At 36.6% G+C, this 57,671-nt stretch carries 58 protein-coding genes (2 of these 58 running past the window's edge); 14 read left to right on the forward strand and 44 right to left on the reverse strand.

Features of this window, described 5'->3' with window-relative positions:
* The 15 genes from FS486_RS00855 to FS486_RS00925 form a co-directional block, all read right to left on the reverse strand.
* Positions 1-1,486, reverse strand: the 5' portion of a protein-coding gene (locus tag FS486_RS00855) for a penicillin-binding transpeptidase domain-containing protein (protein WP_260857985.1). It extends 380 nt beyond the left edge of the window; 1,486 of the gene's 1,866 nt are visible here — the first part of the coding sequence; its start codon is at positions 1,484-1,486; its stop codon lies beyond the left edge, outside the window.
* 158 nt (positions 1,487-1,644) lie between these two features.
* Positions 1,645-3,819: a penicillin-binding transpeptidase domain-containing protein gene (locus FS486_RS00860; RefSeq protein ID WP_144509364.1), complete on the reverse strand. Its 2,175-nt coding sequence runs from the start codon at positions 3,817-3,819 to the stop codon at positions 1,645-1,647.
* A 35-nt stretch (positions 3,820-3,854) separates the two neighbouring features.
* The gene (gene ftsL / locus FS486_RS00865) at positions 3,855-4,223 is read right to left on the reverse strand and encodes a cell division protein FtsL (RefSeq protein WP_144509365.1); all 369 of its coding nucleotides are present in this window, start codon (positions 4,221-4,223) and stop codon (positions 3,855-3,857) included.
* On the reverse strand, positions 4,224-5,174 hold the full coding sequence (gene rsmH / locus FS486_RS00870; RefSeq protein WP_144509366.1) for a 16S rRNA (cytosine(1402)-N(4))-methyltransferase RsmH: 951 nt from the start codon (positions 5,172-5,174) through the stop codon (positions 4,224-4,226). It lies immediately after the preceding gene.
* Between the two features lie 21 nt (positions 5,175-5,195).
* Positions 5,196-5,627, reverse strand: a complete 432-nt coding sequence (gene mraZ / locus FS486_RS00875; protein WP_144509367.1) for a division/cell wall cluster transcriptional repressor MraZ — start codon at positions 5,625-5,627, stop codon at positions 5,196-5,198.
* Positions 5,628-6,717: 1,090 nt separating this feature from the next.
* On the reverse strand, positions 6,718-8,334 hold the full coding sequence (gene bshC, locus FS486_RS00880; protein WP_186321280.1) for a bacillithiol biosynthesis cysteine-adding enzyme BshC: 1,617 nt from the start codon (positions 8,332-8,334) through the stop codon (positions 6,718-6,720).
* A gap of 67 nt (positions 8,335-8,401) precedes the next feature.
* Entirely contained in the window at positions 8,402-8,788 is a 387-nt protein-coding gene (locus tag FS486_RS00885; protein ID WP_144509369.1) for a DUF3397 family protein, read from the reverse strand.
* Positions 8,772-9,662, reverse strand: coding sequence for a 2-dehydropantoate 2-reductase (locus FS486_RS00890; RefSeq protein WP_144509370.1), 891 nt, complete (start codon positions 9,660-9,662; stop codon positions 8,772-8,774). The genes FS486_RS00885 and FS486_RS00890 overlap by 17 nt, the downstream gene beginning before the upstream one ends.
* Before the next feature lie 62 nt (positions 9,663-9,724).
* Positions 9,725-11,266: an acyl-CoA carboxylase subunit beta gene (locus FS486_RS00895; RefSeq protein WP_144509371.1), complete on the reverse strand. Its 1,542-nt coding sequence runs from the start codon at positions 11,264-11,266 to the stop codon at positions 9,725-9,727.
* Between the two features lie 199 nt (positions 11,267-11,465).
* Positions 11,466-11,678: an acyl-CoA carboxylase biotin carboxyl carrier protein subunit gene (locus FS486_RS00900; protein WP_144509372.1), complete on the reverse strand. Its 213-nt coding sequence runs from the start codon at positions 11,676-11,678 to the stop codon at positions 11,466-11,468.
* Positions 11,675-13,036, reverse strand: a complete 1,362-nt coding sequence (locus FS486_RS00905) for an acetyl-CoA carboxylase biotin carboxylase subunit (RefSeq protein ID WP_144509373.1) — start codon at positions 13,034-13,036, stop codon at positions 11,675-11,677. The genes FS486_RS00900 and FS486_RS00905 overlap by 4 nt, the downstream gene beginning before the upstream one ends.
* 129 nt (positions 13,037-13,165) lie before the next feature.
* The gene (locus FS486_RS00910) at positions 13,166-13,564 is read right to left on the reverse strand and encodes a transcriptional regulator (RefSeq protein WP_144509374.1); all 399 of its coding nucleotides are present in this window, start codon (positions 13,562-13,564) and stop codon (positions 13,166-13,168) included.
* 127 nt (positions 13,565-13,691) lie between these two features.
* Positions 13,692-14,450 carry an enoyl-CoA hydratase/isomerase family protein gene (locus FS486_RS00915; protein WP_144509375.1) on the reverse strand — a complete coding sequence of 253 codons (759 nt, stop codon included), beginning with the start codon at positions 14,448-14,450 and terminating at the stop codon, positions 13,692-13,694.
* Positions 14,451-15,502: 1,052 nt separating this feature from the next.
* A complete protein-coding gene (gene rpmF / locus FS486_RS00920) occupies positions 15,503-15,676 on the reverse strand; it encodes a 50S ribosomal protein L32 (RefSeq protein ID WP_093263953.1) in 174 nt (57 codons plus the stop codon).
* 24 nt (positions 15,677-15,700) lie between these two features.
* Positions 15,701-16,240: a YceD family protein gene (locus FS486_RS00925; RefSeq protein WP_144509376.1), complete on the reverse strand. Its 540-nt coding sequence runs from the start codon at positions 16,238-16,240 to the stop codon at positions 15,701-15,703.
* A 124-nt stretch (positions 16,241-16,364) separates the two neighbouring features.
* Here FS486_RS00925 and FS486_RS00930 point away from each other — a divergent pair, with 124 nt between their 5' ends.
* The gene (locus tag FS486_RS00930) at positions 16,365-17,579 is read left to right on the forward strand and encodes a nucleotidyltransferase (protein ID WP_144509683.1); all 1,215 of its coding nucleotides are present in this window, start codon (positions 16,365-16,367) and stop codon (positions 17,577-17,579) included.
* Positions 17,580-17,584: 5 nt separating this feature from the next.
* Here the strand turns inward: FS486_RS00930 and FS486_RS00935 are convergent, their stop codons facing one another.
* Complete coding sequence (locus FS486_RS00935) at positions 17,585-18,631, reverse strand: SepM family pheromone-processing serine protease (RefSeq protein ID WP_144509377.1); 1,047 nt, start codon at positions 18,629-18,631, stop codon at positions 17,585-17,587.
* Positions 18,632-18,764: 133 nt separating this feature from the next.
* Here FS486_RS00935 and FS486_RS00940 point away from each other — a divergent pair, with 133 nt between their 5' ends.
* The gene (locus FS486_RS00940) at positions 18,765-19,640 is read left to right on the forward strand and encodes a hypothetical protein (RefSeq protein WP_144509378.1); all 876 of its coding nucleotides are present in this window, start codon (positions 18,765-18,767) and stop codon (positions 19,638-19,640) included.
* A gap of 49 nt (positions 19,641-19,689) precedes the next feature.
* Here the strand turns inward: FS486_RS00940 and coaD are convergent, their stop codons facing one another.
* From coaD to FS486_RS00955, 3 genes are read right to left on the reverse strand one after another with little or no spacing between them, the layout of a single operon-like run.
* A complete protein-coding gene (gene coaD, locus FS486_RS00945; protein WP_144509379.1) occupies positions 19,690-20,175 on the reverse strand; it encodes a pantetheine-phosphate adenylyltransferase in 486 nt (161 codons plus the stop codon).
* A gap of 1 nt (position 20,176) precedes the next feature.
* On the reverse strand, positions 20,177-20,743 hold the full coding sequence (gene rsmD, locus FS486_RS00950) for a 16S rRNA (guanine(966)-N(2))-methyltransferase RsmD (RefSeq protein ID WP_144509380.1): 567 nt from the start codon (positions 20,741-20,743) through the stop codon (positions 20,177-20,179).
* A 55-nt stretch (positions 20,744-20,798) separates the two neighbouring features.
* Entirely contained in the window at positions 20,799-22,217 is a 1,419-nt protein-coding gene (locus tag FS486_RS00955; RefSeq protein ID WP_144509381.1) for a hypothetical protein, read from the reverse strand.
* Positions 22,218-22,270: 53 nt separating this feature from the next.
* Here FS486_RS00955 and FS486_RS00960 point away from each other — a divergent pair, with 53 nt between their 5' ends.
* Complete coding sequence (locus FS486_RS00960; RefSeq protein ID WP_144509382.1) at positions 22,271-22,657, forward strand: DUF7147 family protein; 387 nt, start codon at positions 22,271-22,273, stop codon at positions 22,655-22,657.
* 6 nt (positions 22,658-22,663) lie between these two features.
* Here the strand turns inward: FS486_RS00960 and FS486_RS00965 are convergent, their stop codons facing one another.
* Positions 22,664-22,936, reverse strand: a complete 273-nt coding sequence (locus FS486_RS00965; protein WP_144509383.1) for a YlbG family protein — start codon at positions 22,934-22,936, stop codon at positions 22,664-22,666.
* A 134-nt stretch (positions 22,937-23,070) separates the two neighbouring features.
* Between FS486_RS00965 and FS486_RS00970 the strand changes: the two genes are divergently transcribed.
* Positions 23,071-23,973 (forward strand): glycerophosphodiester phosphodiesterase family protein, encoded by a 903-nt coding sequence (locus tag FS486_RS00970; RefSeq protein ID WP_144509384.1) that lies wholly within the window; start codon positions 23,071-23,073, stop codon positions 23,971-23,973.
* Between the two features lie 292 nt (positions 23,974-24,265).
* On the opposite strand, the gene FS486_RS00975 is transcribed toward FS486_RS00970, so the two are convergent.
* The gene (locus tag FS486_RS00975) at positions 24,266-24,715 is read right to left on the reverse strand and encodes a YlbF/YmcA family competence regulator (RefSeq protein ID WP_144509385.1); all 450 of its coding nucleotides are present in this window, start codon (positions 24,713-24,715) and stop codon (positions 24,266-24,268) included.
* A gap of 82 nt (positions 24,716-24,797) precedes the next feature.
* Here FS486_RS00975 and FS486_RS00980 point away from each other — a divergent pair, with 82 nt between their 5' ends.
* Positions 24,798-25,295, forward strand: a complete 498-nt coding sequence (locus FS486_RS00980; RefSeq protein WP_186321281.1) for a PaaI family thioesterase — start codon at positions 24,798-24,800, stop codon at positions 25,293-25,295.
* On the opposite strand, the gene FS486_RS00985 is transcribed toward FS486_RS00980, so the two are convergent.
* Complete coding sequence (locus FS486_RS00985) at positions 25,244-26,710, reverse strand: UDP-N-acetylmuramoyl-L-alanyl-D-glutamate--2,6-diaminopimelate ligase (RefSeq protein WP_186321282.1); 1,467 nt, start codon at positions 26,708-26,710, stop codon at positions 25,244-25,246. The two genes, FS486_RS00980 and FS486_RS00985, sit on opposite strands and share 52 nt — an antisense overlap.
* A 102-nt stretch (positions 26,711-26,812) precedes the next feature.
* Here FS486_RS00985 and FS486_RS00990 point away from each other — a divergent pair, with 102 nt between their 5' ends.
* Positions 26,813-27,544 carry an amino acid kinase family protein gene (locus FS486_RS00990; protein WP_144509388.1) on the forward strand — a complete coding sequence of 244 codons (732 nt, stop codon included), beginning with the start codon at positions 26,813-26,815 and terminating at the stop codon, positions 27,542-27,544.
* Here FS486_RS00990 and FS486_RS00995 read toward each other — a convergent pair whose 3' ends face one another.
* On the reverse strand, positions 27,545-28,621 hold the full coding sequence (locus FS486_RS00995; RefSeq protein WP_186321283.1) for a CAP domain-containing protein: 1,077 nt from the start codon (positions 28,619-28,621) through the stop codon (positions 27,545-27,547).
* A gap of 152 nt (positions 28,622-28,773) precedes the next feature.
* Here FS486_RS00995 and FS486_RS01000 point away from each other — a divergent pair, with 152 nt between their 5' ends.
* Both FS486_RS01000 and ytvI read left to right on the forward strand, forming a co-directional pair.
* Positions 28,774-29,139, forward strand: coding sequence for a YugN family protein (locus FS486_RS01000; protein ID WP_144509390.1), 366 nt, complete (start codon positions 28,774-28,776; stop codon positions 29,137-29,139).
* A 112-nt stretch (positions 29,140-29,251) separates the two neighbouring features.
* Positions 29,252-30,313, forward strand: a complete 1,062-nt coding sequence (ytvI, locus tag FS486_RS01005) for a sporulation integral membrane protein YtvI (RefSeq protein ID WP_144509391.1) — start codon at positions 29,252-29,254, stop codon at positions 30,311-30,313.
* A 93-nt stretch (positions 30,314-30,406) separates the two neighbouring features.
* Here the strand turns inward: ytvI and FS486_RS01010 are convergent, their stop codons facing one another.
* The 7 genes from FS486_RS01010 to cyoE all read right to left on the reverse strand — a co-directional run bounded on the left by FS486_RS01010 (position 30,407) and on the right by cyoE (position 36,929).
* Entirely contained in the window at positions 30,407-30,868 is a 462-nt protein-coding gene (locus FS486_RS01010) for a DUF420 domain-containing protein (protein WP_186321284.1), read from the reverse strand.
* 20 nt (positions 30,869-30,888) lie between these two features.
* Entirely contained in the window at positions 30,889-31,812 is a 924-nt protein-coding gene (gene ctaG, locus FS486_RS01015; RefSeq protein ID WP_144509393.1) for a cytochrome c oxidase assembly factor CtaG, read from the reverse strand.
* 147 nt (positions 31,813-31,959) lie between these two features.
* On the reverse strand, positions 31,960-32,295 hold the full coding sequence (gene ctaF, locus FS486_RS01020) for a cytochrome c oxidase subunit IVB (RefSeq protein ID WP_144509394.1): 336 nt from the start codon (positions 32,293-32,295) through the stop codon (positions 31,960-31,962).
* Position 32,296: 1 nt separating this feature from the next.
* Entirely contained in the window at positions 32,297-32,923 is a 627-nt protein-coding gene (locus tag FS486_RS01025) for a cytochrome (ubi)quinol oxidase subunit III (protein ID WP_144509395.1), read from the reverse strand.
* Positions 32,924-32,925: 2 nt separating this feature from the next.
* Positions 32,926-34,788, reverse strand: a complete 1,863-nt coding sequence (locus tag FS486_RS01030) for a cytochrome c oxidase subunit I (RefSeq protein WP_144509396.1) — start codon at positions 34,786-34,788, stop codon at positions 32,926-32,928.
* A 33-nt stretch (positions 34,789-34,821) separates the two neighbouring features.
* Positions 34,822-35,904, reverse strand: a complete 1,083-nt coding sequence (coxB, locus tag FS486_RS01035) for a cytochrome c oxidase subunit II (RefSeq protein WP_144509397.1) — start codon at positions 35,902-35,904, stop codon at positions 34,822-34,824.
* A gap of 101 nt (positions 35,905-36,005) precedes the next feature.
* Positions 36,006-36,929: a heme o synthase gene (gene cyoE / locus FS486_RS01040; RefSeq protein WP_144509398.1), complete on the reverse strand. Its 924-nt coding sequence runs from the start codon at positions 36,927-36,929 to the stop codon at positions 36,006-36,008.
* Between the two features lie 323 nt (positions 36,930-37,252).
* On the opposite strand from cyoE, the gene FS486_RS01045 reads away from it, so the two are divergent.
* Complete coding sequence (locus tag FS486_RS01045) at positions 37,253-38,164, forward strand: COX15/CtaA family protein (protein ID WP_313956959.1); 912 nt, start codon at positions 37,253-37,255, stop codon at positions 38,162-38,164.
* A 1,045-nt stretch (positions 38,165-39,209) separates the two neighbouring features.
* On the opposite strand, the gene pyc is transcribed toward FS486_RS01045, so the two are convergent.
* The 3 genes from pyc to FS486_RS01060 all read right to left on the reverse strand — a co-directional run bounded on the left by pyc (position 39,210) and on the right by FS486_RS01060 (position 44,179).
* On the reverse strand, positions 39,210-42,650 hold the full coding sequence (pyc, locus tag FS486_RS01050) for a pyruvate carboxylase (protein WP_144509400.1): 3,441 nt from the start codon (positions 42,648-42,650) through the stop codon (positions 39,210-39,212).
* Positions 42,651-42,663: 13 nt separating this feature from the next.
* Positions 42,664-43,830, reverse strand: a complete 1,167-nt coding sequence (locus FS486_RS01055) for an FtsW/RodA/SpoVE family cell cycle protein (protein ID WP_144509401.1) — start codon at positions 43,828-43,830, stop codon at positions 42,664-42,666.
* Between the two features lie 67 nt (positions 43,831-43,897).
* Complete coding sequence (locus FS486_RS01060) at positions 43,898-44,179, reverse strand: Fpa/YlaN family protein (RefSeq protein ID WP_144509402.1); 282 nt, start codon at positions 44,177-44,179, stop codon at positions 43,898-43,900.
* A 178-nt stretch (positions 44,180-44,357) separates the two neighbouring features.
* Between FS486_RS01060 and FS486_RS01065 the strand changes: the two genes are divergently transcribed.
* Both FS486_RS01065 and FS486_RS01070 read left to right on the forward strand, forming a co-directional pair.
* Entirely contained in the window at positions 44,358-44,855 is a 498-nt protein-coding gene (locus FS486_RS01065; RefSeq protein ID WP_144509403.1) for a peptidyl-prolyl cis-trans isomerase, read from the forward strand.
* 11 nt (positions 44,856-44,866) lie between these two features.
* On the forward strand, positions 44,867-45,070 hold the full coding sequence (locus FS486_RS01070; protein WP_144509404.1) for a YlaI family protein: 204 nt from the start codon (positions 44,867-44,869) through the stop codon (positions 45,068-45,070).
* Positions 45,071-45,387: 317 nt separating this feature from the next.
* Here FS486_RS01070 and FS486_RS01075 read toward each other — a convergent pair whose 3' ends face one another.
* Together FS486_RS01075 and typA are read right to left on the reverse strand one after the other, a co-directional pair.
* Positions 45,388-45,714, reverse strand: a complete 327-nt coding sequence (locus FS486_RS01075) for a YlaH-like family protein (protein ID WP_260857986.1) — start codon at positions 45,712-45,714, stop codon at positions 45,388-45,390.
* Between the two features lie 21 nt (positions 45,715-45,735).
* Entirely contained in the window at positions 45,736-47,583 is a 1,848-nt protein-coding gene (gene typA, locus FS486_RS01080) for a translational GTPase TypA (protein ID WP_144509405.1), read from the reverse strand.
* A gap of 105 nt (positions 47,584-47,688) precedes the next feature.
* On the opposite strand from typA, the gene FS486_RS01085 reads away from it, so the two are divergent.
* The gene (locus FS486_RS01085; protein WP_144509406.1) at positions 47,689-47,874 is read left to right on the forward strand and encodes a YlaF family protein; all 186 of its coding nucleotides are present in this window, start codon (positions 47,689-47,691) and stop codon (positions 47,872-47,874) included.
* Between the two features lie 32 nt (positions 47,875-47,906).
* Here the strand turns inward: FS486_RS01085 and FS486_RS01090 are convergent, their stop codons facing one another.
* Together FS486_RS01090 and FS486_RS01095 are read right to left on the reverse strand one after the other, a co-directional pair.
* Positions 47,907-48,698, reverse strand: a complete 792-nt coding sequence (locus FS486_RS01090) for an inositol monophosphatase family protein (protein ID WP_144509407.1) — start codon at positions 48,696-48,698, stop codon at positions 47,907-47,909.
* Positions 48,699-48,804: 106 nt separating this feature from the next.
* Positions 48,805-48,999, reverse strand: coding sequence for a hypothetical protein (locus FS486_RS01095; protein ID WP_144509408.1), 195 nt, complete (start codon positions 48,997-48,999; stop codon positions 48,805-48,807).
* Between the two features lie 155 nt (positions 49,000-49,154).
* Between FS486_RS01095 and FS486_RS01100 the strand changes: the two genes are divergently transcribed.
* The gene (locus FS486_RS01100) at positions 49,155-49,784 is read left to right on the forward strand and encodes a YktB family protein (RefSeq protein ID WP_144509409.1); all 630 of its coding nucleotides are present in this window, start codon (positions 49,155-49,157) and stop codon (positions 49,782-49,784) included.
* Positions 49,785-49,824: 40 nt separating this feature from the next.
* On the opposite strand, the gene FS486_RS01105 is transcribed toward FS486_RS01100, so the two are convergent.
* Together FS486_RS01105 and FS486_RS01110 are read right to left on the reverse strand one after the other, a co-directional pair.
* Positions 49,825-50,094 (reverse strand): UPF0223 family protein, encoded by a 270-nt coding sequence (locus tag FS486_RS01105; RefSeq protein WP_144509410.1) that lies wholly within the window; start codon positions 50,092-50,094, stop codon positions 49,825-49,827.
* Positions 50,095-50,106: 12 nt separating this feature from the next.
* Positions 50,107-51,066 carry an NAD(P)H-dependent flavin oxidoreductase gene (locus FS486_RS01110; RefSeq protein WP_144509411.1) on the reverse strand — a complete coding sequence of 320 codons (960 nt, stop codon included), beginning with the start codon at positions 51,064-51,066 and terminating at the stop codon, positions 50,107-50,109.
* Between the two features lie 245 nt (positions 51,067-51,311).
* Here FS486_RS01110 and FS486_RS01115 point away from each other — a divergent pair, with 245 nt between their 5' ends.
* Positions 51,312-52,781, forward strand: coding sequence for an aminotransferase class I/II-fold pyridoxal phosphate-dependent enzyme (locus tag FS486_RS01115; RefSeq protein WP_144509412.1), 1,470 nt, complete (start codon positions 51,312-51,314; stop codon positions 52,779-52,781).
* A 41-nt stretch (positions 52,782-52,822) separates the two neighbouring features.
* Here the strand turns inward: FS486_RS01115 and FS486_RS01120 are convergent, their stop codons facing one another.
* From FS486_RS01120 to lpdA, 5 genes are all read right to left on the reverse strand, one after another.
* On the reverse strand, positions 52,823-53,518 hold the full coding sequence (locus FS486_RS01120; RefSeq protein WP_260857996.1) for an LrgB family protein: 696 nt from the start codon (positions 53,516-53,518) through the stop codon (positions 52,823-52,825).
* On the reverse strand, positions 53,497-53,871 hold the full coding sequence (locus tag FS486_RS01125) for a CidA/LrgA family protein (RefSeq protein ID WP_144509413.1): 375 nt from the start codon (positions 53,869-53,871) through the stop codon (positions 53,497-53,499). The genes FS486_RS01120 and FS486_RS01125 overlap by 22 nt, the downstream gene beginning before the upstream one ends.
* A 144-nt stretch (positions 53,872-54,015) precedes the next feature.
* Positions 54,016-54,831, reverse strand: coding sequence for a polysaccharide deacetylase family protein (locus tag FS486_RS01130; protein WP_260857987.1), 816 nt, complete (start codon positions 54,829-54,831; stop codon positions 54,016-54,018).
* Between the two features lie 88 nt (positions 54,832-54,919).
* Positions 54,920-55,705, reverse strand: coding sequence for an SDR family NAD(P)-dependent oxidoreductase (locus tag FS486_RS01135; protein WP_144509414.1), 786 nt, complete (start codon positions 55,703-55,705; stop codon positions 54,920-54,922).
* A 737-nt stretch (positions 55,706-56,442) separates the two neighbouring features.
* Positions 56,443-57,671 carry the 3' portion of a dihydrolipoyl dehydrogenase gene (lpdA, locus tag FS486_RS01140; RefSeq protein WP_144509415.1) on the reverse strand. The gene runs 184 nt beyond the window's last position, so 1,229 of the gene's 1,413 nt are visible here — the last part of the coding sequence; its start codon lies off the right edge, out of view; its stop codon occupies positions 56,443-56,445.

A 57,671-nucleotide genomic window follows, 5' to 3' on the forward strand; every position in this document is an offset into this window, starting at 1 on the left:
TATACCTACCGTCTTTTACCTTTTGTGCAGTTCCTGTTTTTCCACCAATTCGTAAACCATCTCTATATGCATTTCTTCCCGAGCCTATTGCGACAACATGCTCTAGTGCGTCTCGAACTTTTGCAGAAGTTTCTTCACTGATTACTTGGTTCTTCATCTCTGGTACAGTACTCGATAAAACATCATTTGTTTCCCCGTCTAAAACATTCTTCACAATATATGGTTTATATAAATAACCACCGTTTACTGCTGCTGCAACAGCCTGAACTTGTTGAATAGGTGTCACTGAAATGCCTTGACCAAATGAAGTAGTTGCATGTTCAACAGGACCATATCGATCTTTACTAAATAGGATGCCCGTTGATTCTCCAGCCATGCCCGAACCTGTTGATTGTCCAAAACCAAATTTCCGAATATACTCTTGAAGCTTATCTGGACCTACTCTTCTTCCTAGCTCGATAAAACCCGGGTTACATGAGTTTTGGACCACTTCCATGAAAGTTTCATCTCCATGTCCTTCTCTTTTCCAGCATCGTAGTTTGGAACCTTCTATCATCGTATATCCAATATCATGAAAATGATCATTTTCCAAATCCACAACATTCTCTTCCAATGCGGCGCTTAATGTAATTATTTTAAATGTAGAGCCGGGTTCAAATGTCATCCAAACTGGTAAATTACGATTGTAAATAGTAGAATCCACTTCTTGATAATTGGCAGGATCAAAATTTGGTGCAGATGCAAGTGCAAGTATTTCTCCCGTATTTGGATTCATCGCTATTCCAATAGCTTGTGTCGCATCGTACTGTTTCATAGCTTGAGAGAGTTCTCTTTCCACGACCTGTTGAATTTTCATATCTATCGTTAATTGAACATGATTCCCTTTTACACCACTTTTCCATCCGTCATCTACATGTGGTAAAGGTATTCCCTTAGCATCCGTGTACATTCGTATAGCAGACTGTTTTCCTTTTAATACAGAATCATATTGGTATTCAATTCCTGCAAGTCCTTTCGGATCATATCCAGTAAAGCCTAGCAATCTAGATAACATATCACCATAAGGATAATCTCGTATGTAATCAACGCCAGCATACAATCCTTTAATATTTTTATCCTGAATTTCCATTGCAAGTTCAGAAGAAATATTTTTTCCAGCAGGTGCAATCTTCACGATAGATTTTCTTTTATTGAGTTGTTCGTATAGTGCTTCTTTTTCCATATTGATAAGCGGCGCGATTTCTTCGGCCACTTGCTCTGGCTCATTATTTTGTGATGGCATGTAAAATAGTGTAGGGGAGAGCTTGTTTCCAACAATCACTTCCCCGTTTCTATCTAAAATATTTCCTCGAAGCGATGAGTAAGGAAGTTCTCGGTCCCAGCTCTCTTTTGCTTTCGTCGTCAATTCATCAAATTGGAAAAATTGTAGCTGTATTAACTTTCCACCAACTAATACAAATAAAATAATCGTCATAATCCAAATCATTCGAAGACGGATCATTTGTTTTATTTTAGTAATGCCCTTTTCCCCTTTTTATTCGTTTTAGATAACGTATGAGAAAACAACCATAACTATTCTCTACTTTACTTTTTCTCCAATTTCCTTTGGCTAATTTGTTTTAAGTTTGAGTTAGCTCCTAATGATTAATCTTGCGGAAGAACTTCTAAGTCTTCCGCTACCTCCTCATCAATAGGTTCAATATAGGTTGTTTCTTCAGGAGTAGATAAGCGGACTACTATAGGCGTTTCGCTCGATACAATAGAACCCGCTGTCAAACTTTGGTCTGTAACGAATCCTTCACCAATAATTTCAATTGGAAGATTGGCTAATGATTTATATATCATTAAATTCCTTTTTGACCAACCTGTAAAATTTGGTAACTGAATATCACCTTGTCCTTTTATAAATACAGTACCACTTGAAATAATAGAATTACCTTGAGCTGGATACTGCTCCGTTACATTTTCTGACTGCCCAATTATAACAGTTTTCAGTCCTTGTGACTCTAGCATACTCTGACTTTCCATAACATTTTTACCTACTACGTTTGGCATCTCGATGGAAGAAGCTAGCTCTAGATTTTCAGGCTGAACGTTCAAATATTTCAAGCTTTTTTCTGTTACAGAATTAAAGATCTCAGCCACTGGCTCCGAACCAGCTTCTGTTAGTTTTAACTTTGGTTTATGAACAGTGACATACACAATTAGTTGTGGATCTTCAACTGGGGCCATGCCTAAGAAAGAATATAAAAACACTTCCCTTCCCCAATAATATCCTCCACCAGGTTTTGCAATCTGTGCTGTTCCCGTCTTTCCTGCTGTGGTATATTCATCTAACTTAAATCGTTTCGCAGTACCATGTTCAGAAGTAACTGTACTAGCTAAAATTTCCTTTACTTGATCCGCTGTTTTTGCCGAAATCGGCGACTTTTTTTCAACTGGTTCATGATTGCTTAACACTTTACCAGTATTCGGATCAACAATTTTATCAATAACATACGGTTGCATCATCTTACCCTGATTAGCTATGGCGGTCATTCCTTGAACCATTTGAATAGGAGTTACAGTAGTACCTTGTCCATAGGTCGTTGTGACCCTATTAATAGGATATGTGTCAAGCACCGTCCCACTTGCCTCATGTGGTAAGTCGATACCTGTTTTTTCTCCAAAACCAAAACGATGAATATATTCGATAAAGGTTTCGTCACCAATTTTGTTCAATAAGTATGCCATCGAAACGTTAGAGGAACGTTGAAAACCTTCCAAGTATGTGATATAACCCCAACCGTAGACGTTATGGTCACTAATAGTTCTATCATAAACAGTATAAGAACCTGATTTGTATGTAGCATTCGGATCCCACACACCTTCTTCAATTGCTGATGCTAACGTAAAAATTTTCATCGTAGAACCTGGCTCAATCGTTTGTTCCGTTGCTTCGTTTAACCAATTGGTCGATAATCCATCACGAGTATTAGGTTCAAATGTCGGTCTTTGGGACATTGCCAAGATTTCTCCTGTTTTAGCATTCGCTACAATAGCGGTCATTTTTTCAGGATTATATTTTTCCTCCGCTCTGTTTAACGCATCCTCTAAAAAATTTTGAATCGTTTTATCAATAGTTAAATAGATATCTTGCCCGTCTTTCGGTTTTGTAATCATTTTTTCTGCATTTGGAAGTAAAAATCCTTTTGTATCACTTTTAAATTCTACTTTCCCAGGTGTACCTGTTAATTCTTTGTCATATATATACTCGAGACCCATTTTCCCAACGGTTACTGCTTTGCCATCCTCTTTTTCTTCCTTTAGTGCAAAACCGATTAAATGCGATGCAAATTGCCCGTTAGGATATAATCTTTTCAAATCTTGAGTAAATATAATACCAGGAAGATTATGTGCTTTTATTTCATTCATTTCTTTATGACTAATATCTCTTCCTGCTTTACCAAACTCTACTTGATACTTTTCGTTTTCTATATTTTTTTTCAATAAAGCCAGAATATCTTCTTCTGACATATCGATATACTCCGCTAATACCTGGGCCGTTTTCTCTGGGTCTATTACATGTCTAGGAGCTTTGCTGTTTTCAGTAGCTTTTGGGCTAAGAACAGCAATCATCTTATAACTTAGTGTGTCCTGGACAAGTACATCTCCATTTCTGTCGATAATTTTTCCTCTACTGGCTTGTAAAACTTGCTCTCTACTATACTTTGAATCTGCTTTTGCTGTTAACACTTGACCTTCTGCCATCCCAGTAACTTGAATAAAAACAAATCGGCTTAGCAATATAAAAAAGAGCCCTCCATATAGTAAAAACATTAGAAAGGCTCCCCATTGAAAACGAAATTTTTTATTCATTGTCCTGGTACTACCTTTACGTTTTGCTCATTCAGTTTCAAACCGAGCTCTTCCGCCTTTTTCCAAATACGCTCATAGGTAGATAATTCGCTTACTTGTATGGACAAGTCTGTATTTTCTTTTGAAGTAGTATCGATTTGTTTTTCAATTAGAGAAATGTCCGTAGTCGTTGCACGAACAGCAGCTTGAGTTTGGATGATCATTAAAGCAAATATTGTTACAACGGTTAGAAGGCAGATTAGTAAAATTTTTTCACCTTTTGATAAAAGTTTTTTATTTTTTCTGGTCGGCTTTTGTATTTGTGGTTGTTCAGGAAAAGAAGGCCGACTTATGTATGTTTGCGATTGATGGTTACGTAAAGCCATTTAGACACTTCCCTTTTCAATTAGTTTTTCCACAATTCGTAGCTTAGCTGAACGAGATCGATTGTTAACTTCTAACTCTTCATCGGAAGGCAATATCGGTTTTCTCGTTACTAGTTTTAACATCGGTTCCATACCTGCTGGAATGACAGGCAAGTTAGGAGGTAAGTCTGGTAAAGATGAAGCTTCTTTAAAAATCGTTTTTGCTAACCTATCTTCCAAGGAATGAAATGTAATAACACTAACTCTTCCACCCACTTTGATAAGCTGTATAGCGTCTTCTAACGAATCTTCCGCTGCTCCAAGTTCATCGTTTACTGCTATTCGTATTGCTTGAAATATTCTTTTAGCAGGATGCCCACCTGTTCTTCTGGCAGCTGCTGGAATACCAGCTTTTATTAATTCTACTAATTGGAATGTTGTTTCAATCGGTGCTGTTTCTCTCGCTTGTTCAATTTTCCGAGCAATTTGCTTTGAAAACTTCTCTTCACCATAACGGAAGAAAATTTTCACAAGTTTCTCATACGTCCACTCATTGACAACATGATACGCAGATAATTCACTTGTCTGATCCATTCGCATATCAAGAGGTGCATCATAGTTATAACTAAACCCCCGTTCCGGAGTATCTAGCTGTGGGGAAGAAACTCCCAAGTCGTACAAAATCCCATCTACTTTTTCAATTCCAATTTTAGCAAGCTCTTCTTTCAAATAACGAAAATTAGCATGTACAAAAGTTACTTGATTTAAATAGGGTGCAAGCTTTACTTTTGCATTTTCAATAGCTGTCATGTCTTGGTCAAAACAAATTAATTTGCCATGTTCATTCAATTGTTTTACTAAATATTCACTATGTCCTGCACCACCTAGAGTACAATCCACGTAAATACCTTCTGGACGAACGGCAAGTCCATCTACCGTTTCTTTTAATAATACTGTTGTGTGATGAAACAAGCCTTTCTCCTCCTTTAAATTCTAAATATCGAAGCCAATCATATTTTCTGCAATGTCATTAAAAGAATCCTCGGATTCCTCAAAATAGTTTTCCCATGCGTCTTTCGCCCAAATTTCAAGACGATTAGAAACGCCTAGAACGATACATTCCTTGTCCATCTTTGCATAGCTGCGGAGATTACCCGGAATATTAATACGTCCTTGCTTATCAATTTCTACTTCCGTTGCCCCTGAAAAGAAGAACCTTGTAAATGCCCGAGCATCTTTTTTGGTGACTGGAAGCTCTTTCAATTTTTCTTCGAGTTTTCGCCATTCGTTCATAGGATAACCAAATAAGCAATTATCAAGACCGCGAGTTAAAACAAAGCAATCTTCTAAATGCTCTCGGAACTTGGAAGGTATGATTAATCTTCCTTTCGAATCAACATTATGCTGATATTCGCCCATGAACATGCTACGCACCCCACTTTATGTGATTAACATACCACATCCCCCCACTTTCCTCCACCCATTTTTTTAAAAATAAGCCTTTAATTTTTCAAAATGCGTAAATAGTACTTGTTGAGATACGATAAGCGCCAAAAAAATATTTTTTTCTTCATAAAAAAGCGTAGAGAGACCTATAAAAGCAATTATTCGTCCATACAAAAGGAGATTGTCCGATAAATCAGAAAGTAGTTGAAAGAGCTCTCTTTCTGCGTGCGCAGTTAGTTGTTTTTTCGACTAATGCTGTTTATTAGATAGTCCTTTCCATTAATCGTAGTTGCAAAAGATTGAATAGGTGCATTTATAGTGTCGAAGAGAATGTGTTTGGAGTTTAAATGGGGATAGCTGGACAGGGGAACGTGCCTGGTGGGGCTTGACGTCTCTTTTGTGGAACTCGCCGCCTCTTGAGTGGAACTGACTTCTCTTTGGGTGGGACTCACCGCCCTTCGCGTGAAACTCGCTTCTCTTTGGGTGGGACTCACTACCCTTCGCTTGGAACTGACTTCTCTTTGGGTGGAACTCACCACCCTTGAGTAAAACTTGCTTCTCTTTGGGTGGGACTCACCACCTTTGAGTGAAACTGGCTTTTTAGGTGGGACTCACCGCCCTTCGCGTGAAACTCGCTTCTCTTTGGGTGGGACTCACTACCCTTCGCTTGGAACTGACTTCTCTTTGGGTGGAACTCACCACCCTTGAGTAAAACTTGCTTCTCTTTGGGTAGGACTCACTACCCCTCGCGTGAAACTCGCTTCTCTTTGGGTGGGACTCACCACCTTTGAGTGAAACTGGCTTTTTAGGTGGGACTCACCGCCCTTCGCGTGAAACTCGCTTCTCTTTGGGTGGGACTCACTACCCTTCGCTTGGAACTGACTTCTCTTTGGGTGGAACTCACCACCCTTGAGTAAAACTTGCTTCTCTTTGGGTAGGACTCACTACCCCTCGCGTGAAACTCACCGTCTAATGCTAAAAAAGAATTATTGTAGAGTGCTTTTACGGTCTGACTTATAAAAAAAAGCCTCCATATAAAATATGGAGACTAGCGGTTCTAATTTTAATATTAAATATATAGTACATGATGCTTCCCGTTAAATTCATACGGAATTTCAAGAAGTTCTTTAATTAAATCGAGTCCTACTTCATTTAATAACTGAACTGGGGAATACGATCTCTCTTGTAATCCTCCATTTGGAATCAATTCCATTACGATTCGATCATATCGATTAATAGAGGCATCCAGCTTGCCAAGTAATGTATCTTCAATTGCATGTTCAATAAATGTTAATTGGTTTTCATGATAGCGCAAATTTTTCTGCACTAATGGGGTCAGTTTTAGGTCATCATCTAATAAAAGTTTCTCTAACTTTTTGTATTTATCCGCAAGTTCCTGCTTTATCGTTTCGATCAATTGAGGAACTTGTTCATTTCGATGATTATGGATGTACTGAAGCTTCGAATCTTCTACAGCACCGTTCCACACATCTTCCATTGTAAATGAAAACTTTTCAAGTAAAGTCTGTGTTTTCGGGTTTACAATGGTAATACTTAAGCGGGGCATAATGACAGGCATTTTCATTTGGAATAACTCGAAAGCCGATTTAAGCGTACCCCAATATGCAATCTCTCCTGGACCACCAACAAAACTTAATACAGGAAATACCATCTCTTGCATAATCGGTCTTGTAACTACGTTATTACTTAACTTTTCAGGATGGTGTTTTGCAATATGCATCAATTCCTCTTTTGAAAAGGAAAGCCCTTTTGCTTCATGGATGAACATTTTGTCTTTTCTTTCTAATAAATAACGTTCTCCGTCTTCCACATAAAATAAATGTGCAGCTGATTCTTTCGTTTGGATAGGCATACCAAATCCCGCTCGCTCAAATTCCGCCTCTTTCTCCAATACGATTTTCGACAATTCTGAAGAGTACTCTACAAATAGGTGGAAATACTCACTTTCCAACTTCCGAAACGGTTCATATGCAGCATCTATTAGAAGCAGTCCTTCTTCTTGAAAGAAATCATTCATTAGAGCGGCGAAGAAGTTCGTAAATGTTACGTTATTTTCTAAAAGGTTACTCACTTTAGTAAAAAGTTTTTTTGTATGAAGCGTTTCCGGTAAACTTTGAAAAATTTCATCCAAGTAATTATAGATTAATTGTTTATCAAATATAGTTTCAGATGCAATTTTCTTTATTTTAGAATTTGCAGGGTATACGACCTTTTGAAGTTTTCTGCTTCTTTCTATGTAAACATGGTTTATCTCATCAATATCATGGTCTTCACCAGCAATCCAAAATACCGGAATAACTGGTACTCCAAGTTTTTCTCGTTGTTGCTTTGCTAACGTAATAACGGAAATTGCCTTGTGAATAGAATACATTGGTCCAGTCAATAAACCAGCCTGTTGTCCCCCAATGACGACAACTCCATTGTCTTCCAGTTCTTCTAAATGCTTTTTACTTTTTGGAGAAATTCCGAACATATTCATATAATCAGTTAATACTTTTACAAGCTCGGTTCTTTTATGTTTGCCAAAGTTGGTTTCCTGAAGTCTTTTATTAAGTGCCTTTTGATTCCATTCATAATGAAAGAAAGAAGATAAACTAGATGTATCCTCCAAATATTTCTTATAAAATGAGGAAGCGAATGGTTGTGTGTATTGCTCTAATCGCACGATTTTTCCACCTCTTTACTATAATACCTTAAGAGTATATCACTACATGAGAACGCGTGAAAAATTATTAGCTTATATAATTAAAAACATATCGGATAACTCCGAATAACCAAATGAATGCATAGAATAAACAAAGCAATAGAAATAATAGTCTCCAAATTTTTCGGAGTAACGGTTGAATTTCAATTTCATTTTTTGTACGCCAATCTAAATATGTAATAATCGATGCTAGTATTAAAGCAAAAACAATTAAAAGAAAACCAATTTTCATTGAAAAAATGATGAAAAAAACATGTGAAACGGAGAAAAATAATAAAAACGTTGTCACATCTGCAGCAATGCCAAACGACTTTTTCCGATTATGTAAAAAGTATGTAGTAATAATAAATGTTAAAACAAATAGTATTGCTGGGTATAAAATGAAAAACGAAACAATATTAATGATGTCGATCACCTACTTTATTCTTTTCATTTAATAATAAATAAAATGTATTTAATATCGGCAACTCTTTATTTCTTTTTTGTGCCTCATTAATAATTGCCCCTACGATAGTGTCTAGTTCCATCAAGCGACCGTTCTCATAATCTTTTAACATAGAAGAGTGATTATATTGTGTATTTGTACAAAGCGTTACTACTTCTTCCCAAGACAAACGTTCTCTCCACTCTTCAAATACATTCACTAATTCCTCATACATATTTTTAACAATGGTTTTATATGCTTCAACCTTTACAAGGTCCCCGTTAGGAACTTGTGCAATAGTCGTCAACGGATTGATCAAACAATTTAACATAGCTTTCTTAAACAATACTTCTTCTATATTCGGAATAAATATGATTGGAAAATGTTCGCTACTGCTTTTTAATAGCTCTTCTATTGGATATAATTCTCCTTTATAAATTCCAATGGAAGTCACTCCAACCCCAAGATGTTGAACTGTATTAGCATTTATTTTCGTTGCACCGTGTAGCACTGAACCAATCATAATGTTTTTTTGCATTAAGCTTTTAGCAAAAGAGAGATGAAGCAAACCATTTTGTAGAAATAATAGAGGTATAGTTGATGGCAGTGCATCTAAATCATCTTTTATCATATGTAAATGATGATATTTCACTGCAATAATGATTAAATCCATTTCGTATAGGTTTTGCATACGATATTCGAGATTACAAGTGATTAACTGTGGGGCTATATTGCTTTTTTTTATGTATAAACTATCCGATATTTTAGGATTTCGGACTAAAAATGTAATGTTATGATTGGCTTCGGCTAAATATGCTCCAAATAATATTCCAATAGATCCTGCTCCAACAATTCCGATTTTCATCTACATCACCTCTTGTTATAGAAAAGGCCTACCATCGTGGTAGACCTTACTTTTACGAGATATTATACAGGAAGCACTGGGTGTTTTCGAGGAGCAAGTGCAATTTCTTTATTTTCATAATAACGAAGACGATTTGCAAGCTCACTACGCAAATTACTTGGTGCCACAATTTCATCAATAATCATTTCAGAAGCAAGCTTATAGATATCAATTTCCTCTTTATATTCCGCATGCTTTTCTTGCACAAACTTTAAACGTTCTTTTGGATCTTCGATTGCTTCAATTTTGTTTGAATACACAGCGTTTACCGCCGCCTCAGGACCCATTACTGCAATTTGCGCAGTCGGTAAAGCAATACATACATCCGGTTCAAACGCAGGACCTGCCATCGCGTATAATCCTGCTCCATAGGCTTTGCGGACAATAACAGAAATTTTTGGAACGGTAGCAGAACTCATTGCAGCAATTAACTTTGCCCCGTGACGAATAATGCCAGCTCTCTCTACTTTTGTCCCGATCATAAATCCTGGGACATCCGCTAAAAATAGCAATGGTATTGAAAACGCGTCGCAAAGCGAAATAAATTTCGCTGCTTTATCAGCTGAATCTACAAAAAGTACTCCACCCTTTGCTTTTGGCTGGTTGGCAATTATGCCGACTGCTTGTCCTTCAATACGAGCAAATCCTGTAATTAGCTCAGGTGCAAATAGTTTTTTTACATCGAAAAATGATCCTTCGTCTATTAATGCATCAATTGCTTCATACATATCAAATGGTGCATTTTGATTTTCCGGAATGATTGCTTCTAATGTTCTTCCTTCTTTAATAGCCTTTGCATCTACTTTTTTCGGTTTCTGCGTATAGTTAGCTGGAAAGAAACCTAAGTATCGTTTCGCTTCTGAAATTGCTTCTTCTTCAGAAGTTACTAGCACGTCACCAACACCACTCACTGTACAGTGCATACGTGCTCCTCCCATTTCTTCTAGCGTAACTTTTTCACCAATTACTTTTTCCGCCATACGTGGAGAGCCTAAGTACATCGAAGCGTTACCTTCCACCATAATAACTACATCACAAAAAGCCGGAATATATGCACCACCTGCTGCAGATGGACCGAACAGCAAGCAAATTTGTGGGATGAATCCCGAAAGCCTCACTTGGTTGTGGAATATTTTACCTGCACCACGACGGTTTGGAAACATATCCAACTGATCAGTGATACGGGCACCGGCTGAATCTACCAAGTATAGTAGTGGAACTCTATTTTTCTCTGCTATTTCTTGAATACGAATAATTTTTTCAACGGTGCGAGATCCCCATGAACCCGCTTTAACCGTAGAATCATTTGCCATTACACAAACAGTTTGGCCGCCTACTTTGCCTGTTGCCGTAACAACACCATCTGCTGGTAAATCTCCCGCTTCAACATTTGCAAACCGGCCATCCTCAATATATTCACCGCCGTCAAAGAGCAATGCTAAACGATCACGTACAAATAATTTATTTTGTTGTTTCATTTTTTCATGGTATTTCTCATGACCACCTGAAAAGATAGATGATAATTTTTCTTCTAATCGTTCATTATATCCTTTTATTTCTCCCACTTTGTATTGCCCCCTTATAAAAAACGCTAGCGCACTCTAAATATAGCAATCCCCGTTCTTGTTGAAGCTTAATTCTACGTTTTTTGGCAGCTGAAGAACTAATATCGCCTCCCAGCCAAGCGGCAGTTCAAATCTTCATTAACTAGAGCTTGCCATAATACTTAGTTTTTCACTGTATTTTTGAATAGATAACCACGGCTTATTCGAATGTAACTAGTACATCACCTTCGTTAACGAAGTCGCCTTCTTGAGCGTTGATAGTTGCAACTTTTCCTGCAACCTCTGCTTCTACCGGAATCTCCATTTTCATCGATTCAAGTACCATTACTACTTGTCCAGCAGAAACTTCCTCTCCTACTGCTACATTTACTGTAAATACTGTTCCTGCCATTGTTGATTCTAAATTTTTCATTTTGATACTTCCTCCCTTTGATTTTCCATCCATTCCCCTAAAACGGATGTTGAATATATCCCACTTTTAAAGCTTTCTGCTTCTAAAAATTCATGAAAAAGTGGAATATTTGTTTTCACACCTTCTATTTTAGCAGAAGAAAATAATTTTTGTGCTTTCTCAATTGCTAATTTTCTATTTTCTGCATGAATAATAACTTTTGAAATCATCGGATCGTAAAAAGGAGTCACTTTATTTCCTTCTTCATAGCCACTATCAATACGGATATCTTTAACCTCTCCCCAAGATAGGTTCGTTATTGTGCCTGGTGAAGGGAAAAATTTCTTTGGATCTTCTGCATATATTCTAAATTCGAATGCATGTCCATTCGATTTAATATCCTGTTGTTCTTTTACAGGCAGTTCCTCCCCAGCAGCAACTTTTAACTGCCATTCTACTAGGTCAAATCCTGTTACAGCCTCTGTAACGGGATGCTCTACTTGTAGTCTAGTATTCATCTCTAAAAAATAAAATTGGTGGTTTTGATCGACGATAAACTCTACAGTACCTGCGTTTACATAGTTCACCGCTTTTGCAGCATTCACAGCAGCCTCAAAAAGTTTTTCCTTAGCTTCTTGTGGAAAATTCGGTGAAGGAGATTCTTCCAGTACTTTTTGGTTTCTTCTTTGAACGGAACAATTACGTTCGAATAAATGAACTGTATTGCCATGAGCATCAGCAAAAATTTGAACTTCAATATGGCGAGAAGCATCAATGAATTTTTCTAAAAATACAGTATCGCTTCCAAAATATGATTTTGCACGCGTTTTAATGGAATCAAAATGTTGGATTAAAGTTGCTTCATCATTACATCGAATCATCCCTATACCACCACCCCCTGCGCTAGCTTTAAGCATCACTGGGTAGCCGATAGCAGATGCAGCTTCTTTTGCTGCTTCTAACGAATTTAAACCTTCTTCTGTACCTGGAACTACAGGAACATTCGCTTCAATCATCGTTAGCCGAGAACCTATTTTATCTCCCATTTTTTCAATCGTTTCTGGTTTTGGTCCGATAAATAGAATCCCCGCTGCCTCTGCTTTACGAGCGAAATCTGCATTCTCAGATAAAAATCCATAACCAGGATGAATTGCGTCCACTTGTTCTCTTTTCGCAAGTTCTATGATGTCATCGGCTTTTAAGTAAGATTGTTGCACTTGACTCGGACCGATTAAAAAAGCGTAGTCTGCTTCTTTTACATATGGTAATTCTTGATCGGCTTCTGAATAGATTGCAACAGTTTCTATATTTAATTTCTTACATGTTCTAATAATTCTTCGTGCAATTTCTCCCCTATTTGCAATTAATACTTTCTTCATTTTTTAATTCCCCCTTGTTTGAAAGGTATGTCCCATCTCTATTAGTCTATACGAATAGTGAAAGCGATTTCAACTAGATAGGAAATTTTTTTATATAAAAAGAAGTCTCTAGATTAAGAGACTTCCTTTTTACTTTCTTTCTATATGAGTAATTCCTTGTTTTGCCCAGTTCAATAACTGCTCATAATCTTTCTTCAATAAGTTATAAGCACTGGAAATTTCATCATAGGATTGCTTCATTTCATCATAGCTTTCCATTGCTAGCTGCAAATGATTTTGCAAAGAAGAGGAATCCGCTACTTCCCTCGATACAGGCACATTCACATGAATTTCTTTTTTGAAAATTTGAGGACGTAAATTCTTATTCCACCTAAATGCACAAGCTTGTTTGGAGCGACCTAACAAAATGCTTGCTTCTTCAAATCCAGAAATTTGCGTATGGCCTTGTTCTATTTTCTTTAAAACTAATTCTTTTAGAAGATTGTCTTCTTCCGCAGTCCAGCTATCTTTTCTAATTTTAACATTCATGTTTATCACCCTTTGCTTTTTTACTAATATATGCAAAGTGGGTACAAATAGACTCTAATTATTATTATCTTTTTAAGAAAAGTGCGGAAGACTTCTCATGATATTTAAGGGAAGAAGGAATTGGCTCTTACTTTCTTCTTAGAAAAGCATCGACTGCCTTGTGATGTTCATCATGTTCCCAAAGTATTGAACAAGTCGATACTTCCTCCATCACTCGCTCTTTTAGCTTTGTAATTTCCCATTTTCGAATAGCTTGTTTTTTATATGCTTTTAGTACGGATGCATGGGGAACAATCATCTTTTCGCTAAACTTATGCAAAGCCATGTATTTATCACCTTCGAAAACTTCCGTTGCCCATCCTATAGAAAGTAGATGATCAGAACTATAAGGAACTGCCTCTGTCAGCATTTGTAATGCGTAATCGTGTCTCATCCCTTTTTCAAATAAGTACGATCCTCCACCCCAGCCGGAAGTAATCGCCAGCTTTCCTTGTATGAACCCACATTTTGCTTCTTTATTTACTAAACGATAGTCACATAATGTAGCAATTTCACATCCCCCACCTACAGCAGTACCGTTTAATAAAGCGATTGTAGGTATACTTAATGTTGCCACTTCATATAAAACTTGGGCCGTTTCACTTAACATTGCATAAGATTCTTGCTCCGTTTTGAGCTTATGAAAAACAGATAAGTCTCCTCCTGAACAAAAAGTTTTTTCACCTGCTCCCGTAATAACAGCTAACTTGATAGAATCATTTGTTTTTACATTATGTATTAATTGTTTAAAACCTTCTACTACCTCTCCATTAATCGCATTGTGGATTGCAGGTCTATTTATCTCGAAAATAATTATGTCGCCTTGTATGTCAATTGTATATGCCATGTTCATGCCCCTTTACAATTTATATATTTAAGGTATCATACCTATCATTTAACAAAAAGAATGAATGATGAAAGAAAAATAGCAAAATCATTAAAATTGGAGCCACAGTCTTATAGAAATAAACCACGATCAATAATTTTGAGAAACTTACAAGTTTGAGCTGTTCAATCTATTAGAACGGTTTGTAGGTAAAAACAGTATCTATTGTGTTCAACCATTTATCCGGAATCTGATTGTAGAAATACTTCACAATATAGGAGTAATGTGTCATAGTACGTTGACTAGTGACCGCTATGATTTTCTCTTCTAGCGGACGCTTTCCGCCGGGTGAGCGATGAGCCAGCCACACCGCTTAGGCGTCGTTGGGCTGGCTCATTTGCCCACAGCGGAACAAAGGCTAAGAGCGCCACATCGTGTGGCAACGCCTTCGTGACCAACATCTTGTTGGCCTCAGCAGGAGTCGCCGCCAGCAGAGAAAGCAAAGAATGTTCGAGTTTGTAGTGAAATGTTGCTCATCCGGTTTATAATGTTGCGAGTAACGACTGAAATGTTGCGTAAATTTAAATGGACGATCTAATCCATTTAAATTTAGCAGATTCTTCATGGAAAGTGCATAATAATTAGTGTCCTCTAGCATTTACGTGGAGAATTGGTTGCGCTCGTTGCCAATTTGGTTGCTTTCAAGCGCAAACTGGTTGCTCTTCATAGAGAATTGGTTGCTTTCAAGTGACAATTGGTCTCGCTAAGCCATTTCCTAACTTTTAATGGCTAATAAATACAGATAAAAGCGTATATTTGGATGGATTGGAGCGAAAAGGACGGCGACTCCAACAGGATCAAGTGAGTCAAATAAGACTTCACATCGAACGCCTAAGCGGACGGTGAAGACTCATCGCTCATCCCGTGGAAAGCGTCCGTCCTTCAGCGGAAATCCAAGCGGACGCCGACTAAGATGCAGTATCTCTAATAATCTCACTTTATTTCCCTAAAAAGAAAAAGACTACCGAAGAGCCATGGTCTCTTTGGTAGTCTTTCAAGGAACAAATACTGAATTATTTGCTCACTACTTCTTTCCCTTTGTATTGACCGCATGATTTACAAATACGGTGAGCCAATTTCATTTCACCACAATTTGAACAAGCAACCATACCAGGTACGGATAATTTAAAATGCGTACGACGTTTTCTTTTTACAGTTTTAGAAGTTCTTCTAGCTGGTACTGCCATTGGTGGCACCTCCTTACAGATCTATTATTCGTCTGTTTGATCAAAATACTTAGCTAAATCAGCAAGTCTTGGATCCAATTTTGGTTGTTCATCTTCTTGCATATCATTCAGATCATCATCTGTTGTATAACTCCAACCATTTCCACCCTCGTGTGTAAATTGGTCTGCACCTTCTTTATACACTTGCAATGGAATTTCTAAAAGAATTAACTCTTCTAGAACTGGGTCTACCTGAATGACATCTCCTTCTACTACATGAAAATTATCATAAGCTTGTGCAGAAGCAGTTGCTGTCTCAGACCAGTTGAAAATTTCATCAGACTGAATCTCAAATGGATATTCTACATTTTCCCATGTGCGAGCACAAGGTAATATTAGAGTCCCTGAAAGCTGAAAATGACAAGTCATTTGCGCTGCACCAAAAGTGCAGTGCCCTTTTACATGAACGGGTGAAATGTTTCGAACGTCTGGGTTTCGTTCCTTCACATTTTCAAGGGTAACGAACTCATCTAACGTCATCCCGTTTTCACGATATTTTGCTAGTTGACTAATTGCCCATTTCATACGATTATCACCTCAAGACAACAAAGTTGATTATATAATGACTGAATTTAGATGTCAAGATAATTTCTTGTCACTACATTATTTTAACATTATACTCTCCTTAAGGAAAGGATTTGATTTGAAGATGAAAGCAACTGGAATTATTGTAGAATATAATCCATTTCATAATGGGCATTTGCATCATTTACAAATGTCTCGACAAAAAACTGAGAGCGACGTGATGATTGCAGTCATGTCGGGAAACTTTCTACAACGTGGTGAACCGGCACTTGTGGATAAATGGACTCGAACAAAAATGGCACTTTCCGCAGGTGTAGATTTAGTTATCGAGTTACCTTATGCTTTTGCTACTGCTCAGGCAAGCGATTTTGCCAAAGGAGCAATTTATTTATTGGATGCATTAAAATGTGAGGCTTTTTGTTTTGGGAGTGAGGAAGGCTCTTTAGACGCGTTTTTAAATACCTATGAATTATTATTAACCAATAAAGCTGAATATAATACACAAATTGCAACTTTCATGAAAAAAGGAATTAGTTACCCGAAAGCATTAAACGAAGCATATAGGGCAATTTCAAAAGGTGCTGACGTGTCATTAGTGGATTTATCCAAGCCGAATAATATTTTAGGGTACCATTATATCGAGGCTGCTAAAACATTAAAGGCTCACATTCAACCGGAGACCATTCAACGAATCATTGCAAATTATCATGACCCTGCAAAAGCAACGGAGACGATCGCCAGTGCTACAGGTATCCGAAAAGTATTATTTGATGAGAACGATTTGACTGCCGTTCAACATTTTCTGCCATATACTAGTTCAGACGCTCTACTCCAATGGAAAACCTCTGCTCAAGCATTCGGAAGCTGGGAACATTTCTATCCCCTTCTTCGTTTTACAATTTTACGACATACAAAAGAATCGCTAGCAAAATTTGCGGAAGTGACAGAAGGCATGGAAAATGCTATATGGAATGCGGCCATTACAAGTGTTTCTTTCCATTCTTTTATGGAAAAAATTAAATCGAAACGATTTACATGGACAAGAATTCAGAGAATGTTAACTCATATTTATACTGATTTTTCATGGAAACAATTGCAAGAAATAGATTTACCAACGTATATTCGACCATTAGGAATGACTAAAAAAGGACAAGCCTATTTACAAGCGATAAAAAAAGACTTGCAACTTCCTCTAATAAGTAGAGTTGCTGCAAGTAAAGAAAATATACAACTTCAATTAGATCTTAAAGCAACGGATTTATATTACTTAGGCTTACAAACTCCCTTTGGACAGCGTATGATTGGGAGTGAGTTTCGAACAGTTCCGATTCGTATATGACTTAATTATTTTGGCTCTAATTGGTTCAAGTATGCTAGGGCATCATCCACTGTTTTGACAGGTACAATTTTCATTTTTGTGCCTATTTTTTTTGCAGCTTTCAAGGCCTCTTCATAATTTGATTGTAAATCTGGGTTTTTCGCTAAAATGGAAGGGTCAATTTCATCGTCAGGAGCGAACATTATTTCCATTCCTTTACGATCTGCCGCAATTACCTTCAAAGCAATACCCCCTATGCGCCCTACTGTTCCATCGGGCTCCATTTCACCCGTCCCTGCAATCGTGTATCCTTTTGTAATATCCTCAGGAAGCAATTGATTTAAAATTTCTAATGTAAACATAAGACCCGCAGATGGACCCCCGATATCTTCCGTATTCATGTGTACTACAGGAGTAGTTTCTACTAGCTTATCTTCTTTATAAGAAATACCAATCCCAGGTTTATCAAGAACACCAGGAACTTTTTTTAGCGTAACCTCTTTCTTCAATTCCTTGCCGTCTCGTTCTACCATTAAACTGATTGTATCGCCTTCTTGTTTGTCCGCTAAATATGTTTGAATCGATTCCTCTGTTAAATCCTTCATGTCATCCATTTCTAAAATTTTATCACCTGGTTCCAAAATACGGTCAGCTGCACTGCCATCAACAACGTTAAAAATAAATATTCCGTTATTTTTGATGGTATAAGGCTTATTCGCTCGATTGTATGCGACCGTTATAGCATTAAATTGAGAATCAGACATAAGCTTTAATTGACGAACATTATATTCTTTTTCATCTTCATCTTTTTGCCGGATTTGATTTGCCTTATATATTTTCTGATTATCCACTATTTTTGCGTATGCATATGTAAGCGGTGTTGCTTTTGCAAGTGCAATTGTGAGTAGGCTCATCGTTCCAACATCATCTTCATCTCCACCCTCGACTTCTACGAATGGAGTAAGTTCATACGCACCTCCGGGTTTTGAAATATATGATTCCAATGGATAAAAAGCTATTGCAAGTACTATTGCTAATACGAAAAGAAGGATAACAGGCTTTCTCTTCTTCATGAGTTCTCCCTCTCTTTCTTAAATATATATGAGTATTAGTTTATCACTTCCATTTTTTTCTGACAAAACAAATGAATAATAAAATGAGCAGGTAATTAAAAATTTCTAAATTGAAAAAAAAGGATGAGCTGACATGCATAAAATAATTACAATTGGAAGTTGGGCACTGATAATCTTATTGTTTCTACAACCTGGCACCGCACATAAAGGTGCCGTAGAAGGAATGCAAATCTTTACGACCGCCTTACTTCCTTATTTATTGCCTTATTTAGTAATTACACAAATGTTTATAAGGTCACAAAATAATTTTTTACATACTTCCAATAAGTTTAAACTATACTTGAATGTTTACATATTAAGTGCGATTGGAGGTTTTCCAAGCGGTGCAGCAGTTATTTCCTCCTTAAAGGAAATGGGGACTTTAAATGAACGTAATGCCAGCTGGCTATTAGGCATTTGCCACGCACCGAGCCCTATGTTTGTCATCGGTTTTGTTGGAATTGAAATTTTCCATGCAGAATTTGCTGGTCTTAAATTACTAATTATTATACACCTTGTGAATTTACTATTCCTTTTAGTATTCATCATTTTTTCAAACCCTATTCAAAGGAATGAATACCAAAAAACAAAAGCGGTCTCTCCATTTCAAGAAAGTATAAAAGAAACCTCCCAAATTTTATTACTAATTGGTACAACTGTTATTTTTTTCACGACAGTAAGCATTATTGTTTTTGAATCAGTCAAAGAAGTCCTTCCATCCATCTCTCCTTTATTATTAGTCTTTGTAGCTTCTTTTTTTGAAATGACTGGTGGAATTAGTTTGGCAGGAGATATATTGTCAGGAGAAGCGATACTTCCATTTATAGTAGCAGTTGTCGTTGCTTTTAGTGGAATTAGTATTCACATGCAAATTATTGTACTTGCCCAAAAAGCAGGTATTCCAATTAGACGCTATATATTCTTCCGCATTTTACACGTACTCATCATTCCTTTATTTTATATTTTTTAATAAAGTCCAGATTTCCGCGCAAAAATAAAACCTTGCCGCATGGGCAAGGTTAATCTTTGCTGAATTTTAATTTGAGTGCTTTTTCCACTTCTGGAGGAACCAGTTCCTCAATTTTACCACCGTACTTAGCAACTTCTTTTACAATACTAGAGCTTAAAAATGAATATTGGTTCTTTGTCATAATAAAGAATGTTTCAATTTCATCATTTAGCACACGATTCATAGAAGTTATTTGCATTTCATATTCGAAATCGGAAACTGCTCGTAGTCCACGTATAATTGCACTTGCTTTGACATTTTCAGCATAATCCATCAGGAGACCAGAAAAAGTTTCTACATTTACATTGGGCAAATGTTTTGTCGCTTCTTTAATAAGATCTATTCTTTCTTGGACTGAGAAAAGAGGATTTTTGGAAGAATTGTTTAAAACGACAACGTTCACTTGACCAAAAACAGCTGCTCCTCTGTTAATAATATCTAAATGTCCATTTGTAATTGGATCAAAAGTTCCCGGTACGACTGCAATTTTAACCACTTTAATTCCCCTCTTCTGTGCTTCTTCGATAAATTGAAATTATAGTACCCCCATACGTTTCTCGCCTAGCCAAAGTAAAATTACTTAAATCAGTTGGTAGGTCAACCGTTTTATCATGTTCACACACGATAACTCCTGTATCACTCATACACCCGATTTCAACAATTTTTTCAGCTAAATCATAAAAAGCTATTTTATTGTACGGTGGATCTACAAACAATAATTCAATTTTCAATTCCCTTTTTTCAAATGCTTTTATCGCTCGACTAGCATCAATTTTATATATTTCACTCGAATCTTCCAAACGACATTTTGCTAAATTCTCGTTAATCGTTTGAATCGCTTTTTGATCTTTTTCGATAAAAATACATGAATCGATCCCTCTGCTTAATGACTCTATTCCTAAGCTTCCACTTCCCGCAAATAGATCCACCGCAATTCCACCGTCAAAATACGGACCAATCATGTTGAAAATAGATTCTTTTACTTTATCTGTTGTAGGTCGTGTATTTGTTCCCGGCACTGCCTTGAGTGGCAATCCTTTTTTTGATCCTGATATGACTCTCATGTTATTTCTCCTAGTTATCAAATTCGCCTTTACATATTTGTTCAGTTAAATGAAATTAAATAGAATCGGATGGTGTAATAATAATTTTATTTTTTTGTTTATCCACATTCACTAAAAACAGACGAATCATCCACGCTTCTTCCATATAAAAATCTGTTCCAATTTTCTCAAATGGTTCTGACATGGCGTCATATCTTTTTTCATTTAGAACATAAAATGGTTCGTGTACTGGAAAGCGGAACGCCCTTGCACTACTTTGAACATACAACCCTTTATCTGTATTATCTAAAGTGTACCCTAATTCTGTTAGCAATGGACCGGCAGCATATAAAACTTTTCCATCTTTAAATACTACATTCATCTCGTCCATATATAATTTGTTTAAATATACAGGACGAGCATCTTCAAAAAGCAATGGAAACTGTTCGGTTTCTTCTTGTCCATTAAATGCAAAAAAAGAAGTTTTCAAGCCGATTACTTTCGACAATAGCTTGTCTAATTTTTCAGCATTCAACTTACCGGTTTTCGTTAAGGCAGTCTCCCATTCGGAAAGTTGATCTTTTGTAAAATAATTTTTAAGCGTTTCATACATCCAAATTGATTTTTCAGATCCGATTGGACTAGCCATTATAAAGCTACTCACAACTTCAGCAAGTAATGGATTCTCTTCATTTAAGCCATATTGTAATTGAATATTTTTAACGATTATTTCACTTTGAATAGCGTCAACCCCTTTGTTTGCAATAAATGCAATACGGGAAGATTTTATATTATACTTATTCTCAGTAAAAAGCATGGACATATGTATATTGTTCGGAATATGCAATCCATCTAATAATGCAATAACTTCTTTCGAAAGATTTTCGTTTGAATGAACCGTAAAATAATCATTTTCATATTTCACAGGTATACTTTCTTTTTGCCAATATAACTCTGAAATATTTCCAGTGCCAAAGAAAAGGGTATAGTCGATTAAGCTTAAAGAAGTACTCCCAATTATCGGAAGACCACTAATCCACATACCTCCACGCTTTACTTCGTCGGTTACATGAAGTGTCGTATAAGAAACTCCACCATTCTCGATTTTAGCTAAAAATCCGGTAAATAATTCCCCGTCACGTAATCCATCTACTATTGGAATTTCATACGAGATGCTCTGCTTATCCATATCGCCTTCATTAAACAAAGCTAGATCTTCAGATAAACGGCTACAACTATCACTTGTGCTCAAATCGCAGCTCCTATTTTCGCTAGAAATTGGCCACGTAATAACCATTTGTTCTTTTGGCAAATTACTGAAATGTTGCTTAATAATCATTTTGTCTTTCTTTAATTTTATTTCAATTTCTTGCTCATAAAAAAAAGATTGTCCCCCTTCTTCTTTACTTGAGGAGTAGACATGATATTGAAATAAAAGCAACGTGCTGTTTATAATAACGAGTAGTGTAGATATAATACTTATAACAATTTTCATAGAATTACCCTCCAACTAAGTGGTAAGATGGATTGGAAAGGAAGTGTTTTTCATTGATCCAACGTTTTATAGAACTAGGTGAAGGATATGGAGATATATTTGAACTTTGTGAACTCACTCGAGTAAACAAAAAGCGCATACATCATGCATTCATTTTCACGTCCAGAAAAGAAGATAAAGAGTACTTTTCCATTGCTATTGCCCTAAAACCAATTAATAACGCCAATTTTTTCCCAATTTATATATGCCGAGAAGGAATACCAAATATTCAGCTTGTGCCTAAGAGACTTGCCGCATTTAAAGATACCCTAGAAGAGTTACAAATCGAACCAATCCGTATCGACATTAAGCATTCTTCGACTTTTGCAGATACCAATTTATTTTATCAGTATGTAATCGGTGTTTTACGATTGAATCATTTAATACCACCATTACAATAGACCTACCTATAAACCGATCTTATAATCATATTCTTTTGCTTTATCTGGCTTACTGTTTTCAAATTCTGTTTTCAAAAATGGACGATATGATTCTAATATTTCTTTTACAAATGGGAGTTTGTTCATCTTCTGTTTTGCAGTTTCAATTTGATCTTGATCACAATATAACACGACATATTTCATTTTTTTAGATATATAGTGGACATGACCGTATTTTCTTAATGATTTCGCTTGTTTTAAATGATGCACATAGACAATTAATCCTTGTCTTTCTGTCATACTTTTTCCCCTCATTTCTTCATCTCAAGAATAACATATCTGGGAAAATGATAGCAACAACAACTAGCTGACAGTTTTACGTACAAAAGATATAATGAGAAAAGCTATTTGAGTAAAAGGGGGATAAATCGATTATGGGTAAAAAAACAAATGTTGCGTTTGCTATCGCTGCTGCTGCTGGAGCTGCTTGGGCTAGTACAAAAGCTATATCTAAGCCTCAAAGTCGTACACCAAAAGAAGCTCTTGAATATGAACAGCCAATTATTCTCGCACATCGTGGAGGGGCGGCACTCGCTCCAGAATGTTCTCCTGCAGCTTTTGAAAATGCGGCGAAACTTGGTGTCCATGGGTTTGAGATAGACATAAGATTAACAAAAGACGAAGAAATAATTGTCTTTCACGATGAATATGTAGATAGAATTACCAATTTATCTGGTAAAGTAGCAGATTTCACTTTAGCACAATTAAAAGAAGCAGATTTAGGCTTTCACTTTGTTGATTTAGAAGGTTCTTATTCATATAGGGATTGCGGTGAACAAATTATTACTTTAGGGGAGCTCCTCGATATGTATCCTCAAATGCTTATAAACATGGATATAAAGGATGCTCCCCAGACGTACGAAGGAAGTTTAATGCCTTCTAAACTATGGAGATTATTAGAGGAAAAACAAGCTTTCCAACGTGTTGTTGTAACGAGCTTTTACGACGAACAAATAGATCGCTTTAACTTGTATGCACAAAATACAGTTGCACTAGGTGCTGGTGAAAAAGAAGTAAAAAAAGCTTATACTGCTTATACGAGTCAATTTAGACATTTATATCACCCAAAAGCAGATGTGTTCCAGATACCTGTAAAATCCAGCTTATTTCCTCTAGATAGTGCTGGTTTTATAAAGTTTTTAACATCCTTAAATATTCCTGTGCATTATTGGACTATTGATGATCCAGCAATAATGAAAAAACTTATCCAAAATGGAGCAAAAGGAATTATCACCAATAGACCAGATTTAGCAATAAAAGCTTTAAAATTAGATTAAGCAAACAGAAGGTCCCTTATACATTGTGAATTCTAGTTATTTTTCGAACCTTCCTGTTAAAGTTGCTTTCTCATCTTTCGATCAGTTATAACTCTTCGAAGGAAATATAATGCACGCATTGTATAATACTATTTTTAATTTCACACAACAAATGGACTCCGTTCCAAGCATTCGAAACACTGTACACTGATAAATGACTACTAAGTACATGACATACCTAGTCTTTCTCTTATCTAGCAAAAAGGATGTGTGCAAATGAATGCACACATCCTTCCTTGTTAATACTGTTCTTTTATGCAGAGCAGGAACAAGATCCACCGGTACCACAACCGCTTCCACAGCTTGAACCGCTAGAAGCAAAAAATGGATTACTAACTGGAACTTTAACTCCTTCTGAAACAGATTTACCAATTATTAAACTTACTTCATCTAGTAAGTCTTGTAATTCGTTTTCTGCAACTTTTAAAGTTGCAATTTCATCAACCATATCCAGTTTCCGTTTTGTAACGCGGATATCCTTCATAACAGTTGAATAATCTGGGTGGTATTTTCCGAATCGTTGGACCTCTTCGTATTGGTCTTTTAGTTTTGTGAAATGATTTATTTCACTCACTAGATTCGAATTTGTATATACAGCACGATGTGCATCTAAATATTGATAAAATTGCTCAGAGGAAAGAACCATTCTACATAGCAAATCCGACTGGTCCATTATAGTGGCCCACTCATTGGTCATTATCATTTTAAAACCTCCAATCCTGTTAATCATAACAGAAATGGAGAAAAAAATGCTAAACTATTATCTTATTGTTAGGAGAAAAAAAATGAATGAGTTACAATCGCTACTCCAAGAAGTAACAGAAAAAGCATCTGAAGTCGAACTAGACCTAGTGAAAGAATTCCTTAAAGGTATTAAAAACAAACAACAAAATGACGCCCCTACATATTTAAACGCTATTTTTCATATGGATACACAATATGATAATGGAAATTGTATCGTAACCCTTCCTGTTACCCCACTTTCTTATAATAGCTTTGATATGCCACATGGAGGAGTAATCGCAACCCTTATGGATAATGCTATGGGCTTTCTAGTGAATAAAGATCTCCATCCAGAAGGAAAAGGAGCCGTTACAACCAATATGACCATCCATTATGTGAAAGCTGCAACAGACAAAACATTAATCGCTACGTCATCTTACTTACATAAAGGTCGTCAAACGTTAGTTTTAGAATGTACAGTTACTCAGCCGGATGGAAAGAGAATTGCTTATGCAACCGGATCATTCTTTGTTATTACACCTGCCAACTCCTCAAAATAACTAAGTACAACCTGATGATCAGAAAAAGGGACTACAAGACCATTTGCAATTTGTTCTTGCTCATGTCCCTTTCCTGCTATTAAAATGATGTCCCCTCGCTTAGCGGTGGATAATGCCAAGATGATGGCTTTTTTTCGATCTGGTTCGATTAGTACTTTTCGCTGATTAACGCCATTTACAATTTCCGCAATAATATCTTCGGGACGTTCGTTTCTTGGGTTATCAGATGTTATAATTGCCTTTGTCGCATATTTTGTAGCAACCTCTCCCATTCCCTTCCTTTTTTGTTTATCCCGATTACCCCCACATCCAAATACAACATAAATATCCTGTTTTGCATATGACTTAATCGTGGTTAAACAAGCTTCCAACGCATCTGGTGTATGTGCATAATCTACTAGCACTTCTACTCCTATCCCATTAGGAATTCGTTCTAATCTCCCTTTCGGAAGAGTTAGCGATTTTATTTCTTTATATGGAATCCGTAAAGCATGTAAACTTGCAAGCGCTGCAGCTATATTCATTCCATTATAATAACCACTATTCCCCATTTCCACATGCACATCTTTATCTTCTACGATAAACTTATACGTCACCATATGTGTTGAGTAGTCAACCTTCTGAAAAATAATGTCATTCGTGTACTGTTCTCCAAAATGAATTACCGGAAGATCCGATCTTTCTGCCACTGATCTACACCATTCATCATCACTATTAATAACTAGCTGTTTGGATAGCGTTACTAGTAGCTCTTTTGATTTCTTATAAGGGACCATCCCACCATGAAATTCAAGATGATCCTTGCCGATATTTAAAAATACACCTACTTCAATGGGATATATACCTAATCGATTGTCCAATAGTCCTTGAGAAGAAGCTTCTAATACGATGTATTCAACTTTCTGTTCATAACAATGTCTTACTACTTGTATAAAATCATAAAAGGGCAATGTTGTATTACTTCTAAATTTTTTCTCAAGTTTTTGACCATTTATAAAGACGCCCAATGTTCCAATAACGCAAACGGACCTATTCTGCTGCATTAATAATTGGCCTATGAATGATGCAACTGTTGTTTTCCCGTTCGTTCCTGTGACGCCTATTGTTTTAATCCGTTTTCCATACAAGTCATATGTCATGAGTGATATTCTTTCTTTTAACAAGTGCATATCACTGGGAATAATTAATTGCGGAATGCTACAATCCTGGACAAAAAATTCAGTAAGTATAGCTTTCGCTCCATTTTGTATTGCTTCTTCTATAAACCCACGAGTATTTGTTTCGGAAACAAATACATCCCCTTCTTTAATTTGTTTTGAGTGATCAATAAATCTTTCTATCGCTAATTCCTTAAAGTCACCTATAATCTTATAGTCCAAACCATATAATAGTTCTTTTAAAGGATAAATAGTCACACACTCCCTACACCATTCTTGTATGTTCGCATAAAGTAAAATGAATTCCTTGTATCGTATGAACGGAGTGTTTGAAATGTCACGAGTAGAGTGGTTGAAAATATGATTGTGCAAAAGTTTGGCGGAATCGCAATGCAAGATCGTCAGAATAGACAATTAGTCATGGCAAGGATTAAAAAAGCAATTGATATGCATCAAAAAGTATTAGTAGTTGTTTCGGCTATGGGTCGTAGAGGTCAGCATTATGCAACAGACACATTATTAGATCTCATCCCAAATTCGACTAATAGTGTAGAAACAGATTTACTTTCGGCATGCGGGGAGTTAATTTCAACATCTGTATTATGTGCAGAACTAAAAAATGAAGGAATTTTAGCGACTCTTTTATATGGAAAAAGTGCGGGAATTATAACAAATGATGCATATGGAGATGCACAAATAGAAAAAGTAGATACGAAATCAATAGTGGACTCTTTCCAACATGTCAATTGTATTGTAGTACCTGGTTTTCAAGGTATCGCAGAAGATACACAAACTTTCACTACACTTGGTAGAGGTGGAAGTGATTTAACAGCAGTCGTCTATGGACATTATTTAAAAGCAGATGTTGTCGAATTTTATAAAAATGTTCCTGGAATTATGACTTCCGATCCATTCAGAAATAAAAATGTCGAGTTGATTGCCTCTATGACGTATGAAGAATTACAACAAAAACTAAACGAACCGGTAGAAGTCATACAAAAAAGAGCAGCCAAATTCGCCGCTCTACACCATGTTCCCTTGCATATCCGTTCCTTATATGAGGACCGAGAAGGGACTTTCGTTTTTCGTTAATTATTGATTCTTTTCTTTTATAATGTTTTGTTCGATTAAGTTTTGCGTATAGTAGTTGCCATATACCCCTACCCCTGTTTGGTTGTACGCTTCATCCAGTAAAGTGGCACGATGGTCTTTTGAATTTAACCAACCATTTACTGCTTCTCCTGCATCAAAATAAAAAGCGGCTGTATTTCCACCAGCACGTGTGAACTGAATGGATGACTCTTTTAATTTGTCACTAAATTTCGGGACTTCAAATTTTTCATTTACTACAATATTATTTTTAGCCATTTCTTCACTATGAGTCCGTGCAATTTGCTGTAATGAAAAATTGGATACTAGCACTTGTGAGCCATGACGGAGACGAAAAACATTTGTAATTTCTACAATCTGTCTTTCATTTGCTCTATCTACTGCAGCTTGTAACGAGGATGCAGGCGTCTCCGCTTCTATCATTGTTCCATTATATAAAATATCATAAGGTTTCTGTTTTAAAAGTGTTTTAGCGTCTGAAAAACGAACTGCCTCTAATTGGTGATCTTCCATATCTATATATAAAATCGCAAACAAATCATCGAATGGCACTAAAATACGATTATTTATATCTTCTTCTGTCAATGAAAAAGTATACGTATTCGAATCTATAGACATAGTTATTTCCGATTCCACAATTGTAAAACGATAAATATCGGTTAGACTTTGACCAATTTTATAAGGATTAACCTCTACCTCATTTCCGATTGCAAAAACTTGTGTAACTAAACCATCCGCTACTCCAAAAAGCGTGTAAGTAGACAGAGAATCGTTATACACCCACCAATCATAATCAAATATGGACGCTTCGATTCGGGAGGGCTTCCCTAATAAATCAACTATTTTTTGAGCAGGCTCTCCTATTAAAGTTGAAATACCTTCCTGTGGCCTATCAAAAATATTTGCAGTTTCCGGGATTTCAGGATACTCCTGTGGTATTAATTGACCTGAGTTATTCGAACCTGTGATAAGTTCATTTTCCTGAACGGGATTATCAAAATATATAAATACTACCAGGACAATAGTAATAACGATTAAAATACGAAATAGATTTTTCATCTCATTTTTCTCCCTAAGCATTATGCCGTTTACACTAGTATATCAAGCTTCTATGGAAAGACACAATGTTGCCATTGCAACATTTTCAAATTTGAATTAATATTAATGAGAACGTATTCTTTGGTATTTTGAACGTGAAGGAGGACAATTCAATGTATTTCGAAAACACAGGTATAGAAAACACTGTCATTGATCTAAATTTATTAGATGATCTTATGAAAAAAAACGGATTAATCCGTGCTGGTCAATGGGATTATGAGCGTGTAACTTACGACAAAAAGTATGAGATAAAAGAAGGCATTTTCTATCTTCGAGTATTTGGTTATACTAAAGATGGCGATGTAGGTGCGCATGATGCGAACATTACATTACTAAAGCCAGTAATCGGTAAGCATTACTACCCACATGGAGTTGAGTATGGAGAAAATGAAGTTTTCCCAAATCATCTGCTAAAATCATGTGAACAAGTCTTGGCATCCGTAAGTGCTGACTTAAAAGCATTTGAGCATAATGCGTAATAAGTAAGGCATTAAACGCTAGAGAATATTTTCTCTAGCGTTTTTTATCTGTTCAAATATGGGTATATTGTCTATACTAGATAGGAAGCTGAAGAAAGGAGTGTACGATAGGATGTTGAAACGCTTTAAAAAAGAATATTTCAAATATATAATTTTAACCATTTTCGTTTTACTAATTGCTATCTTTATTATCCCAGTATCACTCCCCATTATCTTAGCTTTATTGACAGCTATCATTATGGAACCCCTCGTTAAATTCACACAAAGAACGTTTAAATGGAAACGTAAGCCCGCTGTTATTACAAATTTCTTTTTATTTATTATTATTGTCTCTGGTATATTGTATTTTGTTATTACGAAATTGATAAGTCAACTCATCTATACATCGAAAGTTATACCGTATCATTTAAACAGCTTAACAGGTGTATGGATTGACGTACAAAATAACTTATTTAAATTCACGGAGGGCTTGCCAAAAGAAGTAGTAGAGTCTATACAAGATAAATTTGACTCTACACTTATGAGTATGAAAGATGCCCTACTGGATTTGCTAAGTTACACAAACATAACTGCACTTCTTACTAATATTCCGAACTTTTTAATAAGCTTTATTGTATTTATTATCGCTTTATTTTTATTTATGCTTGATTTGGAAAGTTTACGTTCTCGTTTCTACCTTTATTTATCCGAAGGTACCGCAGAAAAAGTTCGTGTGATGACTTCTAGTGTAAAAAAAGTGACGATTGGCTTTATGAAAGCGCAAATTTTAGCAAGCTTCATCATTTTAGGTGCTTCACTTATCGGGTTATTATTTATTATCACTCCTAAATATGCGATTATCATGGCTATTGTCATATGGATTATCGATATTATCCCCGTATTAGGATCTATCATTATTGTAGCTCCATGGGCTATTTATCAATATATAACAGGAGATATTGTGTTAGGTACTAAGCTTACCATTCTTGCTATTATACTATTGATCATTCGGAGAGCTGTAGAACCAAAACTAATGGGTTCTCAAATGGGGATATCTCCGTTAGCGATTCTTATCGCAATGTTTATAGGGGCAAAGCTATTTGGCTTTCTTGGATTTATAATAGGTCCGCTCGTTGTCATTCTATTTATAACTGCAAAAGAATCGGGAATGATCAGGTTAAACTTCAAACTATAATAAGAAAAACCGGGCAAAAAGACGCCCGGACCTTTAAAAAGGGGCTGCTCAAAAGTCATTTTGATGACTTTGAGACAGCCCCTCTTATTTCAATTATCCACCGATTATAGCTTTTATGACAGAAGTCGTTTCTCCACCATGATAGAATACATAAAGCAATAAATACACTGCTACACCTGTAATAGCTACAAAGAACCATATTATACTAGTAATAGGTCCAATTTTACGGTGCTTTACAAGATTGTTTTTTAAACCTAAGATAATTGTTACAATTCCAAAGACCGCTCCGCAAGTCGCCAATGTAATATGAAATATCAAAAATACAGTATAGTAAATTTTAATATCATCTGGTCCACCAAATGCAGTATTCCCGATAAAAACTGTTCGAGAAGCGTAAATGATGAAGAAGATTAAAGCAGAAATAGCTGCAGCAAACATTGTTTTCTTATGTGCCTCTATTTTTCTTTGCTTTATCAATGCCCAACCAATTGCAACTAAAACTGCACTTAAAACAATAAAAAAGGTACTAATAGTCGGTAATACTGGTAAACTCATTCTCATTCTCCTCGAATATATTAAGTTTGTTCATGGAACTTAGCCTGTACTTTAAGCTCGTCCAATGCTTTCTGTGTAATTTCATCTGCATTTTCTTGTTCACTTTTAAACCATTTAAAAAAGATGGATGACAAAACCACAGCATATATAATCTCTTGAATAATTTTCATTAGAATACCGCCTAATTGCTGATCAGCTTCTGGTGACATATTCGAGAATAGTTCAGGACCAGAAAGAGATAACCCTGATAATGTGCTTGACGGAACGCATAATTCCATTGCTTTAAGCCAAGCATCTCCATCCGTATATGTCGTGTAGTTAGCATCACCTGAGAAAATAATAAGTGCACATGCCGGAGTGATTAAAACTGCACTCCCTATAATGTAACCAATTTTCTTAAGACCATGTAGTCCTTTTTCCCCCTTAATAATATCGACAATTGACCACCACATAAAGATTGCTGACAAGAATAAAACAAATGTATAAGTTCCATGCAATACTTCGTCTAATTTAATATAGTCAAGCAGTAATGGAATATGGTAAAGAGAAAACAACCCTGAAAATACAATTAGCGATAATAATGGTTTAGTTAAAATAGGGAAAAATTTTCGTACTACAGGTAAATCAATGACAACCTTCCAAACCCACCATGGAATCCCTTTCATCAATAAAGGAGGGATTAACAGTAGTAATAAAGCCATTTGTACCATATGATATGTAAACATGATATGTGCCATTAAATCCACTGGTGAACCTTTTACGATATATAGAAGCACTATACTCGTTAAAAAATAGGCAGCTTCTTTCCGTGTTAGAGGCTCCGATACTTTAAAGTCTTTTCGCCATTTAACTGTTATTAAAAAATATAAAATAGTTATAAACACTAATAATCCAATTAGTACAGGACTCCAATTAGCTTGAAAACCAAATATACTTAAAGGCATAAGTAACCTCGCTCCTTTTTTGCAACTACCTCCATTATAAAGGGCAGCATGAATAACTTCAATGAACGAACTATGACAAATGAGAAAATAGGAAAAACTAAAAAAGTCGAGACTAAGAATAATCTTAGCCTCGACTTTTAAATTACATTAACCCCACCATATGATCGTTAAAAACGTCAGGATGAAAATAAATCCAAAGAATGCACCAACAAATAAGAAATAAGAAGGAACATTATGATTTTTTTCACTCATATGCATGAAATAATAAAGTTGCAATACAACTTGAACTGCAGCTAGCAATAGAATAACTGGAGCTATTAAATATTTTGAGAACCCAGCAGCAACTGAAGTAAATGCAATTAGGGTTAAGAAAATCATAATTGCAAATGTTGTTAGTTGCCCACGCATAGCCTGTCTTCTCTTTTGCTTCAAATAGTTAAATTCAGTTTCCGTTCTAACATAAACTTGAGCGTCGTGTGACATATTAACCTACAACTCCCATCAAGTATACTACTGTAAAGATGAATACCCATACTACGTCAATAAAGTGCCAGTATAGGGAAGCAGTATAGTATTTCGGTGCATTATACAAGTTAAAACCACGTTTTGCATTACGTATAATCAATAGTGTAATCCATACTAGCCCGACTACAACGTGTAGACCATGCGTACCAACTAACGTAAAGAAAGAGGATGAAAACGCACTTTGACCATAATGGAATCCTAAATGAACATAATGTTTAAACTCATAAATTTCAAAGCATAGGAACGCAAGACCAAGAGCAACCGTAATTCCTAACCAAATTTGCATACCTTTAAAATTATGATTTTTCATATGATACATTGCATACACACTAGTTAATGACGAAGTAAGAAGAAGCATGGTCATAACGAATACAAGTGGTAATTCAAATAATGATTCAGTTGAAAATTCCATACCACTTGGCCCTTTATTTTTAAGCGCTAAATAAGTGGCAAATAAACTAGCAAACAGTACAGTTTCTCCACCTAGAAACAACCAGAAGCCTAAAAACTTATTTTTACCTTCTAAAGTCGATTGTTCTGGATGATCCGGCCAAGTTTGTGGGGTGTACTTTTTATTCAAGTCCATTATTATTTACCCCCTTTTTCATTCATTAAATCTTCTTTGTGAATATGAAAACCATGATCATCTTTCAATGAACGTACAGCCATAGAACCAAACGTAATTGCAAAACCAATTACTAAGACTGGAATAGACCAATCTTTTTCACCATGGTAAAGTGCACCAAAAGCTGCTATGAATAAACCAATTGTCATAACAAAAGGAATAAATGAGTTATTTGGCATATGAATATCAGATAAAGGTTCTGCATATGTCATACCTTCTTTATTACCCTCTTGTTTTTCAATCCAGAACGTATCTAGTCCACGAACAAGTGGAGTCTGTTTAAAGTTATAGAATGGCACTGGTTGTGGAATAGCCCACTCTAAAGTACGACCATCTTTCCATGGGTCATTACCAACAGGTACATTTTTAGCTACTGTAACAATGATATTGATCACAAGAATAATAACACCAACTGCCATGAATGCAGCACCAACAGAACTAATTAAGTTAAATAAATCCCAACCTTGGTCTGCTCTGTACGTAAATACGCGACGAGGCATACCCATTAGTCCTAAGAAATGTTGAATAAAGAAAGTTAAATGGAAACCAATAAAGAAGAACCAGAACGTCCATTTACCGAGTTTTTCACTTAACATTTGGTTAAACATTAACGGCCAATATAAATGTACACCTGCTAAAATTGCAAGCACTACACCACCTACGATTACGTAGTGGAAATGGGCAACGATAAAGTATGAATCGTGTAATTGGTAATCTAGCGGAGCAGCTGCCTGCATAATACCAGTTACACCACCCGCTACGAATGAAGGAATAAACCCTAAAGCATACAACATTGGCGTTGTAACTTTAATACTTCCTCCCCACATCGTAAGCAACCAGTTAAATATTTTCATACCAGTAGGTACAGCGATAGCCATTGTTGCAACAGCGAAAATAGCATTAGCTGTAGGACCTAAACCAACTGTAAACATATGGTGAGCCCAAACCATGAATCCTAGGAAACCGATTAATACAGTTGCAAATACCATAGATGAGTATCCATACAAACGTTTACGAGAGAAGATTGCGAATATCTCTGAGAATATACCGAAAGCAGGTAGTACTAAGATATATACTTCAGGATGCCCGAAGATCCAGAATAAATGCTCCCAAATTATTGTATTACCACCCATTGTATGGTCGAAGAAGTTACCGCCAAACATGCGGTCCAAGATTAAGAAAAATAGACCAACAGTAAGTGGTGGGAAAGCAAAAAGAATCAACGCACTTGCAACAAATGTCGTCCAAGTCATTAAAGGCATACGCATATACGTCATACCTGGAGCGCGCATATTAATAATTGTTACAAGGAAGTTAATACCCCCTATATAAGTACCTGCACCGGCTATCTGTAATCCAAGTGCATAAAAGTCAATACCATGACCAGGTGACGCTAATGATAATGATGCATAAGAAGTCCATCCTGCGTCAGGCGCTCCATGCATAAACCAAGATAGGTTAAGGAAAATACCACCAAACAAGAATAACCAAAAACCAAGAGCATTTAGAAATGGAAACGCTACGTCACGTGCACCAATCTGAAGTGGCATGACTGCGTTCATAAATCCAAATAATATCGGCATGGCCGCAAGGAAAATCATCGTTGTTCCGTGCATTGTAATAATTTCATTGAATAGACCTGCACTAACAAAATCGTTATCGGGCTGTGCTAATTGAATACGGATTAGCATCGCCTCTATACCACCGATTACGAAAAACAAACCACCGGCAGCGAGGTACATGACTGCGATTTTTTTATGGTCGACTGTTGTTAAATAGTCCCATAATGTTGCACCGAAGCCCTTTTTCTTTGCGATAGAACTCACAACTTTAACCTCCCTCATAATTATCTACTGACATTATTTTTCAATAGATAGTCCCATTAAATATTCTGCAAGAGCATCTAATTGCTCATCGCTAAATTTTTCGCCATTATTAATTACTTCTGGCTGTGGCATTTGATTGCCTGGTTTATAGCTTTGCGGATCATTAATCCAATTTTTAATGTTTTCTTTCGTATGGTCCATAAATCCAGCAACACGGTTACGATCTCCGAATGTAGCTAAGTTTGGTCCAAAACCACCTGTTGTTCCTGCTGCAGAAGTTGCATGACATGAAATACAGCTAGTATTAAAGATTTCTTCCCCTTGTGTAGCAAGTTGACCGTCTGCAACATGTTCTGTAGTTTTCGCTGCTTCTACCCACGCTTTAAAGTCTTCAGGACTTAACGTTTTTACTTTGAAATCCATTAGAGCATGCGAAGGTCCACAAAGCTCAGCACATTTTCCGTAAAATACACCTTGTTCTAATCCAGCAGATTCTTTATCGAACTCTAAATAGAATTGGTTTACGTTTTCTACGTTTGTATCCATCTTACCGCCAGCTGCTGGGATCCAGAATGAGTGCTTTACATCAGCCGCTTTTAAATTAAAGTAAACTTTCTCACCAGTAGGAACTACAAGTTCTTGAGAAGTTACAACACCTAAATCTGGGTATTCAAACTCCCACCAATATAGTTTTGCAGTTACATTAACAGTAACAGCCGTTTTGTTCCCATCAGCATCTACTTCATCCATAGCAGCTACATCTGCATGTTTATACGTATAAATTACTGTTGGAATAGCAAGCACGATTAAAAGAAGAATTGGGATAACTGTCCAAATAACTTCTAGTGTGTGACTTCCTTCTACCTGTTCTGGAATAACGTTTTCTCCAACTCTTTTACGTCGGAATTTCACTATTGCAATTACATAAATAATTACTACCACAATAATAACTAACGCCATAATAGCAGAAGATAGTAGTAATAAATTAAATTGATCTCTTCCGACTTGTCCTGCCGGTGTAAGCGTTGATAAGTATTCTTCGCCACAACCCGATAAGAAAATCGTTAGAGCTGCTAACAGTGAAAAAAGTCGCCATTTTTTAAGCCCTTTCATCATAGCTAAATCAAACCCCTCTTTCATAGTTGTATTCATGTGCAATTTGGACTGTGGTTCTGTTTTATATGAATTCTTGTTGACTAAAGAAAGAATCCCAGTAGTTAAATGAAAATAGAAAAGATAATCATTGATACAAATAGAATCGTCATGTAGTTTAACGAATAGATAAACATACGAGTAGCCCATTTTATATCATCTTCTGCTCGGAAGCCTTTAATTGATAGCAATAACCAGCCTATGTTTAGCGCTGTCGCCAATATGATAAAAGCGATTCCAAGATCCATTAATAAAAAAGGTAATGGGAACAAAAGTATAATCCATAAAAGCATAGATACTTTCGTGCGTTTAAAACCTTTTACTACAGGTAACATAGGTATGTTCGCTGCTCGATATTCTTCAGTTCGCTTCATCGCAAGTGCATAGAAATGCGGTGGTTGCCAAGCAAACATGATTAAGAACAATGCTAAAGCACCAAAACTTAATCCTGGTTCTACTGCTGCCCATCCAATTAATGGAGGTATTGCACCTGAGATACTACCTACTACCGTATTACTAACATGTTTTCTTTTTGACCACATAGAGTATAAAACAACGTAACTTATGATACCCGCCAGTCCCCAAACTCCCGCAGAAGTTGAAGCCATAAACAACAAGATTTCACCTACAATTAAAAATGAAAAGGAAGTTATCAGCACGGCTGATGGTGTAAATCTTCCAGTAACAGTAGGTCTACCTTTTTTGCTTTTCATGACAGGGTCAATATCACGATCGATAAAGTTATTCATCGCTGCAGATCCCGCAATTATAAGTGCTGCTCCAAAAAGCGTATAAAATAACAAATCTAGCTCTTGTAGAAAATTTCGGTTAGTAATTTGAAAAGCTACCCACAAACCAGTAAAAGTAGTTACTAAATTCGAGTTGACAATTCCAATCTTAATAAGTGATAGAAAGTCTTTTAGAAAAGAACTATTAACTGGGTCTGTTTCTGCTTCGGTAGTAGCGGTTAATGAATGACCATTTGACATGCTGCCCCTCCTTTCAAAGTTGTAAGCATATTCCGCTACCTTTTACTATATCGAAAATCATTTATAATTTCTATAGTGAATAAAGATTTTCGAATAATAAGTTCTAAAAAAATGTAAATAAAGATAGAACATATCAATAGTAAATCATTTTTTGTCACTATTTGTGAATGTTCGAGCACGAATTTATGAACAATTTGTGAAATGGTTTTTTCATCTCCATGTGTTCAAAGTATATACATTGTATTTTTTCTCATGTTTCGATATTATCTAAAAGCAGATACCGTTTTTTAAAGACGAGCAAGATACATAAAGTAGGTGGCGAATTGCACATTAATAAATATTTAAAATGGTTGGCTATTGCTTCTACAGTCGGCATGCTGCTCATCCTTTTAGGGGGAGCACTAGTTACCAAAACTGACAGTGGCATGGGATGTGGAAGGCATTGGCCAGGTTGTAATGGACAACTTATTCCTGATGAAATAACCGCAGAGGTATTAATTGAATTCTCACATCGCCTCGTTACAGGTGCTGTAGGAATTTTCATCGTTGCTCTAGCTATTTGGGCTTGGCGTTCTCTAGGACATGTTCGTGAAACTAAATTTTTATCTTTCATGGCTGTCTTTTTCTTAGTATTGCAAGCATTAATTGGTGCTGCACAAGTAAAATGGGGACAAGGCGATTTTATCCTCGCGCTTCATTTTGGGATTTCCCTTATTTCATTTGCAGCCGTATTATTATTAACCTTGTTAGTTTTTGAGGTTGACCGAAAATTTGACACGGATAAAATTAGAATAGGTAAAACGTTAAGATTTCATACTATCGGTATCACACTTTATTCATATGTGGTTATTTATACGGGTGCGCTTGTCCGACATACCGAATCCAGTTTAGTTTGCAGAGACTGGCCACTATGTAGAAATGATGAATGGACATTACCAACAAACTTATACGAATGGGTACAAATGGGTCATCGAACTGCAGCAGGATTGATTTTTATTTGGATATTAATTGCTGCAATCCATGTTATTCGCAATTATAAAGATCAACGTACTATTTACTGGGGATGGATCATCGCACTCGTGTTAGTAACTTGTCAACTATGTTCTGGAATGTTCGTTGTTCTATCGAAGTTAAATTTGTATATTGCATTATTACATTCTTTATTTATTTCACTTCTTTTTGGATTGTTATGCTATATGATTCTTTTATTGTCCAGAAGCAGAGGGAATAATTAAGTTTTTAAGTACATCATGTTTTTAATTCCCCAACCAAACGAAGATTAAACAAAATGATAGGTCTCTTCATGTTTCCAATGGAATCAGAAGTGTCCTATCTTTTTTTGGGTAACGATTGCTGATGTACATCATCTTTGTATTATCAGTACAATTATTAACGAAATATTTATAATTCGTTAGATAGGGATGATGTGTCTTAATCGGTGTCCGCTTGGATTTCCGCTGAAGGACGGACGCTTTCCACGGGGTGAGGGGGGAGCGATGAGCCTTCACCGCCCGCTTAGGCGTTCGATGTGAAGTCTCATTTGACTCACTTGATCCCGTTGGAGTCGCCGTCCTTTTCGCTCCAATCCATCCAAATAGACGCTTTTATCTGTATTTATTAGCCATTATAAGTGAGGAAATGGCTTAGTGAGACCAATTGTCACTTGAAAGCAACCAATTCAATTGGCAACGCAACCAGTTAGAGCTTGAAAGCAATCAAATTGGCAACGAGCGCAACCAATTCTCCACGCAAAGGCTAGCGGACACTGATTGCCATGCACTTTACTTGAAGTCTCCGCTTAATTTACATGGCTTATCGTCCTTTAAAATTTGCGCAACATATCAGACGCTACTCGCAACATTTGGGACAGATCGAACTTTTATGCTCGTATACTACCTCGTTATGCCTGCATAACAACATTCTTTGCTCGGAACGGAAGCAATTTTCTTTGATTTTCTCTGCTGGAGGCGACTCCTACGGAGGCCAACAAGATGTTGGTCACGAAGGCGTTGCCACACGATGTGGCGATCTTAGCCTTTGTTCCGCTATAGGCAAATGAGCCATTCCAACGAACGCGCAAGCGGACGGAATGGCTCATCGCTCACCCGGCGGAAAACGTCCGACAGCTGCGAAAATCATAGCGGTCACTCCCTTAAGACGCACTTTCCCTAGAATGTCATCTATAAAATTTCTAGCATCCGGTTCCATAGCTTACCAACTTATATAAACTTTATAAATTCAAAAGGCTGTTTGACAATTGCATGTCAAACAGCCTTTTTCCTATTCCTTATCCATAACTATTAATAAGTCTCCAGTAGCAATTGACTCTCCTGCCACCACATGGATTTCTTTGATAACTCCATTATATGGAGCTTGGACGGTCGTTTCCATTTTCATCGCTTCCGTTATAAGCAAATGCTGACCTCTTTTTACTTTGCTTCCGCTATCCACTGCCACTTTAAGTACTGTTCCAGGCATTGTAGCTCCAATATGACTTTCGTTCGAAACGTCTGCCTTTTGTTTCGATAAATGACTTACTTCAATATTCATATCTTGAATGATTACTTCACGTGGCTGTCCATTCAACTCGAAATAGATTACACGATTCCCTTCTTGCGTTGGTTCACTGATAGAAACCAATTTAATAATTAATGTCTTTCCAACTTCTATTTCTACCTCTATCTCTTCTCCAAGCCTTAGACCATATAAGAAAGTTGGTGTATCTAAAACCGACACATCACCGAAATTCTTTTCCGTTGTACTATATTCTTCAAAAACCTTTGGATATAATGTGTATGCTAAAATTTCTTGACTAGTAACCGGGCGCCCTATTTGATTGAACAACAGCTCCTTAACAGCATTAAAGTCAATCGGTTCTAATAATTCACCAGGACGAACATGAATAGCTTGGCGATCCTTTAGAATTACTTTTTGAAGTTCTTGTGGGAAGCCGCCATATGGTTGACCGATATAGCCTTCAAAAAATTCAATTACAGAGTCTGGAAAATCGATTGTTTTTCCTCTCGTAATAACGGATACTTCGTCTAAGTTGTTCTGTACCATGAACAGCGCCATATCCCCTACTACTTTAGAGGAAGGTGTTACTTTTACGACGTCGCCGAATAATAGATTCACGCGAGAATACATTTCCTTTACTTCTTCCCATCTTTCTCCTAGTCCTACTCCTTTTGCTTGTTGTTGTAAATTACTATACTGGCCACCAGGCATTTCATGTACGTAAATTTCAGTATGTGGACTCATCATGCCGCTTTCAAAGTCTTTATAATATTTACGAACATCCTCCCAGTAATAAGAAATCTGTTCGAAAGCATCGACATTACCAATGACTTCTCTGTTAGAACCTTTCATTGCGTAGCTTAAACTGCTTGCGCTTGGTTGGGAGGTTAAACCCGCCATTGAACCTAAAGCAGTATCTACTATATCTACGCCTGCTTCAACTGCTTTCGCATACATATAAATGCCATTTCCACTCGTATCATGAGAATGTAGATGGATTGGTAAATCTACTGTGCTTTTTAATTCGCTTATTAGACGATAAGCAGCTTCTGGTTTGAGTAATCCTGCCATATCCTTAATTGCCAAAATATGAGCTCCTGCGGCTTCTAACTCTTTCGCCATATCTTTATAGTACTGAACAGTATACTTGTCTCTAGAGTCATCTAAAATATCCCCTGTATAACAAATAGCTGCTTCAGCGATCTTTCCAGATTGTCTAGTAGCATCGATTGCAACTTCCATTCCCTTAATCCAATTCAAGCTATCAAAAATTCGGAATACGTCAATTCCTGCTTCTGCTGATTTTTGTATAAATTCACGAATTACATTATCTGGATAGTTTTTATAACCAACTGCATTTGCTCCTCGGAATAACATTTGGAATAACACATTTGGTATCATTTCTCGCATTTTTATTAGACGGTCCCATGGGCTTTCTTTTAAGAATCGATATGCAACATCAAAAGTTGCTCCTCCCCACATTTCAAAAGAAAATAGATTATGCAAAGCTTGGGAAGATTCTTTCGCAATTCCGAACATATCATGTGAACGAACCCGAGTTGCAAGTAATGACTGGTGGGCATCGCGGAATGTAGTGTCCGTTAACAATACATTCTTTTGCTCTTTCACCCATTTAATGAGTCCATCAACGCCCTGTTGCTCTAAAATTTGTTTAGTTCCAATCGGTATTTCATGTGAAAGATCTAACAACGGTTTTCTTGGTACCCCAAAGATGGGTTTAGATTTTTTCTCCACGCCTGGAAAACCATTTATCGTAACGTTTCCAATATAGTTCAATAACTTTGTTCCGCGATCTTTTCGATTTGGGAATAAGAACAATTCAGGAGTTGAATCTATGAAACTGGTATTAAATTGTCCTGAAATGAAGCTTGGATGTTTCACGACTTTCTCTAAAAAAGGTATGTTTGTTTTGATACCGCGAATTCTGAACTCTTGCAAGTTTCTATCCATTTTAGCAGCTGCTTCTTTAAATGACATTCCCCATGTAGAGACTTTTACTAATAATGAATCGTAATAAGGGGTAATAACAGCTCCTTGGAATCCGTTACCTGCATCCAATCGGACACCAAATCCACCACCCGAACGATACACCATTAGTTTTCCTGTATCCGGCATGAAATTATTTAACGGATCCTCTGTTGTAACACGGGACTGAATAGCAAATCCAAACAAAGGAATATTCTCTTGGCTTGGAATTCCCATATCTTCACTAGTTAGCGCTAAACCATCGGCGATTTTAATCTGAGCATGTACAATATCAACACCTGTAATCATCTCTGTAATCGTATGCTCCACTTGTATACGAGGATTTACTTCGATAAAGTAAAATTCATTGTCTGTTACTAAAAATTCTACAGTTCCTGCATTTATGTATGAAACATTTTGCATTAATCGAACAGCAGCCTGGCATATTTTATTTCGTAATTCAGGGCTTAACGAATTAGAAGGAGCAATTTCCACAACTTTTTGATGCCTTCTTTGAATCGAGCAATCACGTTCATATAGATGAAGTAAATTTCCATGCGTATCTCCAAGAATTTGAACTTCTATATGCTTTGGCTGATAAATAAAGCGCTCTACGTATACTTCATCAGATCCAAAAGCCGCCTTAGCTTCCGATTTAGCCCGTTCATATGCACTTTCCAGTTCTTCCTTCGTTTGAACCACACGCATTCCTCGACCGCCTCCGCCAAGTGATGCTTTAATCATAAGAGGATAACCGTGGACATCGCCAAATTCTTGAACTTCTTCAATATTATTAACAGGACCATCACTACCCGGTATTACAGGTATACCAGCTTTTACAGCTTGCTCTCGTGCTTTCACTTTATCTCCAAACATATCCAAATGCTCCGAAGTAGGACCAATAAAGATAATCCCCTCTTCCTCGCAACGTTTTGCAAATTCTAAATTTTCAGATAAAAAACCGTAACCGGGATGGATAGCATCCGCATTACTCTCTTTAGCAATACGAATGATGTCCTCAATATCCAAATATGCGTCTATCGGCTTTTTGCCTTCCCCAACTAAATAAGACTCATCCGATTTAAACCGATGAAAAGATCCACTATCTTCCCGTGAATAAATCGCAACGGTACGCAAATTCAATTCGGTACACGCACGAAAAATTCGAATAGCAATTTCCCCTCTATTTGCTACAACAATTTTCTTAATATTTTTCATCACACGACACCCCTTATGCTTTTGTTTTCTCATGCTTCACAAACATCGAAACATTCATTAAAATCCCTATAGCAGCGGAAAAAATGATTATAGAAGTACCCCCGTAACTTATAAAAGGAAGCGTAACCCCAGTGAGGGGGATTATACCTAGCATTCCGCCTAAGTTGACAAATGTCTGAAAACCAATAATACTCGCAATACCAGCGGCAATCATACGAGCTTGTGGGTCTCTTGTAGATAAAGCAATTGAAATGCCTTTAAACACTAAAAAGAATAGGCCACACAAAACAATCAATACCCCAGTGAGTCCGAGCTCCTCCGCAATAATTGCCATGATAAAATCTGTATGAGGCTCAGGCAAGTAACCGAATTTTTGATTGGAGTTTCCTAATCCTAAACCTTTTAAGCCACCTGATCCTATCGCGATATATCCGTTGACAATTTGATAACCAAAACCTTTTTCATCTTCAAATGGATGCAAGAAAGCCCCAAGTCGTCCTAAACGCTTTTCCATTTGTAATTGGTCCTTCATTAGATAAATCGCAAGTAACCCCATACATATGACTACACCAATTAAACCGGCCATTTTGGAAAAAGATTTAAATTTAATGCCACTCGCCGCAATAACAGAAATAGCTACAAAACTAATAATCATTGTATTTCCAATGTCAGTCTCCATCATAATAGATACAAAAACAAAGAATAAAACTATTAAAGGAGGTCCTACAGATTCATTCAATTTATTCAATGTGCCATTTTCATATTTTTTTGTGAAAATACTAGCATAATATAAAACAATTACTACTTTAGCAATTTCAGATGGTTGAATATTACCAAACCCTAAGTGAATCCAACTCTGTGATCCACTTGCTCCTCCACTCCCGATAAAATGCACAAGAATTAATAGAGTAAACATAACTATCAGCATAAGCTGCATCATAAATCTACTTTTATAATGTTTATAAGGAAAAAATGCCGCTAAAAAGAATACTGGAATGGCTATTATTAAATTTATTTTCTGTTTGTTAAAAAAATGATCAGGTTCCCACCCATAATTGAGTACGGCCCAGCCCATACTAGCACTATAAATCATAACTAAACCAAACAAACATAATGCTAAATAGACAAAAAATAGTGGATAATCAAAGTTTTTTAAGTATCTTTTAATATATGGAATCATGTTAAAACCTCTATTTCTTCAGTTAGAAAAAAAAACTCAAACAGTAAACTTTGTTTGAGTTTTGTAATTATTTTTCTGTATGGATATCGTGTAAAAGGGATAACTCTTTTTCTAGCGAAGCAATAATTTCTTTTCCTTCACTTTTCTCTAAAAGTCCCAGTTTAACCGCAAAGTCTATTTCGCGTGATAATCCAAACATTTGAGTGTCTAAAACCTCTTCGTAAAGTGGACATTGAGGCATCGTTAAATTATCCATTTGCACTTTAATTAATTGTGCAATCTTTTCCGCATCTTTTCTCAAAAGTTCTAAAGCTTTTTCTTGATACGAAAGCTGTATTTTAGTATCCATGAGGACGCCCCCATTATTATAATTTCTACATCTTTACCTCCCTAAAGTGTATCTTTTGCCAGCAAAAATTGCAAGTGTTCTCTCATCTTAGTTTGTGAAAAAGTTAAATATTCTTTAGAAATATCTATTTTAGCGATATACTTAGATAGATTAGTTACTTATAGAGGAGGCAATTTCGTTGGAACTTATTATTCCTATTAAAGGTGCAGTTAAATTTAACATTACGCTAGATCCTACTGTTTGGATTTTTGATGACCGGAAAATCGATCTAGATGAATTTTTCTCAGGAGAATATGAATATAAAGATGAGTTAGAAGAATATACAAAGGTAACATCTGCTCATTGGTCACGAGAAATTATTGAAGGAGCTACTTTTCCACCTACATTAAAAACGGAAAAAAAATTCGAACGCACAAAAGTATTAACAAGCACATATGGCATAGAACTTCAACAATTCATTTTGAATGCAGAACCATCAGAAGATGCTTCTACGTTCGTTATAGAAACACAAGAAGGCGATTATTCGTGTCCTTTAGATGAGCTTGACTCTTTCTTATTAAAATTTAGTCATAAAGGTAAGCCACTTCGCGAAGATGGTCCTGTACATGTCCTAAAAAAGGATGGTTCCAATATAAATAATCCAATCAAATTTGTCACTGCGTTCCGCATAGAATAGGAGATGATCTTATGAAAGTGCAATGCGTCATTTGTGATCGAATAGACGAATTATCAGATGATTTGCCACTAGCAAAAAAGTTAAGAAATCGTCTTATCCATACGTATATGTGCCCTGTATGTCATGATCGTATAGAGGAAAGAACAAACGAAAGATTAGCTACGGGTAAGTTTATCTTTCACAAAAGCTCCAAACTAATTGAAAATGAGTTTTAATTATCTACAGAAAAGCGCAATCGCCCTTTAACTTCAAAACCTGTATCTCTCGTTTTCGATACGCTTTGGTAAAAAATTATGCTATATGATAACGTTTATTTTAGAGAGATGCTGTTCATGACTGACGTCATGAACAGCATCTCTCTTTCGGTAATCCCAAGGCGATTGCCTGTCTATAGCCTTCTTCAATTTTAGGAACAGCTTTCATACATGTTTGTATAATGAAAGTAAAGATACTACTCAATTCTTTGAGAAAAGTTCACAGACAGAAAATCTTCATATATTACCTAAAAAAAAAAAAACAAAGCCCGCTACATTTAAGTAGTCGAGCTTTGTTTTTTTTCAAGTCGTAAACGGATCTTATAAATGATTAATATTAACGCAGCAACTATTAATCCTTCGACAACTGGAAGGAAAAATGCTAAAAATGTCAACATTAAACAACCTAATAATAAGAAAACGTATATAACTATATTTTGTGCAAAACGCAATTTTTTCGCAAATCCAAGCTTGTACACAAGCACCGATAGTAGGAAAATGATTAAAAATAATACATAACCCGCTATATCGAAATTTGGCATCGTTTCGTATATAAGTTTAGAAATACTAGACATTCTACCAAATACGAATTGCTGTTCCTCCAAGGTTTTTCACCCTTTCAGTTTCTATTCAAGTTCTGCATTTTTCTTTTTCTTCGTCACGCGTTCACGTTCGTTTTTCTCTAAAATCTGTTTACGTAAACGAATTGACTCAGGTGTTACTTCTAAATACTCATCATCACCAAGGAATTCAATTGCTTCTTCGAGCGTTAAAATTCGAGGTCTTTTAATAACATTTGTTTGGTCTTTATTCGCAGAACGAATATTTGTTTTTTGTTTCATTTTTGTAATATTTACAGTGATATCATTATCACGAGTATTTTCACCCACGACCATACCTTCGTAAATTTCAGTACCAGGCTCTACGAATAGTGTACCACGGTCTTCGATTTGCATCATACCATAAGTTGTTGCTTTACCTGTTTCCATTGAAACAAGAACACCTTGGTGACGTCCACCAACACGACCTGCAACTACTGGTTGGTAGCTATCAAATGTATGGTTAATAATACCGAAGCCTTTTGTAAGTGACATAAACTCAGTTGTATATCCAATTAATCCACGAGCAGGAACCATGAAGATCAAACGAACTTGCCCATTTCCATTGTTGACCATATCGACCATTTCACCTTTACGTAACCCCATAGATTCAATAATAGAACCAACACTATCTTCAGGTACATCTATTTGCACTCGTTCAATTGGTTCACATTTTTTGCCATCGATTTCACGGATAATTACTTTTGGCTTCGACACTTGTAGCTCATAACCTTCACGACGCATATTCTCGATTAGAATCGATAAATGTAGCTCTCCGCGACCTGAAACAATCCAAGCATCTGGAGATTCTGTATCCTCTACACGTAATGAAACATCCGTTTGTAATTGAGAACGCAGGCGCTCTTCTACTTTACGTGAAGTAACCCATTTACCTTCTCGTCCAGCAAATGGAGAGTTATTCACTAAGAAAGTCATTTGCAATGTAGGCTCGTCTATACGTAATGGCACTAATGCTTCTGGATGATCTGTAGGACAAACTGTTTCTCCTACGTTAATTTCTTCCATACCAGATACTGCGATTAAATCACCAGCTTTAGCAGATTGAATTTCTTCACGTTTTAAACCGAAGAAACCGAAGAGTTTTGTAACACGGTAGTTTTTAATCGAGCCATCTAGTTTCATTAAGGCAATTTGTTGCCCTACTTCGATAGTACCACGGAATACACGACCGATACCAATACGGCCTACATAGTCATTATAATCTAGTAATGCCACTTGAAATTGAAGTGGTTCATCTGAATTATCAACTGGAGCTGGTATTTCTTCAAGCACTTTATCGAATAGACATTCCATGTTTTCTTCTTGGTTGGCAGGGTTTGGATCTAACGAAGCCGTACCGTTTACACCTGAAGCGTAGATTACAGGGAATTCCAATTGATCAACGTCTGCACCTAATTCAATAAATAATTCTAACACTTCGTCTACTACTTCTAGTGGACGAGCAGAATCTTTGTCGACTTTATTTACTACAACGATTGGTGTTAACTTTTGTTCTAACGCTTTTTTCAAAACAAAACGTGTTTGTGGCATACAACCTTCATATGCATCGACTACTAATAAAACGCCATCTACCATTTTTAAAATACGTTCTACTTCTCCACCAAAGTCAGCATGTCCAGGTGTATCAAGGATATTGATACGTGTACCATGATAATCTACTGCTGTATTTTTGGCTAAAATAGTAATACCGCGTTCACGCTCTATATCACCAGAATCCATCGCTCTTTCATCTACATGCTCATTCGAACGAAATGTACCTGATTGTTTTAATAATTGGTCGACTAATGTCGTTTTCCCATGGTCAACGTGTGCTATAATTGCAATGTTTCGTATATCTTGACGTAAATTTGTCATATTTCCACTCCATATTCTTTTTTCGAGTCCATAACTGTGTTATTATATCACAAGTGAAACTAAAGTAATAATATTTTTAACAATTATTTTTTGGAGGTAGTTGTATTGGGCAATATCAAATGGATTTTTGTTCTTTATTCTTTCGGTGCAATATTATCAATGGCATTAATCGGAGTAGCCATTGCACTTCGAAATATTCCACTTATTTTCCTTTTTCTAGTTCTACTTTTTGTCGTAATGGGATTCGGCTTCAAAACAAAGAAAAAAATGCGTGATCAAGGATTGTTATAATAGAGTTCAGCAAGATTTATCTTGCTGGATTTTTACTTTAACTTCACAAAATTCGTTACTATATCATGATGCAAACCTGGTTTTGAAACGATAAAAGTATTTTGTTTCAACAAATTGATCGGTTCATTCGACAATGTGGTGACAACTGCACCAACTTCTTTTGCAATGACCATACCTCCTGCGATATCCCAAGGAGACAAGCGCATCGACATATATGCATCTAATTTCCCTGTTACTACATAAGATATCTCTATGGCTGCAGAACCATAAGATCTTGTCCCCCTTGCAGATTGTAATAGTTTAACCATTCCTTCATGCTCGATGTATCTATTTGGTACAACCCAGCTTGCATTCATACCGATAATGGACTGTGCAACAACAGTTTGCCCTATTACTGGAATACGCACATCATTAAAAAATGCACCTTCATTTAAAGAGGCGGATAATAAATCATCATCCATTACATTATATATATACCCAAGTATCCCTACTCCGTCTTTAAAAATACCTAATGAAATAGCAAAATTCTTTTTTTGATGTATGAAATTAGACGTCCCATCGATCGGATCTAGTATCCAAACATATCCGTCTAAATTTTGGATTTGGTCGCCAAACCCTTCTTCGCCAAAAATAAGATGATCTGGGAAATCATTTTTAATATGTTTTATAAAAAATTGTTCCGTTTCTTTATCGATATTTGTCACTAAATCATTTGCTTCTGACTTCGTTTCAATTATAAGTTCTGTTGAAAAAGAAGATTTTATTTTTCCTGCCGCTTCTTTAATTAATGATTTGGCATATTTATCAAGCTTATGTATATTCACAACAACATTCCTTTCCAAGTTCTTTTCTTTTTATTATAAAGAAAAAAACACCGGCTGTCTTTCCAGTAGCAGGTGTTTTTATGGTTTACTAAAAGGCAAAGCTTCATCACAGTGCATCGAGTTCTCCCAAAAGCTGGTGAATTTCTGTCAGTTGCGCTTTTGCTGCATTTATTTCTTTTTCATTTTGTTCAATCATCGCATCATATAAAGTTGCGAGCTGATAATCCAGTTCCAGTTTTAACGTTTGAATTTTTTCTTTTTCCATATCATTTTTACGAATAATGTGCACTACCTGTCTCATAATTAACACCCCTTCTTTTTGCTTTTCGTAATATTCAGAAGATTTTTAATATTTTATGCTGAGATGGAAATATTGTCAACTGAAGAAATACTACTTACATGATTTTTACCCATATTTCCTATAAAATAAACATAGAAAGCGAAAGGAGTCTCCAGATGATTAAAACTTTTTGGCAAGACAAGGATTTTGATGTATTCCAAATTGATGGTTTAGAAAATAGGATGACAGCTCTAATTGAGAATGTGAGACCGAAATTTGAGGGGCTCGGGAAACAGTATAGCCATTATTTTTCGAGCGTATTAGGGGATGAATTTTTTCCTCATGTCGCAAAACATGCTAGACGCTCCGTCAACCCTCCAAACGACAGTTGGGTTGCGTTTGCACCATATAAAAGAGGGTATAAGGCAATACCCCATTTTCAAATCGGCTTATGGGGAAACCATTTGTTTATCATTGTTGCAGTTATTTATGAAGCGCCTGATAAAATAGCAATTGCTGAGCGTTTACTAAAAAAGAAAAGCTTATTTAATAAACTCCCGTCAGACTTTATTGTTTCTGGAGATCATATGAGACCAGATGCAATCCCTTTGAAAAAAGCTAAAAAAGAAGAACTAGAGCAATTACTAGTACGATTACATGATGTGAAAAAAGCTGAATTTTTAGTGGGACGACATATCCCTAGAGAAGATGCTGTAAAATTTACAGAAGAGGAATTTTTAAAACTAGTTGAAGAAACTTTCGAAAAGCTGATACCAATTTATAAAACGATGATTAATACTAAATAAATTTTTCCTCCTATACATTCAAAGCTATAGGAGGAAAATATCAAGCTTTAATAATTGCGCTATCCTCCTTTTCCTTCATCATTTTCACGATAGGATAACTTGAATAGCCACTTTCTTTCTCAAACTCGCGGAAATACGTTTTTTCTTCTGCAATAGAAGGAACTATTTCTTTAAATCGTCTATATCTTCTTAATAATTCTTCCCGTTTTATTCCCTTTTCATACGCCTTCTCGATTGCTTCAAAAAATTGAACAACATCTACTATTTCCTCTGTAGTCCAATCTAAAGAAAATGGGTATGTGTATTCCATTTTGAATTCCTCCTATATTTGCCACTTTTTTCTTATTTCTATCGCTTCATTTACCATTCGATCAATGAGTCCTTCCGTAGTAGGTACATCATGTATTAATCCAATAGATTGCCCTGCCCAGCCAAATCCTTTATCTATCTCACCATCATGGATGAATTGTTTATTTGCTTCTCCACTTACGTAATCCTTTATTGCATCATATGTCGGTTTTTCATTTTCAATACGTAAAATCTCCTCGGTCCATTCGTTTTTAATCGCCCGAGCAGGAGCACCAATCGATCTTTTTATGACAGTTGTATCTGTTTCCTGACTATTTAGCAAAGCTTGTTTATAAGCTTCGGAAGCATGCACGCACTCTTTCGTTGCGATAAATCTAGTACCCATCTCAATTCCTTCCGCTCCAAGCGCATGGGCCGCCATCCATCCCCTACCGTCAGCAATTCCTCCAGAAGCAATAACTGGTATAGATACCGCATCTACTACTTGAGGGATTAACACCATCGTTCCAATATCGTCTCTTCCAAGATGGCCTCCACCTTCTTGACCGACTACCATTACAGCATCCGCACCTAGCTGTTCCGCTTTTTGCGCTTGTCGTTTTGCTGCAACTAGGACTAACTTTTTAATAGAAGTATGTGCAAGTTTCTCTAAAATAGGCGCAGGGTTTCCTCCCGTCATAGAAATAACCGGAACTTCCTCGTCTATTGCCACTTGTAACATATGCTCATAAGGTCTTCCCGTTTGCCCAATAGCAAAGTTTACCCCAAAAGGCTTATCCGTTAACTTTCTTACCTTCCGGATTTCCCTTCGTAATTCCTCAGGCGTTTTTAAACTCATTGCAGTTACTTGGCCAAGTCCTCCTGCATTGGAGATGGCTACACAAAGCTCCGAATAGGCCAAGTAAGCAAGCCCACCTTGAATAATAGGATATTGTATTTTTAATAGATCTGTTACTCTTGTTTGAAAATGCATCCTCATCCCTCCTGGTTCTAAGTGTAAAAGAAATATTCTAGTGATTCAATTCGCAAATAATTTTTATAGTAAAACAGCAAATGAAATGCTATAATTCTCTTGTTTTAAGAAAAGCACAAGCATCTACTTCAAAATTATACAGTCTAAACAAGCCATCATATTTAAAAAAGTGGTGTCGCTGAATTAAAACGGGGATAGTGCTAGAGCTAGACAAAATAAAATTCTTGCTAGAGGTGGTATAAGCGTTGTCACAATTAGAAACTCCTTTATTCGATGCCTTACTTAAGCATCGGAACCGTCATCCTATTCAGTTTCATATTCCTGGGCACAAAAAAGGGAAAGGGATGGACCCTGCATTTCGAGAGTTTGTTGGAGATAATGTACTTTCCATTGATCTAATCAATATTGCTCCTTTAGATGATCTACATTCCCCTAAAGGTGCTATTAAACAAGCGCAACAATTGGCTGCTGAAGCATTCGGAGCGGATGAAACATTTTTCTCCGTGCAAGGAACAAGCGGTGCTATTATGACGATGATACTAACAATCTGTGGTCCTGGGGACAAAATACTAGTACCACGAAATGTGCATAAATCGATTATGTCTGCAATTGTTTTTGCAGGGGCAATCCCAGTTTTTATTCATCCTGAAGTAGATAAAGAACTTGGAATTTCACATGGAATTTCTGTAGAATCAGTGGAAAAAGCATTAAATACTCATCCAGATGCGAAAGGTTTACTCGTTATCAATCCTACTTATTTTGGATTGGCAGCAGATCTAAAGAAAATAGTAGATATCGCCCATGAGAGAGGAATACCGGTAGTTGTGGATGAAGCACATGGTGTACACATCCACTTTCATAAGTCTCTTCCAGTTTCCGCAATGGAAGCAGGAGCAGACATGGCAGCAACTTCCGTTCATAAATTAGGTGGTTCCATGACACAAAGTTCAGTATTAAATGTAAAAGAAGGTTTAGTCTCTGCTAAAAGAGTACAATCAATATTGTCCATGCTAACGACAACCTCTACTTCATATCCGCTTCTTGCATCGTTAGATACCGCTAGAAGACAGTTAGCTATCCACGGGGAAGATTTGATCGATGATACCATTAGACTTGCTAAAGACACACGTAAGCGAATTAATGCTATTCCACATATCCGTTGCGTTGGAGAAGAGATTTTACAATCCTCTGCCACATTTGATATGGACCCGACAAAGTTATTAATAAGTGTAAAAAACCTTGGGATAACTGGTTATGAAGCGGAGATTTGGCTGAGAGAAAAAGCAAATATCGAAGTGGAACTTTCCGACTTATATAATATTCTTTGCCTGATCACTCTGGGAGATACAAAAAAAGAGGCTAATTTACTTATTAACGCTCTTTCTCGCATGGTCGCAGCTTTTGAGTCTGAGGCGATTGTTATCGAACCATCTGTAACGTTACCTGATATTCCAGGACTTGCAATGTCCCCTCGTGACGCTTTTTACGCAGCAACTGAATCGATTCCATTAAAAGCAGCTAGTGGACGTATTTCGGCCGAGTTCGTTATGGTATATCCTCCTGGGATACCAATTTTTATTCCCGGGGAAATAATTACACAAGGAAATATCGATTATATTATGATGAATATAGAGGCCGGTCTTCCTGTACAGGGCCCTGAAGATGATACATTAGAAATGATTCATGTAATAAAAGAACATCAGGCTATTATTTAATAGTATAAGAAAAAGGAGAGATTATAGATATCTCTCCCTTTTTATTGAAATAACAATGCAACAACCGGACATACGAAAGCACCAATAATTGCACTTAAAGTCATTGATACAGATCCCATTGACATTGCCTGTTCCCCGTATTCCGATAGTTTAGACACTCCAAATCCGTGGGAGGCACTGCCCATTGATATCCCTCTGCTAATAGATTTTTCTATCCTGCATATTTTGAAAATAAATGGTCCAAGTAGCGCACCAGCTATCCCCGCTACAATTACAAATACAGCAGTTAATGATGGGATTCCCCCAATGGCTCCACTAATTCGCATCGCTACAGGTGTGGTAATGGATTTGGGCAACAAAGATAATAGAAAGTCATTTTTTAAGTTTAATAGTTTCGCAAAAATAATTATACTTACTAATCCGGATAACATAGCAACTGTTACACTCGTTAAAATAGTAGTAAAATTCCGTTTTATAATCGTTCGTTGAGTATACAAGGGATATGCCATACTAACTACAGCTGGTCCAAGCATTGCATCGACCCATTTTGCCCCACTCATATAGGTTTCATAGGAAAATGAAAATAATTTTAATAAAAATATGATTAGTATAGTTGCAGTAAGTACTGGAAATAAAAAAGGGGTTGAAAATCTACCATATAGTTTTGTCATAAGTAAAAAAATCAGGACCGTCCCAACTATCATACTAATAGTGATCACTGCACATCCCTCCCTGATTGTTTACTCTCTAAGTACTGGCAAACCAGACCGGTTATAGAAATAGTAGCTAGCGTGCTTACTATAACCGATAAAACGAGTAATACCCCACTTATTGACAACAATTCTGGATAATTCATTACCCCAACAGTGGAAGGGACAAAAAACAGTGCTAGGAAACCTAATAAAAAACCTGCACCCTCTCTAATTAACTGAATGGGTATTATTTTAAAATATAAACAGCCAAGAAGTAATAATAATCCTACTATACTTCCAGGAAATTTAATATGTAGTATTTGAACGATAAAAGAACCTAAAAGAGAAAATAAATATAAAATAAAAATTTGAAGAACAATGCGAATATATTTTTTCATCTGTATACTTTAAAAGCCTATTCTTTTAAAGATCTCACCTCCGAAATTATTAACAGGGGTTATTTTACACCCAACGTACAACTATGTCTATAAAAAAAGCACCTCTGTGAATGAACGTAATGCCACAAAGGTGATAATTATCTCTTATTCTATTCCTTTAATCGTATGAGGGTCAATTAACTCATATCCTTTGTCACGAAAGCCTTCTACGATTCCACTTAAAGCTTCTGCTGTCCATTTACGATCATGCATCAATAAGTTAGATCCATTAGTTAAATACTCTGTATTCAGCATGATATCTGTTAAACTAGCTGCATCCATATACTGTTTTTCCCAATCATAACCGTATGTCCAATTCATCAAAAGCATGCCTTCGTTTTGAACAAGTGATTTACTGAAGTCTGTATTAACGCCAAATGGTGCACGGAAAAATTTTGGTTTTTCACCAATTACCGATTCAACCGTTTCATTTACTTTCAAAATTTCTTCTTGTTGTTGATCCTCCGAAATTTCTTTTAAGTTCGCATGAGTTTGCGTATGGTTTCCGATTGCAAAACCCATATCGTAAATTGCTTTTAAGTTTGCTTTTCCTTCATCTGTTTCAAGAAAGTGACCATTGACAAAAAAGATAGCCGGAGCATTTAATTCTTTTAAATTTTTAGCCATTTCTACAGCGTATTTGTCTGGAGAGTCATCAATTGTAAGAAGTACAGCCTTAGGATTTGCATCCCCAATAGGTTGAAATGTCCAGTTTGCCGGATTTAACTCATATAAAGGTTCTTGTTTTTCTACAACAGGTTCTTCCTCAATCACTTCTTGTGTTACTTCTACTTTTTCTTCACCAGTTACTCCAGTTGTATCTTCACTTTCTTTTTGTGCGGCTGGTTTTTCTTCTGAAACACCACATGCTGAAAGTACAAGCATCAACACTGCAAGTAATATCCAAGTTGTTTTTTTCAATTTGATCACCCGTCCCTTTCAACTAATATTCTAACATGTAAAAAAGAAAGCCGTGTAGAGGAATTCCACACGGTTTCTTGTACCTAATTTAAAGCGTGCCGCCGGACCCACCATCAATATTTACCGCTGTACCTGTTACGTAAGAAGCTGCATCAGATACTAAAAATGTAATCACGTTAGCTGCTTCTGTCGTTTCACCAATTCTTCCAAGCGGAATCGACGGACCAACAGCGTTTTTAGAGTACTCTTCCCAAGAAAGTTCTGGAGCATCATTTAACCAACGTTGTTCCAACTGATCACTACGAATCAACCCGATACATACGGTATTGACACGAATATTATCTTTCCCCAAATCTTTGCTCATCGCTTTTGTTAACGCCATTCCAGCAGCACGACTAACAGTAGTTGGTAATGATGAAGCTGGAGGAGTTTTTGCTAATACTGCTGTCACGTTTACAATCGCACCTCTGCCCCCTTTACGCATATAGGGAATTGCAGCTTTGGAAGTATGTATCGCGCCAAATAATTTTAAATCTAAGTCTGATTGCCATAATTCCGTATCAACATTTTCAAAAGGATTTGCAGATGATGTTCCTGCATTATTTACTAAAATATCTAATTTTCCATAATGCGCGATTGTCTTTTGAATAATTTTTATACAATCCTGCTCATTAGTAATATCAGCAGGGACCGTTAATACTTCTTTTCCTGTTTCATTTTTGATAAACAGTGCAGCTTCTTCCAATTTTTCTTTCCCGCGTGCACATATTGTTACAGATGCTCCTTCTTTTACTAATTGCAAAGCCGTATGTAGGCCAATTCCTTTACTCGATCCAGTCACTACCGCTACCTTTCCTTTTAAACCTAACTCCATTTTAATTCCCCCTTTACATTTGTTTAAACCTCATTATAGATTCACAGTTCATAGTAAGTCGAATATTCCAACTCCAATGAGATGAAGTTGCAATTAAAACCTTTTGTGGAGAGTGCGTCTTAAATTAGTTGCCTCTGCTCCGAGCAATGGGTGCTGTTATGCGAGCATAATGAGTCAACGTCCAAGCATAAAATTCCGTCCATTCATAATGTTGCGCATTCGGTCTATAAAGTTGCGAGTAGCGACTGAGATGTTGCGCAAATTTAATGGACGATCTAATCCATGTAAATTAAGCGGAGACTTCAAGTAAAGTGCATCGCAATCAATGTCCGCTAGCCTTTGCGTGGAGAATTGGTTGCGCTCGTTGCCAATTTGGTTGTTTTCAAGCTCAAACTGGTTGCGTTGCCTATTGAATTGGTTGCTTTCCCGTAACAATTGGTCTCGTTAAGCCATTTCCTAACTTTTAGTGGCTAATAAATACAGTTAAAAGCCTATATTTGGATGGATTGGAGCTGAAAGGCGGCGACTCCAGTGGGATCAAGTGAGTAAGATGAGACTTCACAACGAACGCCAAAGCGGGCGGTGAAGGCTCATCACTCACCCCACGGAAAGCGTCCGACCTTCAGCGGAAATCCAAGCGATAACTTCCTTAAGACGCACTTTCCCTATAATATGCAATTACAACTGCTAAAAAAATAACCCCTTTAAGTATGAGACTTAAAGAGGTTATTCCAATATTATTTAGAAAGAATATGAATCGGGTGACCCATTACTACTTCTGCAGCTTCCATTGCAATTTCACCTAAAGTTGGGTGTGCATGAATAGTCATTGCAATATCTTCAACAGTCATGCCAGCTTCAATAGCTAAACCAAGTTCAGCGATCATATCTGATGCTCCTTGACCTACGATTTGTGCTCCAAGAAGTAGACCGTCTTCTTTACGGGAAACAAGCTTCACGAAACCATCTGAAGTGTTAAGCGCAAGTGCACGACCATTTGCTCCAAATGGGAATTTCCCAGCTGCAACATCATAACCTTGTTCTTTCGCTTGAGCTTCAGATAAACCAACAGTTGCAAGCTCTGGATCTGTAAAGCAAACTGCTGGGATCGCCAAGTAGTCAACAACAGAAGACTGTCCTGCAATTACCTCAGCAGCGACTTTACCTTCGTATGATGCTTTATGTGCAAGTTGTGGGCCTGCAACGATATCGCCGATAGCAAAGATATTGTCAATGCTTGTACGGCATTGCTTGTCAACTTCTAATAATCCACGGTCTGCGAATTTAATACCTAATTCTTCTAATCCAATTTCATCCGTATTTGGACGACGACCTACAGTTACCAATACATAGTCAGCTTCAACTTTTTTCTCTTCTCCGCCTACTTCATATGTAACTACAACGCCGTTTTCTGTTTCTTCGACACCTTTTGCAGATGCTTTAACCGCAATTTCAACGCCTTTTTTCTTGAGGCCTTTTTTAACGATAGTCGTCATTTGTTTTTCAAATCCAGCTAAAATATCGTCTCCGCCTTCGATAATTGTTACATTAGATCCTAAGTTAGCATATGCTGAACCTAGCTCCGTACCAATATATCCTCCACCGATTACAACTAATTTCTCTGGAATTTCAGGTAAGCTCAATGCACCTGTTGAATTAATAACACGTTTAGTGTATTTAAACGTAGGAATTTCCACTGGACGAGATCCAGTAGCGATAATTGCATGTTTGAAATTATAAGTTTGTGCAGACTTTTCATCCATGACACGCACTGTGTTGGCATCCACAAAATAAGCTTCACCCATAACAACATCGATATTGTTTCCTTTTAATAATCCGGAAACACCACTTGTTAATTTTTTTACTACGCTATCTTTGAAAGCTTGAGCTTTTGAAAAGTCAATTTTCACATCAGTTGCCGTAATACCCATATCATCTGCATGTTTTGCTTGTTCAAAGCGATGAC

Origin of the sequence: Bacillus sp. FJAT-22090 (genome assembly GCF_007676755.1) — a bacterium.
In the GTDB taxonomy this organism is placed as follows: domain Bacteria; phylum Bacillota; class Bacilli; order Bacillales_A; family Planococcaceae; genus Psychrobacillus.

Bases quoted from the DNA above. Each gene is read 5' to 3' on its own strand.
- FS486_RS01100 (WP_144509409.1), top strand. From the start codon at position 49,155: ATGATTAAAACTTTTTGGCAAGACAAGGATTTTGATGTATTCCAAATT.
- FS486_RS00990 (WP_144509388.1), top strand. From the start codon at position 26,813: ATGATTGTGCAAAAGTTTGGCGGAATCGCAATGCAAGATCGTCAGAAT.
- rsmD (WP_144509380.1), bottom strand. From the start codon at position 20,743: ATGAGAGTCATATCAGGATCAAAAAAAGGATTGCCACTCAAGGCAGTG.
- ytvI (WP_144509391.1), top strand. From the start codon at position 29,252: ATGTTGAAACGCTTTAAAAAAGAATATTTCAAATATATAATTTTAACC.
- ctaG (WP_144509393.1), bottom strand. From the start codon at position 31,812: ATGCCTTTAAGTATATTTGGTTTTCAAGCTAATTGGAGTCCTGTACTA.
- FS486_RS01105 (WP_144509410.1), bottom strand. From the start codon at position 50,094: ATGGAATACACATACCCATTTTCTTTAGATTGGACTACAGAGGAAATA.
- FS486_RS00905 (WP_144509373.1), bottom strand. From the start codon at position 13,036: ATGAAGAAAGTATTAATTGCAAATAGGGGAGAAATTGCACGAAGAATT.
- FS486_RS00955 (WP_144509381.1), bottom strand. From the start codon at position 22,217: ATGAAAATTGTTATAAGTATTATATCTACACTACTCGTTATTATAAAC.
- FS486_RS00995 (WP_186321283.1), bottom strand. From the start codon at position 28,621: ATGAAAAATCTATTTCGTATTTTAATCGTTATTACTATTGTCCTGGTA.
- FS486_RS00940 (WP_144509378.1), top strand. From the start codon at position 18,765: ATGCATAAAATAATTACAATTGGAAGTTGGGCACTGATAATCTTATTG.
- FS486_RS01025 (WP_144509395.1), bottom strand. From the start codon at position 32,923: ATGGACTTGAATAAAAAGTACACCCCACAAACTTGGCCGGATCATCCA.
- FS486_RS01125 (WP_144509413.1), bottom strand. From the start codon at position 53,871: ATGAAAAAATATATTCGCATTGTTCTTCAAATTTTTATTTTATATTTA.
- FS486_RS00910 (WP_144509374.1), bottom strand. From the start codon at position 13,564: ATGAATGTTAAAATTAGAAAAGATAGCTGGACTGCGGAAGAAGACAAT.
- rpmF (WP_093263953.1), bottom strand. From the start codon at position 15,676: ATGGCAGTACCAGCTAGAAGAACTTCTAAAACTGTAAAAAGAAAACGT.
- FS486_RS00935 (WP_144509377.1), bottom strand. From the start codon at position 18,631: ATGAAGAAGAGAAAGCCTGTTATCCTTCTTTTCGTATTAGCAATAGTA.
- FS486_RS00970 (WP_144509384.1), top strand. From the start codon at position 23,071: ATGGGTAAAAAAACAAATGTTGCGTTTGCTATCGCTGCTGCTGCTGGA.
- typA (WP_144509405.1), bottom strand. From the start codon at position 47,583: ATGACAAATTTACGTCAAGATATACGAAACATTGCAATTATAGCACAC.
- FS486_RS01000 (WP_144509390.1), top strand. From the start codon at position 28,774: ATGTATTTCGAAAACACAGGTATAGAAAACACTGTCATTGATCTAAAT.
- cyoE (WP_144509398.1), bottom strand. From the start codon at position 36,929: ATGTCAAATGGTCATTCATTAACCGCTACTACCGAAGCAGAAACAGAC.
- FS486_RS01010 (WP_186321284.1), bottom strand. From the start codon at position 30,868: ATGAGTTTACCAGTATTACCGACTATTAGTACCTTTTTTATTGTTTTA.
- FS486_RS00915 (WP_144509375.1), bottom strand. From the start codon at position 14,450: ATGGCATATACAATTGACATACAAGGCGACATAATTATTTTCGAGATA.
- FS486_RS00980 (WP_186321281.1), top strand. From the start codon at position 24,798: ATGAATGAGTTACAATCGCTACTCCAAGAAGTAACAGAAAAAGCATCT.
- FS486_RS00925 (WP_144509376.1), bottom strand. From the start codon at position 16,240: ATGAAATGGGCAATTAGTCAACTAGCAAAATATCGTGAAAACGGGATG.
- FS486_RS00890 (WP_144509370.1), bottom strand. From the start codon at position 9,662: ATGAAAATCGGAATTGTTGGAGCAGGATCTATTGGAATATTATTTGGA.
- FS486_RS01060 (WP_144509402.1), bottom strand. From the start codon at position 44,179: ATGGATACTAAAATACAGCTTTCGTATCAAGAAAAAGCTTTAGAACTT.
- FS486_RS01055 (WP_144509401.1), bottom strand. From the start codon at position 43,830: ATGATTCCATATATTAAAAGATACTTAAAAAACTTTGATTATCCACTA.
- ftsL (WP_144509365.1), bottom strand. From the start codon at position 4,223: ATGGCTTTACGTAACCATCAATCGCAAACATACATAAGTCGGCCTTCT.
- FS486_RS01110 (WP_144509411.1), bottom strand. From the start codon at position 51,066: ATGCATTTTCAAACAAGAGTAACAGATCTATTAAAAATACAATATCCT.
- pyc (WP_144509400.1), bottom strand. From the start codon at position 42,650: ATGAAAAATATTAAGAAAATTGTTGTAGCAAATAGAGGGGAAATTGCT.
- FS486_RS01095 (WP_144509408.1), bottom strand. From the start codon at position 48,999: ATGAGACAGGTAGTGCACATTATTCGTAAAAATGATATGGAAAAAGAA.
- mraZ (WP_144509367.1), bottom strand. From the start codon at position 5,627: ATGTTCATGGGCGAATATCAGCATAATGTTGATTCGAAAGGAAGATTA.
- FS486_RS01135 (WP_144509414.1), bottom strand. From the start codon at position 55,705: ATGGAGTTAGGTTTAAAAGGAAAGGTAGCGGTAGTGACTGGATCGAGT.
- FS486_RS00930 (WP_144509683.1), top strand. From the start codon at position 16,365: ATGAAAGCAACTGGAATTATTGTAGAATATAATCCATTTCATAATGGG.
- FS486_RS00965 (WP_144509383.1), bottom strand. From the start codon at position 22,936: ATGACAGAAAGACAAGGATTAATTGTCTATGTGCATCATTTAAAACAA.
- ctaF (WP_144509394.1), bottom strand. From the start codon at position 32,295: ATGTCACACGACGCTCAAGTTTATGTTAGAACGGAAACTGAATTTAAC.
- FS486_RS01070 (WP_144509404.1), top strand. From the start codon at position 44,867: ATGAAAGTGCAATGCGTCATTTGTGATCGAATAGACGAATTATCAGAT.
- coxB (WP_144509397.1), bottom strand. From the start codon at position 35,904: ATGATGAAAGGGCTTAAAAAATGGCGACTTTTTTCACTGTTAGCAGCT.
- FS486_RS00860 (WP_144509364.1), bottom strand. From the start codon at position 3,819: ATGTTTTTACTATATGGAGGGCTCTTTTTTATATTGCTAAGCCGATTT.
- FS486_RS00900 (WP_144509372.1), bottom strand. From the start codon at position 11,678: ATGAAAAATTTAGAATCAACAATGGCAGGAACAGTATTTACAGTAAAT.
- FS486_RS00975 (WP_144509385.1), bottom strand. From the start codon at position 24,715: ATGATAATGACCAATGAGTGGGCCACTATAATGGACCAGTCGGATTTG.